The 55447-nt window shown below is 58.8% G+C and carries 58 protein-coding genes and 4 tRNA genes (2 of these 62 cut by a window edge); 23 read left to right on the top strand and 39 right to left on the bottom strand.

All coding sequences use genetic code 11. From position 1 onward, the window contains the following. From ACXAH8_RS05570 to ACXAH8_RS05495, 16 genes are all read right to left on the bottom strand, one after another. Positions 1 to 787, bottom strand: the start of a protein-coding gene (locus tag ACXAH8_RS05570; protein WP_475216711.1) for a chloride channel protein. It extends 899 nt beyond the left edge of the window; the window shows 787 of its 1686 coding nt (coding positions 1–787); the start codon lies at positions 785 to 787; its stop codon lies beyond the left edge, outside the window. A gap of 100 nt (positions 788 to 887) precedes the next feature. Further along, positions 888 to 2537, bottom strand: a complete 1650-nt coding sequence (gene recN / locus ACXAH8_RS05565) for a DNA repair protein RecN (RefSeq protein ID WP_475216710.1) — start codon at positions 2535 to 2537, stop codon at positions 888 to 890. Positions 2538 to 2573: 36 nt separating this feature from the next. Next, positions 2574 to 3437 (bottom strand): outer membrane protein assembly factor BamD, encoded by an 864-nt coding sequence (locus ACXAH8_RS05560; protein WP_170468611.1) that lies wholly within the window; start codon positions 3435 to 3437, stop codon positions 2574 to 2576. 126 nt (positions 3438 to 3563) lie between these two features. Then, positions 3564 to 4484, bottom strand: a complete 921-nt coding sequence (gene lpxC / locus ACXAH8_RS05555; RefSeq protein ID WP_475216708.1) for a UDP-3-O-acyl-N-acetylglucosamine deacetylase — start codon at positions 4482 to 4484, stop codon at positions 3564 to 3566. 213 nt (positions 4485 to 4697) lie between these two features. After that, entirely contained in the window at positions 4698 to 6299 is a 1602-nt protein-coding gene (gene ftsZ, locus ACXAH8_RS05550; RefSeq protein WP_475216707.1) for a cell division protein FtsZ, read from the bottom strand. 349 nt (positions 6300 to 6648) lie between these two features. After that, positions 6649 to 7065 (bottom strand): hypothetical protein, encoded by a 417-nt coding sequence (locus ACXAH8_RS05545; protein ID WP_475216705.1) that lies wholly within the window; start codon positions 7063 to 7065, stop codon positions 6649 to 6651. After that, entirely contained in the window at positions 7052 to 8386 is a 1335-nt protein-coding gene (ftsA, locus tag ACXAH8_RS05540) for a cell division protein FtsA (protein ID WP_170375007.1), read from the bottom strand. Before ftsA ends, ACXAH8_RS05545 begins: the two co-directional genes overlap by 14 nt. A gap of 8 nt (positions 8387 to 8394) precedes the next feature. Beyond that, the gene (locus ACXAH8_RS05535; protein ID WP_475216703.1) at positions 8395 to 9402 is read right to left on the bottom strand and encodes a cell division protein FtsQ/DivIB; all 1008 of its coding nucleotides are present in this window, start codon (positions 9400 to 9402) and stop codon (positions 8395 to 8397) included. Then, positions 9390 to 10307, bottom strand: coding sequence for a D-alanine--D-alanine ligase (locus ACXAH8_RS05530; RefSeq protein WP_170460942.1), 918 nt, complete (start codon positions 10305 to 10307; stop codon positions 9390 to 9392). Before ACXAH8_RS05530 ends, ACXAH8_RS05535 begins: the two co-directional genes overlap by 13 nt. A 108-nt stretch (positions 10308 to 10415) precedes the next feature. Then, complete coding sequence (murB, locus tag ACXAH8_RS05525) at positions 10416 to 11342, bottom strand: UDP-N-acetylmuramate dehydrogenase (protein WP_475216701.1); 927 nt, start codon at positions 11340 to 11342, stop codon at positions 10416 to 10418. A gap of 56 nt (positions 11343 to 11398) precedes the next feature. Continuing rightward, a complete protein-coding gene (locus tag ACXAH8_RS05520; protein WP_475216699.1) occupies positions 11399 to 11641 on the bottom strand; it encodes a DUF2484 family protein in 243 nt (80 codons plus the stop codon). Then, positions 11638 to 11886 (bottom strand): DUF2484 family protein, encoded by a 249-nt coding sequence (locus tag ACXAH8_RS05515; protein ID WP_475216698.1) that lies wholly within the window; start codon positions 11884 to 11886, stop codon positions 11638 to 11640. The genes ACXAH8_RS05520 and ACXAH8_RS05515 overlap by 4 nt, the downstream gene beginning before the upstream one ends. Before the next feature lie 72 nt (positions 11887 to 11958). After that, positions 11959 to 13368 (bottom strand): UDP-N-acetylmuramate--L-alanine ligase, encoded by a 1410-nt coding sequence (gene murC, locus ACXAH8_RS05510; protein WP_475216697.1) that lies wholly within the window; start codon positions 13366 to 13368, stop codon positions 11959 to 11961. Beyond that, on the bottom strand, positions 13365 to 14462 hold the full coding sequence (locus tag ACXAH8_RS05505; protein ID WP_475216696.1) for a UDP-N-acetylglucosamine--N-acetylmuramyl-(pentapeptide) pyrophosphoryl-undecaprenol N-acetylglucosamine transferase: 1098 nt from the start codon (positions 14460 to 14462) through the stop codon (positions 13365 to 13367). Before ACXAH8_RS05505 ends, murC begins: the two co-directional genes overlap by 4 nt. Beyond that, on the bottom strand, positions 14462 to 15625 hold the full coding sequence (gene ftsW / locus ACXAH8_RS05500; RefSeq protein WP_170702517.1) for a putative lipid II flippase FtsW: 1164 nt from the start codon (positions 15623 to 15625) through the stop codon (positions 14462 to 14464). The genes ACXAH8_RS05505 and ftsW overlap by 1 nt, the downstream gene beginning before the upstream one ends. A 127-nt stretch (positions 15626 to 15752) precedes the next feature. Further along, positions 15753 to 16826, bottom strand: a complete 1074-nt coding sequence (locus ACXAH8_RS05495; protein ID WP_475216694.1) for a Hint domain-containing protein — start codon at positions 16824 to 16826, stop codon at positions 15753 to 15755. Positions 16827 to 17077: 251 nt separating this feature from the next. On the opposite strand from ACXAH8_RS05495, the gene ACXAH8_RS05490 reads away from it, so the two are divergent. After that, on the top strand, positions 17078 to 18256 hold the full coding sequence (locus tag ACXAH8_RS05490; protein WP_475216693.1) for a BaiN/RdsA family NAD(P)/FAD-dependent oxidoreductase: 1179 nt from the start codon (positions 17078 to 17080) through the stop codon (positions 18254 to 18256). 23 nt (positions 18257 to 18279) lie between these two features. On the opposite strand, the gene ACXAH8_RS05485 is transcribed toward ACXAH8_RS05490, so the two are convergent. The 9 genes from ACXAH8_RS05485 to mraZ all read right to left on the bottom strand — a co-directional run bounded on the left by ACXAH8_RS05485 (position 18280) and on the right by mraZ (position 27934). After that, complete coding sequence (locus ACXAH8_RS05485) at positions 18280 to 18660, bottom strand: glycine zipper family protein (RefSeq protein WP_170374988.1); 381 nt, start codon at positions 18658 to 18660, stop codon at positions 18280 to 18282. A gap of 99 nt (positions 18661 to 18759) precedes the next feature. Beyond that, the gene (gene murD / locus ACXAH8_RS05480; RefSeq protein WP_475216691.1) at positions 18760 to 20160 is read right to left on the bottom strand and encodes a UDP-N-acetylmuramoyl-L-alanine--D-glutamate ligase; all 1401 of its coding nucleotides are present in this window, start codon (positions 20158 to 20160) and stop codon (positions 18760 to 18762) included. Between the two features lie 147 nt (positions 20161 to 20307). Then, positions 20308 to 21390, bottom strand: a complete 1083-nt coding sequence (gene mraY / locus ACXAH8_RS05475) for a phospho-N-acetylmuramoyl-pentapeptide-transferase (protein WP_170468019.1) — start codon at positions 21388 to 21390, stop codon at positions 20308 to 20310. 35 nt (positions 21391 to 21425) lie between these two features. Next, the gene (locus ACXAH8_RS05470) at positions 21426 to 22820 is read right to left on the bottom strand and encodes a UDP-N-acetylmuramoyl-tripeptide--D-alanyl-D-alanine ligase (RefSeq protein ID WP_475216689.1); all 1395 of its coding nucleotides are present in this window, start codon (positions 22818 to 22820) and stop codon (positions 21426 to 21428) included. After that, positions 22817 to 24298: a UDP-N-acetylmuramoyl-L-alanyl-D-glutamate--2,6-diaminopimelate ligase gene (locus tag ACXAH8_RS05465; RefSeq protein WP_475216687.1), complete on the bottom strand. Its 1482-nt coding sequence runs from the start codon at positions 24296 to 24298 to the stop codon at positions 22817 to 22819. The genes ACXAH8_RS05470 and ACXAH8_RS05465 overlap by 4 nt, the downstream gene beginning before the upstream one ends. Positions 24299 to 24320: 22 nt before the next feature. Further along, positions 24321 to 26108 (bottom strand): peptidoglycan D,D-transpeptidase FtsI family protein, encoded by a 1788-nt coding sequence (locus tag ACXAH8_RS05460; RefSeq protein ID WP_475216685.1) that lies wholly within the window; start codon positions 26106 to 26108, stop codon positions 24321 to 24323. Next, positions 26105 to 26473: a cell division protein FtsL gene (gene ftsL / locus ACXAH8_RS05455; protein WP_475216683.1), complete on the bottom strand. Its 369-nt coding sequence runs from the start codon at positions 26471 to 26473 to the stop codon at positions 26105 to 26107. Before ftsL ends, ACXAH8_RS05460 begins: the two co-directional genes overlap by 4 nt. Further along, entirely contained in the window at positions 26470 to 27462 is a 993-nt protein-coding gene (rsmH, locus tag ACXAH8_RS05450; protein WP_475217009.1) for a 16S rRNA (cytosine(1402)-N(4))-methyltransferase RsmH, read from the bottom strand. Before rsmH ends, ftsL begins: the two co-directional genes overlap by 4 nt. 4 nt (positions 27463 to 27466) lie before the next feature. Next, complete coding sequence (gene mraZ, locus ACXAH8_RS05445; RefSeq protein WP_475216681.1) at positions 27467 to 27934, bottom strand: division/cell wall cluster transcriptional repressor MraZ; 468 nt, start codon at positions 27932 to 27934, stop codon at positions 27467 to 27469. 938 nt (positions 27935 to 28872) lie between these two features. Here mraZ and ACXAH8_RS05440 point away from each other — a divergent pair. Together ACXAH8_RS05440 and ACXAH8_RS05435 are read left to right on the top strand one after the other, a co-directional pair. Continuing rightward, positions 28873 to 29097 carry a DUF1127 domain-containing protein gene (locus ACXAH8_RS05440; protein WP_170691847.1) on the top strand — a complete coding sequence of 75 codons (225 nt, stop codon included), beginning with the start codon at positions 28873 to 28875 and terminating at the stop codon, positions 29095 to 29097. A 374-nt stretch (positions 29098 to 29471) separates the two neighbouring features. Then, on the top strand, positions 29472 to 29762 hold the full coding sequence (locus ACXAH8_RS05435; RefSeq protein ID WP_475216678.1) for a DUF1330 domain-containing protein: 291 nt from the start codon (positions 29472 to 29474) through the stop codon (positions 29760 to 29762). A gap of 3 nt (positions 29763 to 29765) precedes the next feature. On the opposite strand, the gene ACXAH8_RS05430 is transcribed toward ACXAH8_RS05435, so the two are convergent. Then, positions 29766 to 32171, bottom strand: coding sequence for an ATP-dependent helicase (locus tag ACXAH8_RS05430; protein ID WP_475216676.1), 2406 nt, complete (start codon positions 32169 to 32171; stop codon positions 29766 to 29768). Positions 32172 to 32351: 180 nt separating this feature from the next. Between ACXAH8_RS05430 and ACXAH8_RS05425 the strand changes: the two genes are divergently transcribed. The 6 genes from ACXAH8_RS05425 (at position 32352) to ACXAH8_RS05400 (ending at position 40374) form a co-directional block, all read left to right on the top strand. Beyond that, entirely contained in the window at positions 32352 to 34130 is a 1779-nt protein-coding gene (locus ACXAH8_RS05425; RefSeq protein WP_475216674.1) for a sensor domain-containing diguanylate cyclase, read from the top strand. 39 nt (positions 34131 to 34169) lie between these two features. Next, positions 34170 to 35306 (top strand): alpha-hydroxy acid oxidase, encoded by a 1137-nt coding sequence (locus tag ACXAH8_RS05420; protein ID WP_475216672.1) that lies wholly within the window; start codon positions 34170 to 34172, stop codon positions 35304 to 35306. Between the two features lie 146 nt (positions 35307 to 35452). Beyond that, on the top strand, positions 35453 to 38890 hold the full coding sequence (locus ACXAH8_RS05415) for a pyruvate carboxylase (RefSeq protein ID WP_475216670.1): 3438 nt from the start codon (positions 35453 to 35455) through the stop codon (positions 38888 to 38890). 73 nt (positions 38891 to 38963) lie between these two features. Beyond that, entirely contained in the window at positions 38964 to 39347 is a 384-nt protein-coding gene (locus tag ACXAH8_RS05410; protein ID WP_475216668.1) for an MAPEG family protein, read from the top strand. A gap of 320 nt (positions 39348 to 39667) precedes the next feature. After that, a tRNA-Thr gene (locus ACXAH8_RS05405) sits at positions 39668 to 39743 on the top strand. A gap of 391 nt (positions 39744 to 40134) precedes the next feature. Then, positions 40135 to 40374: a hypothetical protein gene (locus ACXAH8_RS05400; protein WP_419739011.1), complete on the top strand. Its 240-nt coding sequence runs from the start codon at positions 40135 to 40137 to the stop codon at positions 40372 to 40374. A 31-nt stretch (positions 40375 to 40405) separates the two neighbouring features. On the opposite strand, the gene ACXAH8_RS05395 is transcribed toward ACXAH8_RS05400, so the two are convergent. Further along, positions 40406 to 40489 (bottom strand) — tRNA-Tyr (locus ACXAH8_RS05395). 116 nt (positions 40490 to 40605) lie between these two features. On the opposite strand from ACXAH8_RS05395, the gene rlmB reads away from it, so the two are divergent. From rlmB to ACXAH8_RS05375, 4 genes are all read left to right on the top strand, one after another. Next, positions 40606 to 41382, top strand: coding sequence for a 23S rRNA (guanosine(2251)-2'-O)-methyltransferase RlmB (gene rlmB, locus ACXAH8_RS05390; protein ID WP_475216665.1), 777 nt, complete (start codon positions 40606 to 40608; stop codon positions 41380 to 41382). Between the two features lie 9 nt (positions 41383 to 41391). After that, positions 41392 to 41673 (top strand): hypothetical protein, encoded by a 282-nt coding sequence (locus ACXAH8_RS05385; protein ID WP_475217007.1) that lies wholly within the window; start codon positions 41392 to 41394, stop codon positions 41671 to 41673. A 99-nt stretch (positions 41674 to 41772) separates the two neighbouring features. After that, positions 41773 to 42225: a YHS domain-containing (seleno)protein gene (locus ACXAH8_RS05380; protein ID WP_475216663.1), complete on the top strand. Its 453-nt coding sequence runs from the start codon at positions 41773 to 41775 to the stop codon at positions 42223 to 42225. A gap of 197 nt (positions 42226 to 42422) precedes the next feature. Then, positions 42423 to 42893 (top strand): CoA-binding protein, encoded by a 471-nt coding sequence (locus tag ACXAH8_RS05375; protein WP_475216661.1) that lies wholly within the window; start codon positions 42423 to 42425, stop codon positions 42891 to 42893. A 2-nt stretch (positions 42894 to 42895) separates the two neighbouring features. Here the strand turns inward: ACXAH8_RS05375 and ACXAH8_RS05370 are convergent, their stop codons facing one another. From ACXAH8_RS05370 to hisF, 3 genes are all read right to left on the bottom strand, one after another. Next, positions 42896 to 43462, bottom strand: a complete 567-nt coding sequence (locus ACXAH8_RS05370) for a hypothetical protein (RefSeq protein WP_170468060.1) — start codon at positions 43460 to 43462, stop codon at positions 42896 to 42898. Positions 43463 to 43534: 72 nt separating this feature from the next. Next, positions 43535 to 43852 (bottom strand): phosphoribosyl-ATP diphosphatase, encoded by a 318-nt coding sequence (locus tag ACXAH8_RS05365; protein ID WP_475216659.1) that lies wholly within the window; start codon positions 43850 to 43852, stop codon positions 43535 to 43537. Beyond that, positions 43849 to 44610, bottom strand: a complete 762-nt coding sequence (hisF, locus tag ACXAH8_RS05360) for an imidazole glycerol phosphate synthase subunit HisF (RefSeq protein WP_170460845.1) — start codon at positions 44608 to 44610, stop codon at positions 43849 to 43851. The genes ACXAH8_RS05365 and hisF overlap by 4 nt, the downstream gene beginning before the upstream one ends. Positions 44611 to 44728: 118 nt before the next feature. Here hisF and ACXAH8_RS05355 point away from each other — a divergent pair, with 118 nt between their 5' ends. Continuing rightward, positions 44729 to 45175, top strand: a complete 447-nt coding sequence (locus ACXAH8_RS05355) for a DUF302 domain-containing protein (protein ID WP_475216657.1) — start codon at positions 44729 to 44731, stop codon at positions 45173 to 45175. Positions 45176 to 45180: 5 nt separating this feature from the next. Here the strand turns inward: ACXAH8_RS05355 and hisA are convergent, their stop codons facing one another. After that, positions 45181 to 45900, bottom strand: coding sequence for a 1-(5-phosphoribosyl)-5-[(5-phosphoribosylamino)methylideneamino]imidazole-4-carboxamide isomerase (hisA, locus tag ACXAH8_RS05350; protein ID WP_475216655.1), 720 nt, complete (start codon positions 45898 to 45900; stop codon positions 45181 to 45183). A gap of 123 nt (positions 45901 to 46023) precedes the next feature. Between hisA and ACXAH8_RS05345 the strand changes: the two genes are divergently transcribed. Next, positions 46024 to 46425, top strand: a complete 402-nt coding sequence (locus ACXAH8_RS05345; RefSeq protein ID WP_170374923.1) for a DUF2147 domain-containing protein — start codon at positions 46024 to 46026, stop codon at positions 46423 to 46425. A 4-nt stretch (positions 46426 to 46429) separates the two neighbouring features. Here the strand turns inward: ACXAH8_RS05345 and hisH are convergent, their stop codons facing one another. Beyond that, positions 46430 to 47068: an imidazole glycerol phosphate synthase subunit HisH gene (hisH, locus tag ACXAH8_RS05340; RefSeq protein WP_475216654.1), complete on the bottom strand. Its 639-nt coding sequence runs from the start codon at positions 47066 to 47068 to the stop codon at positions 46430 to 46432. A 58-nt stretch (positions 47069 to 47126) separates the two neighbouring features. After that, the gene (gene hisB / locus ACXAH8_RS05335) at positions 47127 to 47714 is read right to left on the bottom strand and encodes an imidazoleglycerol-phosphate dehydratase HisB (protein WP_170460832.1); all 588 of its coding nucleotides are present in this window, start codon (positions 47712 to 47714) and stop codon (positions 47127 to 47129) included. A gap of 154 nt (positions 47715 to 47868) precedes the next feature. On the opposite strand from hisB, the gene ACXAH8_RS05330 reads away from it, so the two are divergent. Beyond that, a complete protein-coding gene (locus ACXAH8_RS05330) occupies positions 47869 to 48108 on the top strand; it encodes an Lrp/AsnC family transcriptional regulator (protein ID WP_050602861.1) in 240 nt (79 codons plus the stop codon). Positions 48109 to 48220: 112 nt separating this feature from the next. Here ACXAH8_RS05330 and ACXAH8_RS05325 read toward each other — a convergent pair. Both ACXAH8_RS05325 and ACXAH8_RS05320 read right to left on the bottom strand, forming a co-directional pair. Beyond that, positions 48221 to 48295: transfer RNA gene (locus tag ACXAH8_RS05325), tRNA-Gly, on the bottom strand. Positions 48296 to 48332: 37 nt separating this feature from the next. Beyond that, positions 48333 to 48407: transfer RNA gene (locus tag ACXAH8_RS05320), tRNA-Gly, on the bottom strand. 4 nt (positions 48408 to 48411) lie between these two features. Between ACXAH8_RS05320 and ACXAH8_RS05315 the strand changes: the two genes are divergently transcribed. Continuing rightward, positions 48412 to 48693, top strand: a complete 282-nt coding sequence (locus ACXAH8_RS05315; protein ID WP_475216651.1) for a hypothetical protein — start codon at positions 48412 to 48414, stop codon at positions 48691 to 48693. A gap of 184 nt (positions 48694 to 48877) precedes the next feature. After that, positions 48878 to 49753 (top strand): hypothetical protein, encoded by an 876-nt coding sequence (locus tag ACXAH8_RS05310; RefSeq protein WP_475216649.1) that lies wholly within the window; start codon positions 48878 to 48880, stop codon positions 49751 to 49753. 16 nt (positions 49754 to 49769) lie between these two features. On the opposite strand, the gene ACXAH8_RS05305 is transcribed toward ACXAH8_RS05310, so the two are convergent. Next, a complete protein-coding gene (locus ACXAH8_RS05305) occupies positions 49770 to 50036 on the bottom strand; it encodes a DUF2312 domain-containing protein (protein ID WP_170374913.1) in 267 nt (88 codons plus the stop codon). Positions 50037 to 50200: 164 nt separating this feature from the next. Between ACXAH8_RS05305 and ACXAH8_RS05300 the strand changes: the two genes are divergently transcribed. Further along, complete coding sequence (locus tag ACXAH8_RS05300) at positions 50201 to 50419, top strand: hypothetical protein (RefSeq protein ID WP_170374911.1); 219 nt, start codon at positions 50201 to 50203, stop codon at positions 50417 to 50419. 9 nt (positions 50420 to 50428) lie between these two features. Here ACXAH8_RS05300 and ACXAH8_RS05295 read toward each other — a convergent pair whose 3' ends face one another. Next, entirely contained in the window at positions 50429 to 50644 is a 216-nt protein-coding gene (locus tag ACXAH8_RS05295; protein ID WP_170374909.1) for a hypothetical protein, read from the bottom strand. Positions 50645 to 50879: 235 nt separating this feature from the next. Between ACXAH8_RS05295 and ACXAH8_RS05290 the strand changes: the two genes are divergently transcribed. From ACXAH8_RS05290 to ACXAH8_RS05275, 4 genes are read left to right on the top strand one after another with little or no spacing between them, the layout of a single operon-like run. After that, positions 50880 to 51743, top strand: a complete 864-nt coding sequence (locus ACXAH8_RS05290; RefSeq protein WP_170374907.1) for an MBL fold metallo-hydrolase — start codon at positions 50880 to 50882, stop codon at positions 51741 to 51743. A 30-nt stretch (positions 51744 to 51773) separates the two neighbouring features. Further along, complete coding sequence (locus tag ACXAH8_RS05285) at positions 51774 to 52193, top strand: YeeE/YedE family protein (RefSeq protein WP_170468083.1); 420 nt, start codon at positions 51774 to 51776, stop codon at positions 52191 to 52193. Continuing rightward, positions 52193 to 52624, top strand: a complete 432-nt coding sequence (locus tag ACXAH8_RS05280; protein WP_475216645.1) for a DUF6691 family protein — start codon at positions 52193 to 52195, stop codon at positions 52622 to 52624. The genes ACXAH8_RS05285 and ACXAH8_RS05280 overlap by 1 nt, the downstream gene beginning before the upstream one ends. Before the next feature lie 9 nt (positions 52625 to 52633). Next, positions 52634 to 53065 carry a TIGR01244 family sulfur transferase gene (locus ACXAH8_RS05275; protein WP_170374901.1) on the top strand — a complete coding sequence of 144 codons (432 nt, stop codon included), beginning with the start codon at positions 52634 to 52636 and terminating at the stop codon, positions 53063 to 53065. Position 53066: 1 nt separating this feature from the next. On the opposite strand, the gene ACXAH8_RS05270 is transcribed toward ACXAH8_RS05275, so the two are convergent. Beyond that, positions 53067 to 54161: a FliM/FliN family flagellar motor C-terminal domain-containing protein gene (locus ACXAH8_RS05270; protein ID WP_475216642.1), complete on the bottom strand. Its 1095-nt coding sequence runs from the start codon at positions 54159 to 54161 to the stop codon at positions 53067 to 53069. Between the two features lie 76 nt (positions 54162 to 54237). Continuing rightward, positions 54238 to 55447, bottom strand: the end of a protein-coding gene (locus ACXAH8_RS05265) for an ATP-binding protein (RefSeq protein ID WP_475216640.1). It continues 1469 nt past the right edge of the window; 1210 of the gene's 2679 nt are visible here — the last part of the coding sequence; its start codon lies beyond the right edge, outside the window; it ends in the stop codon at positions 54238 to 54240.

Below are 55447 nucleotides of genomic sequence, written 5' to 3'. Positions count from 1 at the left end.
GCCCAAGGATTAGGAAAGCGGGCAGTTCGACGTAGAATTGCAATGAACCGGGCGTATCCAGCGTGAACTCGGTGACGTCGCCATATTCCAGCCGGTTGATCACCGTCCCCGCGACCGAGGCAATGACGATGGGCGCAAAGGCGTGGACGGCGAAGTGGCGCAAAACGACCTCAAGCGCGAACAGCGCGCCTGCGATGGGCGCATTAAAGCTAGCTGAGACCGCAGCGGCCACAGCGCATCCAAGCAGGTCGCGCCCGGTGATTCCGTCCGCATGGATGCGGTCGCTGACCCAGGTTGAGATGACCCCGGCCATATGCACCACAGGCCCTTCCCGCCCCGTTGAGCCACCCGTGCTGAGCGTGATCAGCGACGCAAACAACGAAGCGACGCCAGCCTTGGTCTCGACCCGTCCATCGCTGACCGCCGCCCCTTCGATCACATCCGCGACCGAGCGTACCCGGCCATCATCAGTAAAGCGCGTGAGGATCAGCCCCACGATCACCCCGCCGATGATTGGAATGATCAGCACGATGAACCAAGGCAGCTTCTCAGCATGGCTGTGCAACAGCAGGATATCCTCGGTATCGTAGATATAGGCCTGCAAGCCGCGGATCGCCTTGCGGAACCCTAGCGCCATGAACCCCGCCGCAATCCCGATCGCCAGAGCGATAAACCAGAACTGGATTTGGCTTGGTCCTCGGCGACGCATCACCCGCAACGCATCCTTGATCGCGGCCAGAGCCTGATTGAGCTGGTTGCGCAGAACGGTGCGGGTTGATTGGGTCATTGGCTCTCGGGGATCATAACTTAACCCTTAGTAAGCCACGGCGAGGTCTGAGAAAAGTAAGATAGCGACGGTCAAGCCAGCAGATTGCGCCAAAGACGCATTAAGCCTCCAACAAAGCGCGCGCAGCCGCGCGCGCTTCATCTGTGATCGTATCGCCCGAGACCATGCGGGCAATTTCGTCCACGCGATCTATTTCGGCCAGCGGCACTACGGTCGAAAGCGTCTGGCCATCGGTAACCTGCTTCTGCACACGCCAGTGATGGGCTGCGCGCGCGGCGACCTGAGGGGAATGCGTGACGACCAGAACCTGCCCGCCTTGTGCCAGAGACGCCAGCCTGCGGCCCACCGCATCAGCAGTCGCACCGCCCACACCCCGGTCGATCTCGTCAAAGATCATGGTCCGGGCGCTGTCGTCGCCGGACAGGCAAACTTTCAACGCCAGCAGAAAGCGGCTGAGCTCCCCGCCCGAGGCGATCTTGTTCAGCGGTCCCGATGGTGCGCCTGGGTTGGTGGAAACCGTAAAGGCCACCGCGTCGGTGCCCTCAGGTCCGGGATCGGACGCGGTAAGTTCGGTCCGAAACACCGCGCGTTCCATTTTCAGCGGCGCAAGCTCGGCCATGACGGCCTGATCCAACTGTCCAGCCGCCGCTTGACGTGCAGCGCTAAGATCTGCCGCAGCCGCATCATAGGTCGCCTGGGCCGCCTCAACCGCAGCACGTTGGTTGGTCAGATCGGCGTCGCCCGCATCCAGCTTACCCAAGCGATCACGCAGAGTATCGGCAAAGGTGCCCAAATCATCCGGGGCCACATCATGTTTACGGGCCAGTGCTCGGATGGCGAACAAACGCTCCTCGGCGGCTTCTAGGTCGGCGGGGTTGAAGTCCAACGCCTGAAGGCAGGCGTTCACACCGTCCTGCGCCTCGCCCAATTCGATCATGGCCCGGCCAAGCGCTGCAATCGGCTCCTCCAACTGGCCACTTGCAGAGTCCGACACGCCTTCGAGCCAACGTGTCGCATCCGACATCGCGCCTTCGGCCCCGTCACCTCCCAGCAGGTCAAATGCGCGAGCAACGTCGTCGCGGATACGCTCTGCCCCTTGCATCATGCGGCGGCGGGCATCGAGATCAGCGTCTTCTCCGGGTTGCGGATCGAGCTTGTCCAACTCGGCCACGGAATGGCGCAGGAATTCCTCCTCGGCCCGCATAGCGGCCAAAGCGGCTTCTGTCTCGGCCAGCGCTTTGCGACTGCGCGACATCTCGGACCACGCCTGACGGGCCTTGGCCAACTGTTCCGAAACCTGAGCGTACTCATCCAGCAGCACACGGTGCCCACGAGGGTTCAGCAATCCCCGGTCATCATGCTGCCCATGCAATTCGATCAGTGTTTCCGACAAAGCGCGCAGAACTTCACCAGAACAGCGGCGATCGTTGACCCAAGCGGTTTTGCGGCCCTCTGCCGTGTTAACCCGGCGCAGGATCAGTTCTTCACCACCAGGCAGACCAGCTTCTGCCAGAACAGCATGGGCAGGGTGGCCCTCGGGTAGTTCGAACTCGGCTACGACCTCGCCCTGCGCGGCACCTTGGCGGACCAGCTCAGCCCGTCCGCGCCAACCAAGGACGAAGCCCAGCGAGTCCAGAAGGATCGACTTGCCCGCGCCGGTTTCACCGGTCAACGCGTTCAGGCCCGGCTGAAAACTCAGTTCCAGCCGGTCAATGATCAGCATGTCGCGAATATCGAGGGCGCGCAGCATCGGGTCTTTAACGTCCCAAGCCTGATGACATGGCGACTACAACCACTCACCTTTGATCGTCTGGCGATAGATCGTGCTGAGCCAGTTGTTACCACGGCTCTTCAGATCCAACCCACGCGAGGTCAGCAGCTTGTACCCGTCATCATACCATTCCGAGGACTGGTAGTTATACCCTAGGATCGCACCCGCTGTCTGAGCCTCATCAAACAGGCCGAGCGACAGGTACGCCTCGATCAGGCGATAAAGCGCTTCGGCGGTGTGAGAGGTGGTCTGGAAGTCCTCGACCACGACGCGGAATCGGTTGATGGCCGCGACGTAGTGATCCTGACGCAGGTAGTAGCGCCCGATCTCCATTTCCTTGCCGGCCAGATGGTCGAAGGCCAGATCGAATTTCAGCACGGCCGAGGTGGTGTATTCGCTGTCCGGATAAACCTCGATCACGGTGCGCAGCGCTTGCAGGGCCTGAAAGGTCAGCCCCTGATCGCGGCCGACTTCGTCGATCTGGTCGTAATAACTGAGCGCCAGAAGATACTGCGCGTAGGCCGCATCTTCGTCGGTTGGGTAAAAATCGATATAGCGCTGTGCCGCGGCACGGCTTTCCTCGTAATTCTTGTCAGCGTGGAACGAAAACGCCTGCATAATCAGCGCACGTTTGGCCCAATCAGAATAGGGATACAGACGCTCAACTTCCGAGAAATACCACGCCGCGTCGTCCGAGCGATTCTGCGACAGCTCATATTCACCGCGTGTATAGATTTGTTCCGGTGTGAACCCCTCAAGGTTCTGATCCCGATCCGCGCCTTTGCTACCGAACAGGCCTCCCCCGTTGCCGCAGGCGCTCAAAACTGCTGCCAGAAGAATCGCGCTTGCGAATCTGACTGCCGCTTTGTTGCCAACCATACCGCTCATCCTTAGTCGTCTTACTTACAGGATCCCAACCGGATCGAGCCTCGGTCTAGCACAGAAAATTCTGGTGCAAAACGCATTATCCACTTCCTGGCGGAAATGTCGTCAGAGTTGATCAGATCAGGCGACAGCAGGGATTTCGGCGGCAATAAGGCCCTGACCGGGCAGACGGGCGGCCTGCTCGGGGGTACAAAGGATTGGACGAACCGCGCCAGGTGTTTCGAACAATGTGCGCAGTAGCGTGTTGGTCATGGAATGGCCCGACTTGTCGCCGGTGAAGTGGCCCAGAATCGGACCGCCTGCCAGATACAAATCACCTAGCGCATCCAGCATCTTGTGGCGCACAGCTTCATCCGCGTGGCGGAAACCGCCCGGTGTCAGAATATCGGTGCCTTGAACGACCACAGCGTTTTCCAGCGTCCCGCCCAAAGCCAAGCCGTTCTCACGCATGGTTTCGACATCGATCCGACGGCAGAAGGTGCGGCTGTCGCTGAGCTCACGCACGAAGGACCCGTTGCGCATGTCCAGCGTTTTCGCTTGGCTTCCGATGGCCGCGTCTTCGAAATCAATATGGAAGTCGATGATCAGCCCGTCCGCAGGCTTGATCGAGGCGCTGGCCCCTTCACGAGACGCCGTAACGGGTTTCAGCACTTCATAGGCCAGAACCGGGCTGGCCTGACGGCGAACGCCCTTCCCCATAATGCCACGCACAAAGTCGATCGACGATCCGTCCATGATCGGAACTTCGGGACCATCAATTTCGATCAGGGCGTTGTGGACCCCACACCCGGCAAGCGCCGCCATGATATGTTCAATGGTCGAGACGGAAACACCGGCGTCATTCACCAGACGGGTGCAAAGCGGTGTACGCTCGACCATGTCATAAACTGCAGGGATCAACGCATTGCCCAGCTCAATATCCGTCCGTTTGAACCAGATCCCGTGACCGGCAGCTGCCGGTTTCAGAACCATGATTGCAGGCTGACCGCCATGCAGTCCAACGCCTTTAAACGTAACCGGAGATTTGAGCGTATGTTGCAAAATGGGCCTCAGAGCGTGGTGTCCAGCCTATGCGGGCTGTGTTGGACACTGAGTTAAGGAAGAGGTCCCTCAGGCTCAACTCACTCTTTGCAACTGAATGAAACATGAATGTGACAGATCGGCAAAACCCTGCTCAGGGCTATTTAAGATCCTGTAAATCATGAAGAAAGGGCCGCCTTTTGGCGACCCTTTACGATGATTTTGTTACCGCGATTAGTTCGCTTGACGGCGCAGGAAGGCCGGAATTTCGATACGATCCTGATCCGGATCAGCCTCTTCCTGCACAGGTGCCGTAGCGTCAGCCTGGCGCATTTGCGGCTGATGACGCGGCGGTTGCGTAGGTGTATCTGCCGCGTGGCCGGTCATCCGGTCGATCAGACGATTGAACCCGAAGCGAGGGCGCTCTTCGTGTTCTGCCTGCGGCTGAGGGGCTGGTTCCTGAGGCCGAGTAGCCGTCAGGCGTTGCGCCGCTGAGGGGACATTCTGAACGGCGGCCTGAAGGCGCTGCAGCGCCTCGGGCGAGGGGGTGCCGGCAGAATGCTGATGTGGCGCGGTATAGGTTTCGGGGGTCTCTTCAATGGGTTCCGGCTGCGGCTCGAATTCGGCCACGCGCGGTTGGTAGGCCGGGGGCGGAAGACCATCATCATTCTGCTCAACCTGCGGCTGGAACTGGCTTGGGGCCGGCTCTTCTGCCGCTTCGAACAGTGATGGTTCACGGTTTTCGGTCTGAACCGGCGTGGCCTCGGCTGCGACGGGTGCCTCTTCCTGCACCGGCTCTTCAGCAGAAACGGTGCGCGTCAAAGGCTCGGACATCGAACGGCGCGCGACCGGAACCTCAGAGGTTTTCTCGCTTGCGTCGATACCAGTTGCGACGACCGAAACGCGCATGCCACCTTCCATTGCGGTATCCAGCGTCGAGCCGACGATGATGTTTGCCTCGGGGTCCACTTCCTCACGGATGCGGTTGGCGGCTTCGTCCAGTTCGAACAGGGTCAAGTCGTGCGAACCGGTGATGTTGATCAACACACCCTTCGCGCCCTTGAGGCTGATTTCGTCCAGCAGCGGGTTGGCGATAGCTTTCTCAGCCGCCTGAATAGCGCGATCTTCGCCAGTGGCTTCGCCGGTACCCATCATCGCCTTGCCCATCTCGTCCATCACAGCGCGCACGTCCGCAAAGTCGAGGTTGATCAGACCCGGACGAACCATCAGATCGGTCACACCCTTAACACCCTGATACAGAACGTCGTCCGCCATCGAGAATGCCTCGGTGAAGGTGGTCTTTTCATTGGCCAGACGGAACAGGTTTTGGTTCGGGATGATGATCAGCGTGTCGACAACCTTTTGAAGCGACTCAACGCCGTCTTCGGCCTGACGCATGCGCTTGGCCCCTTCGAACTGGAAGGGTTTGGTAACGACGCCGACGGTCAGAACGCCCAGCTCACGCGCGGCCTGCGCGATGATCGGAGCCGCACCCGTACCGGTGCCACCGCCCATGCCAGCAGTGATGAAGCACATATGCGCGCCCGCGAGATGGTCGACAATCTGTTCAATGCTTTCTTCTGCGGCAGCTGCGCCAACGGTTGGACGGGCCCCTGCCCCCAGACCTTCGGTGACCTTCACACCCAGCTGCACTCGCGCCGAGGACTGGCTTTGCTGTAGCGCCTGCGCGTCGGTGTTTGCAACGACGAAATCCACGCCGTCCAGCTGCTTTTCAATCATGTTGTTGACTGCGTTACCGCCCGCGCCGCCAACGCCAAATACTGTAATCCGAGGCTTCAGTTCGTCGTGCCCGGGCATCGAAAGATTCAATGTCATGCTCTGTCCGCCTGTATTTTTGTTCCGCCAAAGCGGTGTTTTTCTTTACCTATCCATCTTCGATTCTAGCGATGTGATGCGTAAAGGTCACGTCAAAAATCACGCGATTCCACAAAATATGGACGAAATAAGGCAGCAACCGGCGGCATTTCGCAGGCTTTGCCAAATATAGCGGAAACAATGCGGATCACTACAAGACACAGAGCATCCGAGCAGTGAACGACCTATGCGTCACGCCCCGGATTCAAATCAAAACAAGTGCGGAAAACTGCTCAATGTCCTGCCGCAAGACCTCTGACGGGTCCTGTGGATATCTTGAGGGATAATTCAGGCCTCCGCAAGGTGTTTTTCAACTGATTGGGGCACTTGGACAATTCAGGCTGTGATTGGTCATGCTGCGCACCTCCTGGATTTCACCATTGCTGAGCTCTGCCAACCGAACCATCAAACGGCCCTGATATTCGAACGGCCACCAGCAAACAGGAATGCCGTCTGTATCATCATCATAGAGAAAGCAGACCTGCCCATTCGGTGTAGTGATCTGACCGTAGACGCATCCCCCACCTTCGACCCGCCAGACCGAGGTCTTGCGGTTCAGGAACTGCTCGGTTCCCACCAGATCACCGCTGCGGATTTCGTGAAACTGCACCGTTTTGCCAAGCACTGCGTCCAGAAACGTCTCAGGTGAGATGACGGACTGCGCCGAAGCGAAGCCGGGTGCAAGCGCCGCGCACAAGGCGCGGCGCAGGGCTCTACCAATTGTCACGGAACCACCGAACGGCGCGCTTGAACGGGCGCGCGGCATAGGTGTCGACGGGGATCTCGAAATCCCACCACTCATCCTGCGGATGCGCCGCAAACAGGCTGAGACCAACGGCCGAGGAAAAGCCCGGCCCCGTCGCGGATTGTGGCAGGCCGTGAACGCGCAGCGGGCGGCCTAGACGGACGCGCTGGCCAAGGATACGGGTCGCGAGGCCGTCCAGCCCCATGATCTGACTGCCCCCACCTGTCAACACGATCTGCTGGCTGGGCATATGTTCGAACCCGGCCGCATCGAGGCGGACGCGCACTTCCTCCAGAATCTCTTCGACCCGTGGCCGCATGATGCCAATCAGTTCGGCCCGGCTGACAGTACGGCGATCATGTTCCCAATCGCCCGTATCACCGCCGATATCGATCAGATCGCGATCGTCGGCTCCGGTCGCATGGACACCGCCATTGAATGTCTTGATCCGCTCGGCCACGGCGGTTGGCACGCCAAGACCCATCGAGATGTCCTGTGTGACGTGATCACCACCCATTCGCACGCAATCGGCGTAGATCATGTGTTTCTTCATGAAGATCGACACGCTGGTGGTCCCGCCACCCATGTCGATACAGGCCGCGCCCAGTTCCTGCTCATCCTCGACCAGCGCCGAGATACCCGAAACATAGGCCGAGTTTGCAATACCTGCGAGCTCCAGATCGCAACGCTTGATACAGCGGACGATGTTCTGGATCGCAATTGCGTCGACGGTTAGCATATGCATGTCGACAGCCAGAGATTGCCCCATCTGCCCACGCGGGTCGATCAGACCCGAGCGGTTGTCCAAGGCGAAATTCACCGGTTGGGCATGCAGAACCTCGCGCCCCGCCCCGTAATCCGGGACGTCGCAGGCGTTCAGAACACGGCCAACTTCGGCCTCGGTCACAAGTTGGCCTTCTAGATCGACCTGCGCATCCAAACCGTAGGAACGTGGGTTCGCACCCGAGAAACAGGCAATGACGTGGTCGACCCGGATATCGGCCATCTTCTGCGCGGCTTGCAGGGCGGTGCGAATGGCGCGCTCGGTTTCCTGCATGGCTGTGACTTCGCCAAACTGCACCCCGCGCGAACGGGTGGTCGCCGCGCCAATGACCCGGAACCCGGTCTGCCCGGCCATCGAACCGATGGTGTTATCCTCACTTAACCGCCCGGTGCCATCAAACCGCAGCACGAGGCACGATATTTTCGAGCTACCCACATCCAGAATGGCGATAACGCCCCGCTGCATCGCTTGTCTGCGCATTTGCCGCATGGCACGTTGGGACTGATAAAGATCGGTCATCATGGTCGTTACTGCCCGTTACCCACTGTCACTTTTGTATTCCACCAGTCTTCGCTGGCGGCTTTGGTCATTCTGATTGTTGGCCGCTGTCCGAGGCGCATATCCACCACGGCCACGTCACGCTCTAACAGGTCCTGCACTTCGTTTACGGCCAACACCCGTTCGAGCGCACGCACTGGGCGGTCCGTCGGCAGCATGATGCGCTGGCCGCGATCCAGCACCAGATCCCAGCGCCGTTCGCCAATACGCACAAGGCCCCGAACACGGTTGCCAAGGCTGCGCGAGGTGCGGAAAATCTCAAGCGCTTCGGCAACATGCCCATCTGCGCCCTTGCCCGCGATCAAAGGCAGATCGCTGTGATCCTTACGTGAGGCGATCAGGTCGACATGAACGCCGGTCTCATCCAAAAGCTCGATAGATTCTCGGGTGCGCCACACGATGACAGGCTGACGCTCGACAACGTCCACCTGCAGGATGCCACCGGGCCGAATGCGCACAGTGGCCGATTTCACCGGATCAAGCCCGGTGATCGTGTCGCGCATCTGTTCGACATCCAAATCCCAAGAGCTGATCGGGAAATCCAGAGGCACCACTTCGCGAATGTCATCCGACAGGCCTGGGCCTGCACCGTCAATGGCCATCAGATTGACCATGAACTCAGGACGCTCCTGAATCGAGGTCCGGATGTCTGCGATATAGGTATTGAGCGCCTCGCGCCGCTCCTCGGACGCAAAGTAAAGACCAACGGCAGCCGCAACAGCGCAGACAGGCAGCCCCAGCTTGACGCCCATGCGGATGCCCGGCGTCAACATCCAACGCTGGAACCGGTAGCTGAGGCGCGACGGTGCCGGATCAGACCGACGCGCGGTGCGGTTGAACAGCTTCACACCGCCCAAACGCAGAACAGGCTGCGTTTCATGGGATTCGGTATCAGCGGATTCGAAATCAGCATCCGGCCCGGCCAGAGGTTTGGCCCGATGGATCACTGGCGCGCGGGAGGCTCTTAGCGGTCGCATGAAGCGTCCTCCACCATCCAGGCGCAGAGCTGTCCGAAACTCATCCCGCAATGTTCCGCCTGTTCCGGCACCAGCGAGGTCGGCGTCATCCCGGGCTGGGTGTTGGTTTCCAGCAGGAACAACCCATCCGCACCCATAGTGTCGTCCCACCGGTAGTCGGTGCGGGTCACGCCGCGACAGCCCAAAGCGTTATGCGCTTTCAAAGCGTAGTCCATGCAGCGGTCAAAGATATCCTGCGGGATGTCAGCGGGCAGCACATGCCACGAGCCGCCGGGCTTGTATTTGGCATCGTAGTCGTACCAACCACCATCCGTCATGATCTCAGTCACGGTCAGGGCGCGATCACCCATAACGGTCACAGTCAGTTCTCGACCCGCGACGTATTTTTCGACCATGATGTGGTCGGGCATATCCTCCGACAATTGCGGAGGACCATTCGACCCTTCGTGCACGATGTAGATGCCGACGCTCGACCCTTCGTTGTTGGGCTTGGCGACGTAAGGCGGCTCCATCACGTGAACCTCGACCACCTCGACCTTGGGCACGATCACGCTGGGAACAATGGGCAGTCCTTCGGCCTGATAAACCTCTTTGCTACGCTGCTTATCCATCGCCAGCGCCGAGGCCAGCACGCCGGAATGGGTGTAGGGAATGCGCATCCACTCAAGCAGGCCCTGTACGCAGCCATCCTCGCCCCAGCGGCCATGCAGAGCGTTGAAAACCACGTCCGGCTTGATATCTAAAAGGCGCGCGTAGAGGTCGGGACCTGCGTCCAGCTCAACCACTTCAAAGCCTTCTCCCACAAGGGCGGCTGCGCATTCGCGCCCAGAGCTGAGAGACACCTCGCGTTCCGCCGAGGGGCCACCCATCAATACCGCCACTTTGGGGTTTGTCCTGCTCGACATACCCAACGTGCGCCTCAATGTCCCCGGACCTTATGTGGTGGTCCGTACTGCGTTTATGCCTTTGATCCGTCGCCGTTAATTGCCTGTTATGGTCTGACGGTTGGGGCTTTATTCTTTCAGCGGATCACCGACCCGCATGATTTCCCACTCTAGCGTGATGCCGCTTGTTTCGTAAACCTTTTTTCGCACCTCTTCACCCAGACCTTCGAGGTCCGCCGCGGTCGCCTCGCCCGTATTGATCAGGAAATTCGAGTGCTTGGGGCTCATCTGCGCGCCACCTTTCGTGGCCCCACGCATGCCCGCATCGTCGATGACCTTCCAAGCCTTGAGGTCATGCACATCATCCGCCTTCCCCGTCGAGGAGAACCCGGCCGGATTGCGGAAGGTCGAACCGGCGCTGCAGTCTTTGGTGGGCTGGGTCTCGTCGCGCTTTCGCAACTGCGCCGCCATTCGGGCATGAAGCGCTTCGGGGTCACCTTCAGGGCCTTCGAAGGTTGCCGAGATCAGCACCGCGCCATCAGGCAGATCGGACTGACGGTAGCGAAAGTTCAAGTCCTCGGGGCCAAGCTCAATCACTTCACCCCGCCTTGTGACGACAGTGGCCCTTTTCAGAACATCCGCCGTGTAGCTGCCATAACACCCTGCGTTCATGCGCACAGCACCACCGATAGAGCCCGGAATTGTGCGCAAGAAAGTCAAATCCACACTGGCATCAGCCGCTTTACGCGCCACATGCGCATCCAAAGCCGCCGCGCCAGCGGTGACCGTAGTGCCCTCGATCTCAATCCCATTGAAGCCCCGGCCCAGCCGGATCACCACTGCACGCAATCCGCCGTCGCGCACGATGAGGTTCGACCCGACCCCCATCGGGAACGTCACGACATCATCGGGAAGTTCGCGCAAAAAACCCTGCAGATCTTCAACATCCGCAGGTTGGAACAAATAGTCTGCCGGACCGCCGACACGCAGCCATGTCAGGTCGCTGAGGCTTCGGTTTTCGGACAGTTTGCCACGAGGCACAGGAAGAACAGTCATAGCTGCTAACTCGCGGATTCAGAGGGAGTTGGCAACCTGTATCCGCAGTGAAACGGTCAAATCCGCCGACGCAGCCACCGCCCCAGGTAGATCACCGGCCAGCGCAGGATCGACATACCCATCACGAGGACTATCAGCCCTATCCACGGGCCGTTCTCATAGGTGACATATCCAAGCAGAGGAATACCGACCGCGATCAGGATATAGGCGCGGGTCCAGTGGTTGTCCTTGCTGGGGATCATCGCCAGAAGGTTCGCAACAAGGCTCCACAGGGCCGCGAGGGCAAGAGAGAGGGTCATTCCATTACCTCTCCACGCACCCATTTGCGCCAGTAATAGCGGATCGGGTTGCGGAACATTGAGACGAAACCTCCGAAAGCGAGAGCCGACCAGACCCATCCATGGTCATAACCCAGCCAGATGATCATTACCGGCGCGCAGATCAACAGCACAATCCCCGGAGGGAATTGTAGGCGCATCGGCAGCAAGGCCACGATGGTGGCGCTGATCACCCAAAGGGCGGCAATGATGGTCGAATAGTCCATTGTCCCCTCCTGGGACGCGGTCTCGGCGCTAGGTCGCACACCTTCAGGTTGTGCAGCAAATAAGATCCGCCGTCAAACAGCCTGTTTTCGTTGCAACCGTTGCGGCAAGCCGTTCGCCCATGCGCTGATTGTTCCTGCCCCAAGGCATACGACCATGTCGCCCGGGCGAGCTTGTTCGCGGACCAGACGCTCCAGATCGTTTTCGTCCAGCAAGGCGCGTGCGTGACGGTGGCCGTGACGGATGAGGCCCTGCACCAGATCATCGCGCGAAGCACCTTCGATCGGGTCTTCTCCGGCAGCGAAGATGTCGGCGATTGCAACCACGTCAGCGTCGTTGAAGCAGGTGCAGAAATCGTCGAACAGGTTGGACAGACGCGAATAGCGGTGCGGTTGGTGCACGGCGATAACGCGGCCCTCGGTCGCTTGGCGAGCGGCTTTCAGGACAGCAGCGATTTCGACCGGGTGGTGGCCGTAATCGTCGATGATGGTGACGCCGTCGACCTCTCCGACCTTGGTGAAACGGCGGTTGACGCCACCGAAATTGGCCAGCGCCTCGCGGATTTCAGTGGCTTTCATGCCCAGATGGCGGGCCACGGCAACAGCAGACAGAGCGTTCGAGACATTGTGGTCACCCGGCATCGGCAGGGTGCAGCCCTCGATCACCTTGTCTTCGTATTGCAGAAGGATATCGAAATGCGCGACGCCGCCCTTGTAGGTCAGGTTCTCAGCCCGCACATCGGCCTGCGCGTTGAAGCCATAAGTGCGCACGCGGCGGTCGGTGATGCGCCCGACCAGCGCCTGAACCTCGGCATGATCCGTGCAGCACACCGCCAGACCGTAGAAGGGCAGGTTCGACACGAACTCATGGAATCCATCGCGCAGCTTATCGAAATCGCCCCAGTGTTCCATATGTTCGGGGTCGATATTGGTGACGATGGCGATGGTTGCGGGCAGACGGTTGAACGAGCCGTCGGATTCGTCGGCCTCGACCACCATCCATTCGCCCTGCCCCATGCGCGCGTTCGAGCCATAGGCGTGGATGATGCCGCCATTGATGACGGTTGGGTCGAAATCTCCGGCCACCATCAGCTCGGCCATCATCGTGGTCGTGGTGGTTTTGCCATGCGTCCCGGCAATCGCGATGTTCGAGCGCAGGCGCATCAGTTCCGCCAGCATGTCAGCGCGGCGAACAACCGGCAGGCCCTGCGCGCGCGCCTCATCCAGTTCCGGGTTGCCCGGCTTGATCGCGGTCGAGGTGACGACCACGGCGGCGTTCTGCAGGTTTTCGGCCTTCTGCCCCACAAAAATCTCGGCCCCTAAAGACGCCAACCGATCCGTGATTTTTGAAGCCTTCAGGTCCGACCCCTGCACCTGGTAGCCCAAGTTCAGCAACACCTCGGCGATGCCCGACATCCCGATCCCTCCGATCCCAACGAAATGGATCGGTCCTACGTCCTGCGGCAGTTTGGTTGCGGGGGTCATGTGGTCTCCTTCTGCGCCAGTTGCTCGACAAGGGCTGTCAGACGCTGGGTGGCGTCGGGGGCACCTGTCGAGAGGGCGGCATGGGCCATTTTCTGTGCGGCTTCGGGGTTGGTCAAAACCGTGGTCATTTGCTCGGTCAGTGAGGGAACGTCAAGCGCCTTTTCGGGGATCATGATTGCCCCGCCCGCCTGCACCAGCCCTCGGGCATTGGCGGTTTGGTGATCTCCTGCGGCCGCGGCAAAGGGGATCAGGATCGACGGGCGACCGATGACCGAGATGTCGGCAACGCTCGACGCACCCGAACGGCTAATGACAAGCTGCGCATCCGACATGCGGCGCGGAACGTCGTCAAAAAACGGTTGCACATCGGCGCGAATGCCGTGATCGGCGTAGAAGGCCGTAACCCTCTCACCATCATCGTCGCGGGCCTGATGCGAGACGCGGATAAAACCGCGCAGGAATTCCGGCAAAGCCGCGATCGCTTCGGGCACCACATCGCTGAGGATACGCGCGCCCTGACTGCCTCCCATCACCAGCACCGACATCGGATACTCGCCGGGCGGAATGTAGGGCGCACCCGCCCGCTCCAGCACCGAAGCCCGGACAGGGTTGCCGGTGTGAATGCCGCTGGACCCTTCGGGCAGATCGGTCGGCCAAACACCACAGGCCACTTGGGCCACGCGTGTGGCGAAAAGCTGGTTCACACGCCCCAAGACGCCGTTCTGTTCATGGATCATACGCGGCAGTTTCAGCAGCGTTGCCGCGCCCAGCGCCGGGATCGACGGATAGCCGCCAAAGCCTACAACCACGTCAGGGCGGTCGCGCAACATCTGCAGCGCCATGCTGGTTACGCCGCCTACAATCTTCGGCCCCACCAGCGCTTTTGCGGCCAGACCACCGCGTGCGAATGTGGCCGAGGACGCCTCGACAATCTCGGTCGTGTGCGGGAATCCCCCGGTATAGCGAGCGCCCCGCGGATCGGTCGACAGGCGCACGCGCCAGCCTTTTTGCAACATCGCCTCAGCCAAGGCCTGCGCCGGGAACATGTGGCCCCCGGTGCCGCCAGCCGCAATCAACAGGTAAGGTTTGCCCATCAGCCTCGTCCGCGCAAGATATCACCTAGCTCACCCTGGGGACGCGAGCGTGTGAAGGCCAGCAACATGCCGACCGCAATACCACCCGCGATCAGGGATGAGCCGCCATAGCTGACAAAGGGCAGCGTCATGCCCTTTGCGGGCAATAGGCGCACGGCCACACCCATATTGATCATCGCCTGAACGCCAAACATACATGCCAAGCCCGTCCCAGCCAGACGTATGAACATATCCCGCTCACGCATCAGGCGCATCAGCGAGCGCACAACGATGATCGAGTAAAGCGCGATGATGATCAGCACCAGGATCAGCCCGTACTCCTCGGCCGCCACGGCGATAATGAAATCCGTATGCGCATCAGGCAGAGACCATTTGACCTGCCCCTCCCCCACGCCGACACCAAACAAACCACCCTCGCGGATGGCATTGGTGGCATAGCCAAGCTGAGTGGTCGGATCGACCTCCTGGTTCAGAAAGCCATCAATGCGGCGGGCAAAGTGGTCCGAGTTGGAATAGGCGAACATCCCGCCCAGAACGACCACCCCGGCCATGCCAACCAGCAAAAGCATCGGCGCTCCGGCCACGAAATACATGACGCCCCAGCCGAACAGGATCAGGCAGGCTTGCCCAAAATCAGGCTGCATCACCAGCATGCCAACGATCGCCATACACAGCGCAAAGGACCACAAGCGCCCGGGAGGGCCGTTAATCTCTTGCGAGGCCGCCAGCAGCCACGCCGCAATGACCACAAATCCGGGCTTTAGAAACTCGGACGGTTGCAATGAGGCGAACCCCAGCGAGTACCAGCGTACAGCACCTTTTCCGAAATCCGTCCCGAAGACCGGCAGGAATGCCAGCGCTACGAAGGCCCCCAAAAAGCCCAACACCGCCAGACGGCGCACCAATGTCGGAGACATCATCGAGGTCAGCAACATTGCGATCAGCGCCAATCCGCCGAAGAGCGCCTGTCGTTCGACATAGTGGAACGGATCAAACCCGTTTCGCCCGGCCAGAGGCGGCGATGAAGCCAGCCCCAGCAACAATCCGATGACAAACAGAATCAGAACGCAGGACATCGTCCAGCGATCAATCGTCCGCCACCACTTCGGTAGAATCGGTTCCCCGCGCTGGTCCTGGACCGCGCCATACACCATCTCAGTCATGAGATACCGCCACTTACTGCCTCACTCGCGTCCCGTTTTCGGGATCTGTTCGAGAGTCTACAGTGAAATTGGCGTTTGGGCTAGGGAAATGAGCCGCGCAAACGAAAAACGGCGCCTCAAAGAGATGTCATCCGCCCCTGTTGGCCTGAGCCTTTCTTTGAACCACTGGCTTGCCGTTTTTCACGTGACGCTGAACGAGATTGCGGATTTGCCTCCCCCTCCTCGGGACCAGTCGCGCGTGTTCAGGCTCGTGGGTGTCTAAAAACAATTGCGGGAAAATTTGCCGCAATTCTTCGACCCCATCCTTCCCGATCGCCCTAAGCGCTTCGGGACCCGTGAACAAGCTTTCCGTCGGCGCGCCCTCGGCAAAGATGACCTCGTGGCGGTCAAGGAGAAGGTGGATATACGTAACCGTCGCGCCTCCCGTCTGCACTGAAACGCCAGGCAGATCGAGCAGTTTGCAGGCCGGGACAAAGACCTCATCTTTGGCGAACATGCGCTCAGCAATGGCTGACTTGACCAGCATGCGGTGTTGTGGCGAGACACATAGATCACGCGCAGGAACGCCTTGTCCCAAAGCACCCTGCGCGATATGGATTGGCCTTAGCTTGGGTTTCAGCGTCAGATCTATTTTGTCGAGGTCCTGCGTGCCGATCCAACGGATCGGTTGAGCACCGTTATCCTGAGTGAGAACCAAATCACCTAGGTTCAGATCGTCAATCAATCGCGGGCCGTCAGGTGTTTCGATCAAAGTGCCCGAAACGAAACACGGCACAACCGTATCAACATCAATATCGGGGCCGTTGTCGACAACCCCGTTGACGGTCAGAGGTGTGTTCAGCGGTGGAACAGAGCCATCAAGAAACCCAATGAAGAACCCGGATTCCGCGTTGATGACGTTCGAGTTTCCATTGCCGTCGATGTCGTAGTCGAAGATACCGATCTGGTATGTATTGGTGCCGTCAGTGACTTCGATAGTGAAGTCCCAGAAAATCACATTGCCATCGAAGGTCTGCGTCGGATCGTTCGGAAATTCGTTGTTCTGGTCATCCCCATCGATAATTGTGGCGTCGGCCCCATCCTCGATAGTGATCTGACTATAGGCTGAAATCTCGAAGACAACGCCTGTTGGATCGAAGGTAACGTCATTCGCAGACAGATCAGTATCGGTTCGGAACGCGCCGAAAACATTGGTCGGCATGGTTTAGTTACACTCCGTAATACGGGAAACAACACGGAACTTGGCACTTTTCTACTGTCACTCAGGCCAAAGTAATAGGTGATGGGCCTCAAAATGACTTAAAATACACTAATCTGTTGCTGTTCGGGCGCTCACGGTACTGCACTGTCCTTGTCGCTTGAAAGATTCACACCCTTTGAATCGTTTCTGTCCATTGAACGGATGTCTCACTGGCCCTTGCCATCCTGACCAATCCGCGCCATGCGCAGCGCATGACCTATGACACGATCATCCTTGGTGCCGGGGCAGCTGGCATGATGTGCGCAGCGCATTGCGGCCGGCTGGTTCTGGTGATCGACCATGCCAAAGCGCCGGGCGAGAAGATCCGTATCTCGGGCGGCGGGCGCTGCAACTTTACCAACATGTATGCGGGGCCTGCCAATTTCCTGTCGCAGAACCCGCATTTCTGCAAATCCGCCTTGGCGCGGTATACGCAATGGGATTTCATCGATCTGGTCGGGCGTCACGGCATCGCATGGCATGAGAAAACGCTGGGGCAGTTGTTTTGTGACGACACCTCGAAGCAAATCGTTCAGATGCTGCTGGATGAGATGGCCCGCGCAGGGGCTGACTTATGGCTACGGACCGAGGTCAAAGCGCTGCGCAAGACCGAAGCCGGGTTCGCGCTGGAGGTCGATCGCGAAGGTGCCCGGCACAGCCTGACCTGCCGCAATCTTGTGCTGGCAACAGGCGGCAAGTCGATCCCCAAAATGGGTGCGACAGGTCTCGCCTATGACATCGCGCAGCAATTCAATCTGCGCGTCACCGATACCCGCGCTGCGCTGGTTCCATTCACCTTCTCGGACGGGAAGTTTAAGGAACTGTCTGGCGTCTCTCTACCCGCGCGGCTGTCCAACGACCGCACCAGTTTTGACGAAGCACTTCTGTTCACCCATCGTGGCCTCAGCGGACCATCGGTGCTGCAAATGTCCTCATATTGGCATGAGGGAGAAGCGATCCGCGTCAATCTGATCCCGGACCTGCCCTTGTTCGATCTTCTGCGTGATCAGCGACAAGCCGGAGGGCGCAAGGCCCTGACCACCGAACTCGCCCGGCACTTACCATCGCGGTTGGTAGATCACCTCTCCCAGCATATCCCGATGAAGGGTAATCTGGCCGATCAGTCGGACGCGGCGCTGAACGATCTGATCTCGGCATTGTCAGAATGGCAGCTGACCCCCTCAGGGACCGAAGGCTACCGCACCGCTGAGGTCACTCTGGGTGGGATCGACACAGATGACCTGTCGTCAAAAACGATGGAGGCCAGGGATGTCCCCGGCCTCTATGCGATTGGTGAAGCGGTGGATGTCACCGGATGGCTTGGCGGCTACAACTTCCAGTGGGCGTGGTCCTCGGGCCACGCCGCTGGACAGGCCATTTCCGCGCGTTAGCCGACACGACTAACTGCGCTGCCTTAGCCGACGACGTTATAGCCTCGTCCGCGCATGCAGTTGCGCACGATGACTTCCTTATTCTGGTTCTTCGCGATCACGTCAGCTCCGGCCCCGATCAGAGCACCTGCCGCAGCAGCGCGACCCAGGTTGTCGCTGCTGTCTTGAATGATGGCAGTAGTCGCCGCAGCACCCGCCGCACCAATCGCCGCGTTACCCGCGGTCGATCCATCGACCGCTGCCTGAGACGCCGCCAGTTGCTGACATTGCAGCAGGTCAGACTGGTAGTTGGGGCCAACCGGGCCATCAATAACGGGCACGTAGTTTGCGCCTGTATTCGTGCAAGCCCCAGCCAGCAGCAGAGCCGGGACGATCAGAAGGGATTTCGGGTTAGGCATATTCATGACCTCTTTTTGAATTTCCGAGCAGAAAAGCAAATTCTTAAACGGCTTCAAGCCGATACCCGCAAACTGTCGCCCAATCGGCAAGGAATTGCAAACGGGCTAGGCGTTTAGGCACTTTTGAACCTGCGCTGCGAAGTCATCCCCGCGCTGCTCGAAATTATCATATTGGTCAAAACTGGCGGCCGCAGGGGCCAGCAAGACGGTCTCCCCTGCCTCACTGTCGGCTATGGCCTGCTCAACGGCAGCGGCCATTGTGGTGCAGACCTGCGCCTCGACCTTTAGCTGCATGGCGAAACCCGCCGCCTCGCGACCAATCACATAGGCCTTGATCACCTGATCCGACGCACCGTTCAGGGCGTCGATACCGCCTTCTTTCTCCAACCCACCGCAAATCCAACGGATTTTCTTGAACGCGCTCAGAGCTTTCTCGGCACTGTCCACATTCGTCGCCTTGGAGTCGTTCACGAAAGTCACCCCACCCGCTTCGGCGATGATCTGACTGCGATGCGGCAGGCCCGGATAGCTGTGCAAGGCATCCTCGATCACGCGCGGAGCCAAACCCAGAGACCGGCAAGCGGCATAGGCAGCACAGGCGTTCTGATGATTATGCGCACCCGGCAGCCCCTTTATGCCGCGCAAATCAATCGAGCCGGTCTGCCGCCCTTTGCGATATTCCGAAAGAAAGCCTTTGCGGGCAAAGACCTGCCATCCCGGACCGGTCAGCTTGCGCTCAACCGAGATCCGGATCACCCGATCATCCGCCGGGCCTTCGGCCAATTGCCCTGCCAGAAATGCACCTTCGGCTTCATCAATGCCAATCACGGCACGGTCTGGCCCGCCCTCGGCAAAGAGGCGTCTTTTGGCTGCGAAATAGCCACCCATTCCGCCGTGTCGATCCAGATGATCCGGCGACAGGTTGGTGAAGACGGCTACATCAGGCGTCAATGCGCGTGCCAGCTCGGTCTGATAGCTCGACAGCTCCAGCACAACGACCGATCCATCGCCGCCGGGGTCTATATCTAATACACCACGCCCGATATTGCCCGCCAATTGCGCCTCACGGCCAGTTTCTGTCAGGATGTGATGGATCAGGGCCGCCGTGGTCGATTTACCGTTTGATCCGGTCACTGCGATCACGCGTGGAGGCGTGTCGTAGTTGTTCCACTCCTGCCCCGCAAAGGATCGAAAGAACAAGCCGATATCGTTGTCCACGGGCACGCCGGTCTCCAACGCGGCAGCGACAACCGGGTTCGGTTGGGGATAAAGATGCGGAATACCGGGAGAGACGATCAGCGTGGCGATCTCATCAAACGCCCCGTGGCGACGTAGATCGAGGCACTGGAACCCCTCCCCTTCAGCCGTCTCGCGCGCAGCCGGATTATCGTCCCAACAGATCGCCTCCGCCCCACCGGCACGCAACGCGCGCCCCGTCGCCAAACCCGACCGACCAAGGCCCAAAACGGCGACCTTCTGCCCTGAGAAACCTTTGACCGGGATCATGCCGCCCCCTTCTTTCAACTTGAATGCGCGCCACACTGCACCGAAGAAAAACCCGATGGCAAGGGCGCTTTCAGGCTCGCGCGTCAGTGCGAGCCGGGCCCAACAGGTGGCAAGAGGGCCGCAGGCCCTCTGAACCTGGCGGGAGGGCTATCGGACTTTCAGTGTCGCCAAACCGATCATCGCGAGGATCAGCGAAATGATCCAGAACCGGATCACGATGGTAGGTTCCGCCCAGCCTTTCTTCTCATAGTGATGATGGATCGGGGCCATCAGGAACACGCGCTTACCGGTGCGTTTGAAATAGAGAACCTGAATGATCACACTCAGCGCCTCGACCACAAACAGGCCGCCAACCACCGCCAGCACCAACTCGTGCTTGGTCGCCACGGCAATCGCGCCTAGTGCACCGCCCAAGGCCAGTGACCCGGTATCGCCCATGAACACAGCCGCAGGCGGTGCGTTATACCACAGGAACCCAAGGCCGCCGCCAAACAGGGCCGAGGTAAAGATCAGAATCTCGCCCGTTCCGGGTACGTAGTGCACATCCAGATATTCGGTAAAGTCGACGCGGCCGACCGCATAAGCGATGATTCCCAGAGTCGTAGCGGCAATCATCGCGGGCATGATAGCCAAACCGTCAAGGCCATCGGTCAGGTTCACGGCATTGGCAGAACCCACAATCACGATAACGGCAAACGGAATATAGAGGATCCCTAGATTAACCAGAGTATCCTTGAAGATCGGCACCGCCAGCTGGTTCTGCAAAGCCTCCGGATGATGCAAAGACGCCCAGAAGGCCGCCAACACTGCAATGATGATCCCCAGTGCCAGGCGCATTTTGCCAGACACACCCTTGGTATTCTGCTTGGACACCTTGGCATAGTCATCGGCGAACCCGATCGCCGCGTAAGCCAGAGTCACGAACAGCACCATCCAGACGTAAGGGTTATCCCAGCGCGCCCAAAGCAGCGTCGACGTCACCAGCGCGCCTACGATCAGCAAGCCACCCATGGTGGGCGTTCCGGCTTTGGAGAAATGCCCCTCGGGCCCGTCATCACGGATCGGTTGGCCTTTACCCTGCCTGCGGCGCAGTACGTTTATCAAAGGTTTGCCAAACAAAAACCCAAAGATCAGCGCCGTCAAAAAGGCCCCACCCGCGCGGAACGTGATATAGCGGAAGAGGTTCCAGAAATCCCCTCCGTCCGACAGGGCGGTCAACCAATACAGCATTACAGTACCTTTCTCACACGAGGCGCACGGGCGCGTTACCCGTCAAGCGCGCCCCCTTGCCCCATTTTCCGTAGACCGTCAACAATCCGGGCTAACGCCATGCTGAGCGAGCCTTTCGCCAGCACGGTATCGCCACTTTCAATCAATTCCGGCAGGTGTCCCGCCATCTCGGCGCTAGTTTCAAACCACAGGCCCCTCTTTGTATCCGGCAAAGCCTCGTGCAGCGCTTTCATCAACGGACCAATGCAGTGAACCTGATCTACCTGCGTCATCGCGCTGACCTCGGCCATGCCTGCATGCATCGCGTCCTCTTGCGCGCCCAGTTCCTTCATGTCGCCCAAAAAGGCAATACGGCGCGTTCCGTTCGAGGCGGCCAAGACGTCCAGCGCAGCCTCCATCGAGGTCGGGTTGGCATTGTAACTGTCGTCCAATAATTCGATCTGACCGCCAATCGCCAGCGGCAGAGTCTCCCGAACCCCGCGCCCCTTGACTGGCGACCATTGACGCAGGCCGTCTATTGCCTGATCCAAGCCGACACCCATCTCAACACAAGCGGCCAACGCGCCCAGCGCATTCAGCGCAAAATGAGTGCCTGCCGATTGGACGTCGAAGTTAAACAGGGTGTCACCAACCTCAGCCCGTGCGTGAACGGAGTCTGGTCCAGCCGTCACGTTGGTCAGCTTGTAATTTGCAGCCTGCCGACCGAACTCAACGATTCCAGCGCCAAGGCCATGTGCTTTCTGGCGCAATATACCCGCATGTTCGATATCAGCGTTCACGATGGCTGCGCCACCGGGCTCCAGCCCTTCAAAGATCGCCGCTTTCTCGTGGGCGATTCCGGCAACGGACTCGAACGCTTCGAGGTGAACTGCCGCCACCGTCGTCACCAATCCCACTTGCGGGCGCGCCTGACGGGCCAGCGGGGCAATCTCGCCCGGATGGTTCATCCCGATCTCAATCACCGCGAATTCAGTGTCTTGCGGCATCCGCGCGAGCGTCAGTGGAACACCCCAGTGATTGTTATAGCTGGCGACACTGGCATGGGTTTTGCCCTGCGTTTGCAGAATGGCGGCCAGCATTTCCTTGGTTGAGGTCTTGCCAACACTCCCTGTCACGCCCACCACACGCGCCTCGGTCCGGGCACGAGCGGCCTGTCCGAGTGCTTCCAGTCCGGATTGCACATCGTCGACAATCAGCAAAGGCGCATCTTCGGACAACCCCTCAGGGACGCAAGACACCAAAGCTGCTCCAGCGCCCTTCTCCAGCGCCTGAGCTACAAAATCATGGCCGTCGCGCGCGGCCTTCAGCGCAACAAACAGGTCGCCCGGCTGCAATGTCCGCGTATCAATCGACACGCCATCCACAGTCCAATCACTGGTGGCGCGCCCGCCGGTTGCAGAGGCGGCCTCTGCCGCAGTCCATAGTGTCATGCGACCCTCCCGTCTAAAGCAGCCACGGAAATGCTCGCCTGCTCTACATCATCAAAGGGTAGCACCTGATCACCTACGATCTGGCCGGTTTCATGGCCTTTGCCTGCAATCAGCAGCGCATCGCCGGGTTGCAAAGCGTCAATACCCCGCAGAATAGCCTCGGCGCGGTCACCTACTTCGGTCGCCTCTGGCGCACCATCCATCACGGCGGCGCGGATAGAGGCCGGGTCTTCGCTGCGCGGGTTGTCGTCAGTGACAAAGACGATATCCGCGTGATTGGCGGCGGCCCTTCCCATCAGCAGGCGCTTGGTTGCGTCGCGATCTCCGCCCGCACCAACGATCGCAATCAGACGTCCCATCACATGCGGGCGCAGCGCTTTCAAAGCCGTTGCGACTGCATCCGGCGTGTGGGCATAGTCCACAAAAACTGCCGCGCCATTGTCGCGGGTTGCGGCCAGTTGCATGCGGCCCCGGACCGTTGTCAGATGCGGCAGGGTCTCGAACACCCGTTCAGGGTCGTCACCTGCAGCGATAACCAGCCCACAGGCCAGCAGGATGTTTTCGGCCTGGAACCCTCCGATCAAGTTCAGGCGCGTCTGGAGGGTCTTGCCCTGCCACGAGAAACGCAAATCCTGCCCGGTCGAGTCAAACCGTTGGTTAATCAGACACAGATCAGCCTCACCCAGCCCAACGGTCAGCACAGACTGCCCCCGCGCCTCAGTGATCTTGCGCACCCGCGCACCCTTCGGGTCGCTCAGGTTGATGACTGCGGTGCCGTCCTGCGGCAGAACCCGGTCGAACAAGCCCATTTTGGCCGCGAAATAGGCCTCAAACGTCTCGTGATAGTCTAGGTGATCCTGCGTGAAGTTCGAGAACCCAGCAGCGGCCAGATGCACTCCGTCCAGACGGCGCTGTTCCAGCCCATGTGAGGAGGCCTCCATCGCCGCGTGCGTCACGCCATTCTCGGCGGCCTCGGACAGGCAGCGATGCAGAGTGATCGGTTCGGGCGTGGTGTGAGCCAGCGGCGCGGTCCATGCGCCTTCGACCCCCGTGGTGCCAAGGTTGACGGCGGCGTGGCCAAGTTCGGACCAAATCTGACGGACGAATGTGGCGACCGAGGTTTTGCCATTGGTTCCGGTGACCGCCACAATCGTCTGAGGTTGCGCACCGAACCAAAGCGCAGCTGAGCCGGCCAACGCTTGGCGCGGGTCTTCAACCACAACCAAGGCAGCATCGGATGCGGCCAGTTCGGCCTCGGCGATCTGCGCGCCTTCAGCGTCGGTCAGAATAGCAGCAGCGCCCATGCGCAGAGCGAATTGGATAAACTCACCCCCGTGGACACGCGTACCGGGAAGCGCTGCAAACAGGAAACCGTCTTTGACCTCGCGGCTATCGACGGCCAATCCGGTGATGTCGGGATTCGCGCCTCCGCGTGCTGTCAGGGCCAGTTGGCTGAGTTTCTTTGTTCTTGCGCCCATGACCCACCTGTTCTCTGGCACCCTAATTCGAGGTCAGGGTTATAGCAGCGCTCGCCTCAGGCTCAAGCCGGGGACGCAGTCCCAGCAGCGGCGCGACACGGCCGATCAACTCAGCCGCCACAGGCACTGCCGTCCAGCCCGCCGTGCGGCGCTTTTCACCATAGGCCAGGATAGAGGGTTCATCCAAAGTGACGATCAGCACATATTTCGGATCGTAAGCCGGGAAGATGGTGGCAAAAGTGGCGATCACCTTGTCATCATAATACCCACCACGCGGTTTGGGCTTGTCGGCCGTACCGGTCTTGCCCGCCACATCATAGCCTTTGACCTCAGCAAAACTGGCCGTGCCGTCGGTCACCACTTTGCGCAGCATCTTCTGTGCCTGACGCGCGGTATTTTCCGACATCACCCGTGGGCCATATTGAGGGCCATTGCGGCGCAGGATCGTGGGGCTGACATAGTGCCCGCCATTGGCAATCGCGGCATACCCCGCCGCCAGATGCATCGGGCTGGTCGATAGACCGTGGCCGTAAGAAATGGTGACCGTGCTCAACTCACCCCACTTTTTGGGCTTTAGCGGGGCACCGCCTGCGGCTTCGACAATCTCAAACGGGGTGGGTTCGAACATGCCTAACGTTTCCAGAAAGCTCTGCTGGCGTCTTGAACCGATCTGCAAAGCCAGCCGTCCAGTTCCGCGGTTCGAACTGTGGACGATCACATCCGCCACGCTGATCTTGCCATAGTTCTTGCCGTTGAACTCACCAATTGGGAAACGGCCGATCTTCATCGGACCGGAGGTGTCGATGACGGTCTCGGAGTTCACCAAGCCAAGCTGGACCGCCTGCGCGGCGGTAAAGATTTTGAAAACCGACCCCAGCTCATAGACACCCTGTACATATCGATTGAACAGAGGGCTATCTGACGGATCAAAGCCCGAGGTCGGTGGGCGCGGACGGTCATTGGGGTCGAAGGACGGCAGCGACGCGGCCGAGATCACCTCGCCCGTATGCGCGTTCATCAGAACCGCGGAGGCCCCCTTGGCGTTCATGATATTCATGCCGCCGTACAACACCTGCTCGACCGCTGCCTGAATGGTCAGGTCGAGCGACAGTTGCAACGGCTTATTGCCGTTGGCCGGGTCTCGCAGATAGTCGTCGAACTTCTTCTCGACCCCCGCAACGCCGATCACCTCGGCAGCACTCACGCCTTCGCGGCCAAAGCCTGAACCGCCAAGAATATGCGCCGCCAGCTTGCCATTCGGATAGAGGCGCATTTCGCGCGGGCCGAACAGGATGCCCGGATCGCCTATGTCATGCACCGCCTGTTTCTGCTCGGGCGAGATGCGTTTCTTGATCCAAAGGAACTTGCGTTTACCGGTGAAGTCCTTGACCAGACGCTCTTTGTCGAGATCCGGGAAGATCGCGACCAGCTGATCAGCTGCCGCAATCGGATCAATCATCAACGGCGGCTGCGCGTAGACCGAGTAGGTATCCAGATTGGTCGCCAGAATGCGGCCTTCGCGATCAACGATATTGGCGCGCTGCATTGCAATCGAAGCACCGGGCGCGCTGGCCAGCGGCTCTTGCGCCTCGGACGTCGCCAGCATTCCCATACGCACACCCACAACCGAGAAGGCGCAAAAGAAGAACAGGCCCAAAACCAAAAGACGCCCCTCGGCGCGGGCGCGGGCGCGATCTTTCATCTTTTCATGACGTTGGCGGATATTCTCGCGCTCGATGACCTTTGGGTTTTCGCCTTTCGCGCGGGCATCCAGAACGCGGGCCAGAGGGCGGAGGGGGGTGCGGGTCATGGAATCTGCACCTCACCCAGGGCCTGAATATCCGTGATCGCCTGCAACTCGATCGGGTCAACAACCGGCAGGTCGGGGTCCTCGGCATAGGCGATCTGATCCGCGCGCCCGAATTGCTCGGCCCGCAAGGGCAGCAGGCCCATGCGTTCGAAGTTCAAATCGGCCAACTCACGCAGACGATCAGGGCGGTTCAGATAGGCCCATTCGGCATTGAGAACCGCCAGCTTAACCTGAGCCAAGCCGATCTCACCCTGCAGCGCCTGCATTTCCTTCACAACTTGCTGGGTCCGGTAATTCTCTTGATAGGCCCACAGAGCCAATCCGAACACGGACAGAGCGGTCAACACATACAGAACACTCTTCATTTTGCCCTTCCCCCAAGTTGTGGCATCCCAATGGCGCGGGCCTCAATTTCCCCCGCCGGAGCCTCGGTACGGATCGCAACACGCAGCTTGGCCGAGCGCGCACGCGGGTTTTCCTGCAATTCCTGCTCGTCCGGCCCGACGGCCTTGCGTGTTTTGAGCGTGAATTGTGGCAGTTCCTGTTCCATCTCGGGCGCATAGCGGTTGGCACGACCCGACTTACCGGCCCGAGATTGGAAAAACCGTTTAACCATGCGGTCTTCGATGGAATGAAAGGTCACAACGGCCAGTTGCCCGCCGGGCTTCAAAGCCCGCTCGGCAGCCATAAGACCCTGAAACAGCTCGTCATATTCCGCGTTCACCGCAATCCGCAAGCCCTGAAAACTGCGCGTCGCCGGGTGCGATTGCCCCGGCTTGGGACGCGGCAGGCAGGATTCGATGATCTCGGCCAAACGCAAGGTCGTGGTGATTGGTTCCTCGGCGCGGGCTTTAACAATAGCCTTGGCGATACGCCGACTCGCACGCTCCTCACCGTAGTGGAACAGGATGTCGGCCAATTGCGCCTCGGTCGCGTTGTTGACCAGATCGGCGGCGCTTTCACCTTTCTGGCTCATGCGCATGTCGAGCGGGCCGTCTTTCATGAAAGAAAAGCCGCGCTCGGCCAGATCCAGCTGCATGGACGAAACCCCGAGGTCCAGTACAACCCCATCAAGATCCTGCGCATATTCATCCATGCGAGAGAATACACCGGGCTGCATCACAAGGCGGTCGCCATAGTCGCCTGCCCAGTCTGCGGCCATTTCAAATGCCAGCGGATCGCGATCCACGCCGATCACCTTCTCGGCCCCAGCCTCAAGCAGACTTCTCGTATACCCACCTGCACCGAACGTGCCGTCTAGCCAAGTGCCCGCCACCGGAGATACCGCCGCCAGTAAAGGGCGCAGCAAGACAGGAATATGTGGGTTCGAAGATGAAGAGACCGCGCCGGACATGCCGTTACGCGTCCCCAACGCCATCGAGATAGACCATCGGGTCGAAATCATCCGGCAGATCGTCCATCCATTCCTCGGCTTTGGCTAGCTCCTCGACCTCATAGGTCTCGGGCTTCCAGATCTGGAAGGTGTCACCGGCTGCTATGAAGAACGCCTCATTCTCTAGGTCGATCTTGTTGCGCAGCTTGGCCGGCAAAACCAGACGCCCTGTTTCATCCACATTTGTGGGAAAGGACTGACCATGGAACATGCGTTGGAGCATCTTACGCTCCATCGAGCCACGCGGCAGAGCGTCGATCTTGTCGTCGACGTCATCAATCGCCTGCATGGTATAGCATTCCAGATATTTGCGGCGGTGGTCGCCATAGACAATCACAAGCTCAGGATTGTCACCGGGCTGCCAATTGGGGTCAGACGATTCAAGCACACGGCGAAACGAGGCCGGGATCGAGACCCTGCCCTTCGTGTCCACCTTATGGTGGCTTTCACCTCTAAACCTGCGCGCCAAGACGACTGTCCCTTTCGCTTGCGCCCCACTTGAATTTCACGTTCCCCCCGGATGAAAAACGGCGGGTTGATCTGCTGCCACTGATCAACCCGCCGCATTGGCCCGCTTTGCGGGATGTCCAGCTGCACGCGCCACCTGGGGGGATGTCTGCTCGCCCGCGCGCCGGATCTCTTGAGTGATGAAAGCGAGTTGCCTGTATGAAACCTGATTATTTTTGGTTGGGGTCGTTTGCTGCCCCTGCTGCCTCGTCCTCATCGGATGCATTAGGGATGACATGGGAATTCATGGAAATCAATAGGAAATTTTGGACACCGTCTAATGCAAACCATGAAAACAAGGTAAGTTTTAAGCCAATTTCGGAACTTACACACCTCATATCGACACCAAAGATTATTCGATAGCTATATATGGTGACCTCAAGAAACCCCCACGATCGCCCATGATTTCCCAAAAAATTTCGAATTCTCGTAAATATTGCCGACTGAAACCCATCAGCAACGCAAAAATCAAAGAATCACACAGAAGGAAACCGCGTGGAATGTGGCCGCTTTGATCTACTCCCACGAATTCCCAAGCCAAGATCCAAGATCGCTTTCTCGTGATCGAGTTGAAACAAAGCGTCCATCAAACGCACAAACTTTCGCAGCTGCGCTCAAACTCCGGGCAAGTCGAATGGTGAGAAGGACTCTTTGCTCAACCAAGACTTAGCGCCCAAGGTCCCGCAAACCCCAAAAAATCATGGGTGATTTCAAACCGCGACTGACAAGGCTCTGATATCCATGCATTTGCTGCATAGCAGCATTGACGTTGCGGGCTATTGTGCAATCGCAGCATTCACTTATTTTCATCCTCAAGCAAACGCTGGCACCGGTCAGCAAGACAAGAATGAACGGAATAACAAGATGGCAATGGCAACAAACACACCGGCACTTAAAGGCACTCACTTTGGCGGTATCACCACCTTGGTCGAGGCCGCAAAGACACGTTTTGCCCGCTACCGCCTGTACCGCCAGACGGTAAGTGAGCTGTCCGCGCTGTCGAACCGCGAACTGGCCGATCTCGGCCTAAGCCGCGCAATGATCCGCGGCCTGGCCCGTCAGGCGGCTGACGACTTCACAGCGCGTTAAGCGCACAGGAATACACGAGATCAGACCCTTCCTCCTCCCTTTAGGGTCTGTAATCAGCGGCGGCGTCTCTCTTCCTCCCTGACGTCGCCGCACCAAATACCGGCCTCGCAACGCCGGACCAAGACACACCGGGCTCTCCTCCTCCCTGCCCGGTGTTGAAAGCGCGCGGTGACGTCTTCCTCCTCCCTGACGTCACCGCGTCTTCCTCATACCGGGCTCAAACCCGGGTTCGGATACATCGGGGCTCTCCTCCTCCCTGCCCTGATGTAGAAAAGAACGGCGGTTTCCCTTCCTCCTCCCTGGGAAACCGCCGTTTTTGCTTTTTGGGCAAACGGAATAAGATCGGCGCAGTTACGATTATTCAGGAGTGCGTCATGGCCGCCTATTTCATCGCCCAGATTTCCATTCATGACCCGGACGGGTATCAGAAGTATCTTGAAGGTTTCATGCCAATCTTTGACCGGCACGGCGGGCGCCTGCTGACCATTTCTTCAAAACCCGTCGAGCTCGTCGAAGGCAATTGGGCCGAAGAAGGTATCGTGCTGATGGAATTCCCTGAAATGGCCGCAGCCCGGGCGTGGAAAGACGACCCTGACTATGTTGAACTGGCCAAGATCAGGCGCCAGACCGCAACGGCTAATCTGGTGCTGGTCGAAGGCCTCTAGCGGTCAGAACGGAACGTCGTCTTTGGCGGTCAGGAAACGGGAAACAACTTTTTTCACGCCTGCTTTGTCGAAATCGACCTCGACCTTATCGCCTTCGATGCCGGTAACCGCGCCGTAGCCGAATTTCTGGTGAAACACCCGCTCACCCAAGGTGAAGCTGGCAATGGCCGTGGCATCAACCACTGTATTCCGGCTTTCTTTGGGCTGGGACATTCCATACTGGCCCTGCCGCGCCTGCATCCGCTTCCAGCCCGGAGAGTTGTATACATTCGCCTCAGCCGCGCGGGTTTCGATCGTCGCGGCCGGTTGCCCGCCGCCATACAGCCCCGGAGGCGTCAGAACCTCCACATGGTCCTCAGGCAATTCGTCGATGAACCGCGATGGCATTGCGTTCTGCCATTGCCCGAACACCCGCCGATTGGCCGCGAAAGAAATCGTGCAGACCTCCTCAGCGCGGGTAATGCCCACATATGCCAGACGCCGTTCTTCCTCGAGGCCCTTGAGGCCCGATTCATCCATGGAGCGTTGCGAGGGGAACAAACCGTCCTCCCACCCCGGCAGGAACACGGCGGGAAACTCCAACCCCTTTGCCGCGTGCAAGGTCATGATCGAAACCTTCGCCCCGTCGCCCTCTTGTTCATTGTCCATCACCAGGCTGACATGCTCCAAAAACCCTTGCAGGTTCTCGAAATTGTCTAGCTGATTCACCAGTTCCTTGAGGTTCTCCAACCGGCCCGGCGCTTCGGGCGTCTTGTCGTTTTGCCAATGCCCGGTATAGCCAGATTCGTCCAAGATGATCTGCGCCAGCTCGATATGCGTGTGCTCCGGCGCACCATAGCGAATGGGCGACACCCCGTCGTCAATAACCGAGTCGTCATCGACTTCGATCCGAGGCCCTCGCGTCAGTCCATTCCACCGCGCCAATCCGTCGATCAACTCGCGCAGAGCCTTACCGCCCTTGCCCTTGATCAACTGGTTCTCAACCGCAATCCGCGCCCCTTCGACCAGAGATACCCCGTTTTGGCGAGCAACAACCTGAATCGTCTGCTGCGCTTTGTCACCAAGACCGCGTTTGGGTGTGTTCACGATCCGCTCGAACGCCAGATCGTCCTCGGGGCTGACCACTAACCGGAAATAGGCCATGGCATCGCGAATCTCCATCCGCTCATAGAACCGAGGGCCGCCGATCACCTTGTAGGGCAGACCAATCGTCAGAAACCGATCCTCAAACGCGCGCATTTGATGCGACGCGCGGACCAGAATAGCGATTTGGTCGAGGTTCATCGGGCGCACACCACGCGTGCCGCCCTGCATCGCGTCGATCTCTTCCCCGATCCAGCGCGCCTCTTCCTCGCCATCCCAATGGCCGATCAGACGGACCTTCTCACCATCCTCGGCGTCGGTCCAAAGCTCTTTGCCCAAGCGGCCTTCATTTCCACGGATCACATTCGACGCAGCCGCCAGAATATGGGGGGTCGAGCGGTAGTTCTGTTCCAACCGCACTACGAAGGCGCCGGGAAAGTCCTTTTCGAACCGCAGGATATTACCCACCTCGGCGCCGCGCCAGCCATAGATCGACTGGTCGTCATCGCCCACGCAACAGATATTCTTGTGCCCTGCGGCCAGCAGACGAAGCCAGAGGTACTGAGCGACGTTGGCATCCTGATACTCATCCACGAGGATGTAACGGAACCGGTTTTGATAAACTTCCAGTACATCAGGTCGTGTTTGAAAAATCGTGACCATATGCAGCAGCAGGTCGCCAAAATCCACCGCATTCAGATCACGTAAGCGGCCTTGGTACTGGGTGTACAGTTCGATGCCCTTGTGGTTGAATGCCTCAGCGTCAGTTGCGGGCACCTTGCCTGGCGTCAGTGCGCGGTTTTTCCAATCGTCGATGATTCCGGCCAGCATCCGTGCAGGCCAGCGTTTGTCGTCAATATTGTTGACCTTAAGCAACTGTTTGAGCAACCTCAGTTGATCATCGGTATCCAGAATTGTGAAGTTCGACTTTAGGTCAACCAATTCGGCGTGACGACGCAGCAATTTTGCACTAAGGGAATGAAACGTGCCCATCCACCTGATTGGGTGATCCAATTCAAACGGGGTCTTCGCCAACCGGTCTGCCATCTCACGCGCAGCTTTATTGGTGAAAGTCACCGCCAATATCTGGTGCGGAGATGCGTGACCAAATTTAACGAGTTGCGCAAGTCGCGCCATCAGAGTTTTTGTTTTCCCTGTCCCGGCACCAGCGAGAATCAAAACCGGCCCAAAAACCTGTTTGGCGGCTTCCTCTTGGGCCTGATTCAAGCCTTTCAAGTGACGGTCGTCCGGTGGAGACCTGCGAGCCATCGCCCGCGCTGATAGCGATGCGCCCTCAAAGGCGTCCGTTTCGTCAAAACTGCTCATATCGGCAAACTACGCTGGATGGGCCAAAAGGAAAAGGGTTTGTTCACGCCTTGTTCGCGCGAATTTTCCTTCGGGGTCATACAAATCTTAATCATTTTCACGCGCCCGCATGCAAGGAAGTTAACACTCTGTCAAAACCTGTTGCCGATGCTGCTCTGCACTTTGTGGGAGAACGCGGGTATGGAACAGACAGCAAAAGCACGCCTTATCGGCAAGCTGAAGGTCTTTGTCAGCACGGCAGTGCTGATCGCTCTGACGGCTTTGGCCGGTTGGGGGATTTATACGCTGCCTGCCCCGCTTGTGGATCGCATGCTGGAATCGGATCTGCGCCATCACGCCGTACGCCTTGAAAGGAAAGTGGAAAGCCAGCTTTTTGACGTCAAGACCAGTTTCGAACGACACATCCTCAGCCAACATGATGAGGCTTTTCTAAGCTTGCTGCCTGAAACCTCTGATATCTATCGTTTCAAACTGTTTGATTCCTCGGGTGAGGTTTTCTGGTCGACCCGCGATGGCGATGTCGGCTCGGTGAGTACCAAACCTTATTTCACGGACGTAGTTGCCATGGGCAACCTGTTCTACAAGCATGAGGAAAAGCCCATCGCCGAGGTAGACTCGCTGAACGCCGACCAGTTGGAGAATCTGGACAGCAACACCCGCCATGTGGCCGAAATCTATACGCCTGTAATTCAGAGCGGAAAATTCCTCGGCGCGATTGAGTTCTATACCGACATCACTGATTTAAGAAACCTGTTCATTGGCCGGGTTCGAATGTCGCTGGTCGCGATTAGTGCGGTGGTCCTACTGGCTTTGTCCGCCGTAATTCTGATCGTGCATCGCAACAATCGCAGGCAGTTGGGCGTGCTTCGCGTGCGTGCGCAGAAAGAACGAGAGTTGATGGATGACCAACTGCGCCTCGCGCGCGAGGTCCGACTGCTGGGCGAGTTGAATGAATGGCTGCAATCCAGCCGCTCGCTGGATGAGCTGTTCGACATGGTCTCACGATTCATGACGCATATCCTGCCCGAGGCTGAGGGCAGCGTTTACGTCTATTCCAACTCGCGCGATGTTCTGGACGGATGCGCCAGTTGGAACGGTGGCACCCACAAGGCGCATATCCACCCCGAGGGCTGCTGGGGCTTACGCCGTGGACGGACCTATGAATTCGGTGCCTCCGAAATTGATTTTGTCTGCGAGCATGCGGAACCCCATGACGGGCGGGCCTATTTCTGTTTTCCAATTCTCGCTCATGGCGAAACGATCGGCCTGTTGCACCTGCGCGCGAACGAGGGGAAGTGTGAGGTCTTTCACGCCAGCAAGAAACTGGCGCAGCTCTGCGCGGAACAGATCAGCATGGCGATTGCCAATGTGCGGATGCGTGATCAATTGCATGACCAATCCGTGCGCGATCCTCTGACGGGGTTGTTCAACCGACGCCACATGACCGACAGCCTCCGCCGGGGAATCAGCCGCAGCCAGCAGACCGGAGCACCGCTCAGCCTGATTGCAGTGGATGTCGACCATTTCAAGAAATTCAACGACACACATGGGCATGACGCGGGTGATATGGTTCTACGCGCCGTGGGCGCCGCCTTGGAACAGGGGTGCGACCGCGATGAGATCGCCTGCCGCATCGGTGGCGAAGAATTCATGCTGATTCTCCCCGACAACACGCCTGATGATGCGGTGACACGGGCTGAAACCCTGCGCCAAGCGGTCGAGGCCGTCTCGGTCAGATATGGCGACAAATCCCTGCCGCGGATCACGATCTCGGTCGGGGTAGCGCATTACCCTGCACATGGGACGATGCCGCAAGACTTGATGCGAGCGGCCGATGATGCCCTCTATTCAGCCAAGGACAACGGTCGAAATCAGGTGGGCGTTGCAAATGGTCATACCGACTCGGCGGCTGAACGTCCGGGGCCGAAATCGCTCAAACATAGGCCTGACGCGGCGTGATCCCCTTGCCGAATCGCAGTGTAGGTCGGATCAAACGCCATGGACCTGCACAGCACCTATCCCGGCATCGCCGACCTGAAACGCCGCGCCCGACGACGGCTTCCGCATTTTGTCTGGGAGTATACCGAAAGCGGAACAGGGACCGAAACGGCCATGCTCCGAAACCGAACAGCGCTGGATTCAGTGCGACTACTCCCCTCGATTCTAAAGGGTGAACTGGAATACGACACTAGCACGCGCTTCTTGGGGCGGGACTGCCCACTTCCTTTCGGAATCGCGCCGATCGGCATGTCGGGCCTGATCTGGCCGGACGCAGAAGGCATTTTGGCGCGTGCGGCTGCGCAGGCCTCTCTGCCCTACACACTGTCAACGGTGGCCAGCCAATCCCCGGAGGATCTGGCCCCTCATCTGGGTGAAAACGCCTGGTTCCAGCTTTACCCGCCTAGGGACCCAGAGATTCGAGCAGATTTTCTAGCCCGCGCCCGACAGGTAGGATTTAAAACGTTAGTCCTGACGGCAGATGTTCCTGTCGCGTCCCGAAGAGAGCGTCAGACACGCTCAGGGCTGACCCATCCGCCAAGGCTGACGCCGAGATTGCTGGCCCAAGTCGCGCGGCGCCCGGCTTGGGCGTTTGGGATGCTGCGACAGGGCATGCCCAAAATGCGCACGTTGGACAAATATATCGACAACACAAAATCGATGCCGCTCACGGCCCATGTCGGGTACTTGCTGCGGACGTCACCGGACATGGAATACGTCAAACGATTGCGCGATCAGTGGGATGGGCCCTTCGTGATAAAGGGAATCATGCGCCCCGACGATGCCGAAATGCTTGAACAAGCCGGGGTGGATGCGCTTTGGGTCTCTAACCACGGAGGGCGTCAATTTGACGGTGTCCCCGCCAGCATCGAAGTTCTGCCCGAGATTCGCAGTGCCACCAGCCTGCCTCTGATCTTCGACAGCGGCATCGAAGGCGGGTTGGACATCCTACGCGCTTTGTCCAAAGGGGCCGATTTCGTCATGCTTGGACGGGCCTTTTTGTATGGGCTGGCGGCGCTTGGCCCCAAAGGACCAGCTCATGTGATTGATCTGTTACGCCAGGATATGCTCGCAAATATGGGGCAGATGGGCCTTGCCGACCTGACCCAAATCAAGACGATTTATCACGAAGATTGATGCTGCGGCGCAGCAACGCTACAAGAAACGCGCGAACAATGGCCGTTTGCGAGCGTTAACATGCCGGTTATACCCAGAACCACTGATACACCTGCGCGTATTCTCCGCCTATGAACACGGCCGAAACACCAAGACCGGGACCCAAAATGACCGATTTCAAGAAGATCCTGATCGCCAATCGCGGCGAGATTGCCATTCGCGTGATGCGCGCAGCCAACGAGATGGGTAAACGCACCGTTGCGGTCTTTGCCGAAGAAGACAAGTTAGGCCTGCACCGTTTCAAGGCGGACGAAGCCTACCGAATTGGCGAAGGTCTTGGCCCCGTCGCGGCATATCTGTCGATTGACGAAATCATCCGCGTTGCCAAAGAGTCGGGTGCGGACGCGATCCACCCCGGCTACGGCCTGCTGTCCGAGAATCCGGACTTCGTGGATGCCTGTGTTCAGAACGGCATCACCTTCATCGGACCCAAGGCCGAAACCATGCGCGCCCTGGGCGACAAGGCCAGCGCCCGCAAGGTTGCCATCGCCGCCGACGTGCCGGTTATCCCCGCTACCGAAGTTCTGGGCGATGACATGGCCACGATCAAGAAAGAGGCGGCCGAGATTGGCTACCCTTTGATGCTGAAGGCCAGCTGGGGCGGCGGTGGACGCGGCATGCGCCCGATCCTGTCCGAGGATGAGCTGGAAGAGAAGGTTCTGGAAGGCCGCCGCGAGGCCGAGGCCGCATTTGGCAACGGTGAAGGCTATCTGGAAAAGATGATCACCCGCGCCCGTCACGTCGAGGTTCAGATCCTAGGCGATAAGCACGGTGAGATCTATCATCTCTATGAGCGTGACTGCTCGGTCCAACGCCGGAACCAGAAGGTGGTTGAACGCGCTCCTGCCCCCTATCTGACCGAAGAACAACGCGCCGAGATTTGTGAGCTGGGGCGCCGCATCTGCGCTCATGTGAACTATGAATGCGCGGGCACCGTCGAATTCTTGATGGATATGAACACCGGCAAGTTCTACTTCATCGAAGTGAACCCGCGCGTTCAGGTGGAGCATACCGTCACCGAAGAGGTCACCGGCATCGACATCGTGCAGGCTCAAATCCTGATCGCCGAGGGCAAGACGCTGGCCGAGGCCACTGGCAAAGCCAATCAGGATGAGATCCGCCTGAACGGCCACGCATTGCAGACCCGTGTGACCACCGAAGACCCGCTGAACAACTTCATCCCGGACTATGGCCGCATCACCGCCTATCGCTCGGCCACAGGTATGGGCATCCGTCTGGACGGCGGCACCGCCTATGCGGGCGGCGTAATCACGCGCTACTACGACTCGCTGCTGACCAAGGTCACTGCTTGGGCGCCGACACCGGAAAAGGCAATTGCCCGGATGGATCGCGCCCTGCGTGAATTCCGCGTGCGCGGCGTCTCTACCAACATCGCTTTCGTGGAAAACCTACTAAAGCACCCGACCTTCCTGTCGAATGAATACACCACCAAGTTCATCGACGAGACCCCCGACCTGTTCGCCTTCAAAAAGCGTCGTGACCGGGGCACCAAAGTTTTGACCTATATCGCGGACATCACAGTCAACGGCCATCCAGAGACCAAGGATCGCCCGGAGCCGCGCGCTGATCTGAAAGAGGCGAAAGCCCCCGCTCAGAAAGCCGAACCCCAGATGGGGACCCGCAACCTGCTGGAGCAAAAGGGCCCGCAGGCCGTGGCCGATTGGATGAAAGCCCAGCGTCAGCTGCTGATCACCGACACCACCATGCGGGATGGTCATCAGTCGTTGCTGGCGACACGGATGCGCTCGATCGACATGATCAAGGTCGCGCCCAGCTATGCCGCAAACCTGCCGCAGCTGTTCTCGGTGGAATGCTGGGGCGGCGCGACGTTCGACGTGGCCTATCGCTTCCTGCAGGAATGCCCGTGGCAGCGCCTGCGTGACCTGCGCGACGGGATGCCGAACCTGATGACGCAGATGCTGCTGCGCGGCGCAAACGGTGTTGGCTATACCAACTACCCCGACAATGTGGTGCAGGAGTTCGTGCGCCAGGCTTCGCAAGGGATTGATGTGTTCCGCGTGTTCGACTCGCTCAACTGGGTTGAAAACATGCGCGTGGCGATGGATGCGGTCGTTGAAAGCGGCAAGATCTGCGAAGGCACCGTTTGCTATACTGGCGATATTCTGGACCCGGACCGCTCGAAATACGATCTGAAATACTATGTCGGCATGGCGAAGGAGCTGCGCGATGCAGGGGCGCATATTCTTGGCCTGAAAGACATGGCAGGTCTGTTGAAACCGGCCTCGGCCAAGATTCTGATCCGCGCGCTGAAGGAAGAGGTCGGCCTGCCGATCCACTTCCACACGCATGACACCGCAGGCATCGCCAGCGCCACCATTCTGGCGGCGTCTGAGGCCGGCGTCGACGCGGTAGATTGCGCAATGGACAGTTTCTCGGGCAACACGTCTCAAGCGACGCTAGGCACTGTGGTCGAAGCGCTGCGCCATACCGAGCGGGATACCGGCCTGGACATTAAGTCGATCCGTGAGATCAGCGACTACTTTGAGGCTGTGCGTGGCCAGTACGCGGCCTTTGAATCCAGCCTGCAGGCTCCGGCCTCTGAGGTGTATCTGCACGAGATGCCCGGCGGCCAGTTCACCAACCTCAAGGCGCAAGCGCGCTCTCTGGGGCTGGAAGAGCGCTGGCACGAGGTCGCCCAGACTTATGCTGACGTGAACCAGATGTTCGGTGACATTGTGAAGGTGACGCCTTCGTCCAAAGTTGTTGGTGACATGGCGCTTATGATGGTCAGCCAGGGCCTGACGCGAGAGGAAGTGGAAAGCCCAACAACCGATGTGGCCTTCCCCGACTCGGTCGTGGATATGATGCGCGGCAACCTGGGCCAGCCTCCCGGTGGTTTCCCGCCTGCAATCCTTCAGAAAGTCCTCAAGGATGAGGCCCCCAATACCGAGCGTCCGGGCAAGAACGTACCTGCCGTTGATCTCGAGGCCACCCGCGCCGACCTGTCCAAGCAACTGGACGGCAAAGAGGTCGATGACGAGGATCTGAACGGCTACCTGATGTATCCAAAGGTGTTCCTCGACTATATGGGCCGTCACCGCTCCTATGGTCCGGTGCGCACCTTGCCGACCCGCACCTTTTTCTACGGAATGGAGCCGGGCGAAGAGATCACGGCCGAGATTGACCCAGGCAAGACGCTGGAAATCCGTTGTCAGGCCATTGGTGAGACCGACGAAAAAGGCGAGGTCAAAGTGTTCTTCGAACTCAACGGCCAGCCCCGCGTCATTCGAGTACCAAACCGTCTTGTGACAGCCACCACACAGGCCCGCCCGAAGGCCGAAGTCGGAAATACCAACCACATCGGCGCACCGATGCCGGGTGTTGTGGCTACTGTTGCGGTCACCGCAGGCCAAGAAGTCAAGGAAGGCGATCTCCTGCTGACCATCGAGGCGATGAAGATGGAAACTGGCATCCACGCCGAACGCGAAGCGGTGGTCGCTACCGTCCATGTACAGCCCGGCGGCCAAATTGACGCAAAGGACCTGCTGGTCGAACTGGAATAACCAGTTTAGTTTTCGAAAGCACAAGGGCCGCTCGGGGAACCGGGCGGCCTTTTTCATACTCAGGAGGAACACGATGCTGACCATCACCCCAGTCTACGCCTCGTTGCTGGCGATCCTTTACATTGTTCTGAGCTTCCTGGTCATCAGCCAACGCCGCAGTGACAAGGTCTCCTATGGCGATGGTGGCAAGCCGGACATGCTCAAGGTGATCCGGACGCACTCCAACTTCATCGAATACACGCCCCTTGCACTGCTATTGATCACCATGATCGAGCTTCAGGGCGCCGGAGCGCTGATGCTGAACCTGTTGGGCCTCTGCCTGCTGGGCGGTCGCTTGTCGCACGCCTACGGCTTTGGCCGCAGCCCGCAGATCGTGATTCTGCGCCAGATCGGGATGGTCCTGACCTTCACGGCGATCCTCATTGCGGCAATTGCGAACCTCGTTTTGGCGCTTTGATCCAAGCATCCGTTTTTTGGCGAACGCCTGTATTTTTCGGCCCGGTGCGATCAAGTTACGAAGGAGGGATACCAACGGTTCCATTGGCTGCCTCCAGTTAAAATCGTAGCGTTTGAACAACGTTGCAAACTGAGCAAATTAGCGGGTTGCGGGCCAAAAAATTTTGCCATATACGCCTGCTCATCCAGTTGGCCGTTGCCCAGCGAGCATAGACCAAAATGTTCAAGGTGACGCTCTAACTTTTAAAACTTAGCCTTTCGTGGCTTGATCTGAATGAGAAAAAGATCTGCCTCTGCACCGAAGGACCAAGTTGAAAAAGTGCCCCTATAGCTCAGCTGGTAGAGCAACTGATTTGTAATCAGTAGGTCCGCGGTTCGAGTCCGTGTGGGGGCACCACTTTCAAGCAAAACAATATGCTGACCTACGCACATGGTCGATTTCGACCTATCTTGCGGAGCAAAGGTCAAGCGCGCTTGGTGACAACAAAGCTTGGCGCGTTCGAAAAAACTGAAAACTCTGTGCGCTGTGTGAACAACATTACTGAACACAAAACCGAACACCGCCATAGATAACACTGTAACGAGTTAGCGTTCATGGTGTGTTTCGAACGCGAGATCGGTTTCTCCTCCCTGTGATAGGGGCGCGCTTTGTTTCCGGCGCGCCCCGTCTTGTTTTGGGCTCTGTGTCACGCTCACCGATCTAAAACGGACTTCAATAGAAGTCGCGAGGCACACCTTTGTCAAACGCTCTCACCGCCCTACGATTTGGGTGTGAACAAACGAAGCGAATGGCCATGCTGGAAGACAAGCGCAAAGATCTTGACTCGGAAAAGCAGAAACAACTCCTCCGGAAGTTGGTTGAAGATCTGAGTAAACAGCAGATCGACCTCTACTATCAGCCCACAAGCGAAATCGCTGCGTTTCTTGAGAAACAGATCGAAAGCGGTGAGTCTCTGCTGGCAGAAGACAGGGCGCTTCTTCGTCGGTTGAGCCGCCGCGATATCGAAGTGCTTCTCAGCCTACACTGATAGATTTGCCAAAATTTTCTGCTAGAGAAAGTGGTGGGCGACCCTGGAATCGAACCAGGCGTGCGTCTCCGCGAGGGAGTTACAGTCCCCTGCCACACCTTGCGGCCTGTCGCCCACTGTCAGGCGTTGCACCTGACGTGGAGGCGTGATTACTAGCGCACCAAAGGAGCGTCAACAGGAAAATACCGCTTTGACGCAGGAAATCGAACGCCCGGCCCGGAGGCCAATAAAATGAAGAAACCCAAGTGGGTCGTGGAAAAGGAACAGGCGCGCAAAGCAGCCGCTTCGGAAACGGTTTGGCTGTTTGGTCTGCACGCCGTGCGCGATGCGTTGATGAACCCGAAACGGCAGAAATTGCGCCTGATTGTGACCCGAAACGCCCGTGACAAACTGGCAGAAGCCATTGATTTTGCGGGCACCGAGGCCGAGATGGTCGATCCAAGAAAGTTCAACGCTCCGATTGATCAGGGATCAGTCCATCAGGGTGCCGCCCTTGAGGTCAAGCCGCTGGAATGGGGCGGGTTGACCGAAAACTGTATCGGGCGCGAACACCCTCGCGTGATTTTGCTGGATCGGGTGACAGACCCGCACAATGTCGGGGCGATTCTGCGCTCGGCCGAGGTGCTGGGCGCCAGTGCTGTGATCGGGACTCGGCACCATTCCGCGCCTGAGACTGGGGCGCTGGCCAAAACCGCGAGCGGCGCTTTGGAGCGTCAGCCCTATTTGCGGGTCCGCAATCTGGCCGACGCGATTGTCGAGTTGCAGGGCATGGGCTTTCTGGTGCTGGGTCTCGATGGTGAGGCCGAAGATACGATCGAGGCCGCCATAGGGGATCAACGTGATAGTCCAGTGGCGCTGGTGCTGGGTGCAGAAGGCCCTGGATTGCGGCAAAAGACCAAGGAAACCGTGGACAAACTGGTGAAAATTGACGCAGCCGGTGGTTTTGGATCTTTGAACGTCTCAAATGCGGCGGCGATCGCCCTATATGCCTCACGGTATACAGGATAGGAGCGCGTCATTTCTGGCCCATCGAAAATCGCCACCTGCTGCTATTGCGGGACCCGAGCGGCGCTTGTCCTGAAGGGAAAGCAGCGGCATGAGCTGAGCTGCTCCAGCTGCGGCGCGCCGTTGCATGACCTCAAGATGTTGCCCAAGCGCAAGGTGACCGAAAGCGTGCCTAGGAAACATGCGGTAACTCATGCCGCGCCGCCGAAATCCAAGCGTAAGAAAAAGAAGAAAACCTTGTTTTCGCGCGTGATGGATGAGGCCTGGGATGTGATCGAGGATATCTTCGACTGATCCTCACGCCTTGGAATGATCACAACCGCGTCATCTGGGGTGTCTCGCCGCGCAAAACGTTGCAGATTGAGATGCTGGGTCCATGATTCCGTTGTAACTATGCCAATCCGCCACGCTCTCATTGGCGCGCTGAGCGCCACTCTTCTCGCTTCTGCCGCTATTGCGCAGACCATGCCCGTGTATTTCGCGCCCGAGGGGGCTGCGATGGCGGGATACGATCCAGTGTCCTATTTTCAGGGTGACATACCCGTGCAGGGCCGCCCCGAGATTTCAGTGACGTGGAAGGGAGCCGAATGGCATTTCGCCTCTCTCGAAAACCGCGCGCTGTTTGAGTCGAATCCGCGCGCCTTTGCCCCTCAATTCGGGGGCTATTGTTCCTACGCGATGGCACAGGGCATCCTCAAGGGAACCGATCCGGGGGCCTGGCAGGTGGTAGATGGGCGCCTATACTTGACGTTTTCGCCTGAAATTGAGCGGAAATGGCGTGAGGATCAGTTGGAATACATCCATCAGGCCGAAGGGAACTGGCCTGAGATTCTGTATCGGGAATAGGCAACCTTCCGCCGTTTGTGAAAAGTCATCACAAAAATGCGCGTGCCCTCTTTTTTTTATCCAAAACATGCCTAAATGTCACAGTGACCGCGGAACGGAACTGCCGCGGGTCATTTCACTGTCCCTCGTTCCAACAACTGGCGCCCAAGGTTTCTTGGGCGCTTTTTTCTTTTTCAGCCGTCGCATAGGGTAGCGGTATGGCTGACTATTCTGATGAGTTCCTGAGATCCCTTCTGAAGCGCACCAAGACCGTTGCCGTGGTCGGAGTGTCCATGAACGAGGTGCGGCCGAGTTTCTACGTAGCCCGCTATCTGTCGCTGAAAGGCTTTACCGTAATCCCGGTTAATCCCGGCCATGCGGGAAAGCAACTTTTCGGTCAAACCGTGCATGCCACCCTGTCAGATATCACGGAAGACGTTGATATGGTGGATATCTTCCGCCGCTCTGAGGCTGTGCCTCCGATCGTGGATGAGGCGCTGGAGGTATTCCCATCCTTGCGCACCATCTGGATGCAAATCGGTGTTGAACACGCAGAGGCCGCCGCCAAAGCTGAGGCGCGCGGCGTGGATGTGGTGATGAATCGATGCCCCAAGATCGAATATCAGCGCCTGTTCGGAGAACTGCGCATGGGCGGCTTCAGCACCGGCATCATTTCTTCCAAGCTATAGCGTCACTGCGCCGGGTAGGGTTTGAGGCGGGCCACCTGTTCTTGCCTGCGCTTTTCCAGAACAACCTCACGCGGGACCCAGTCATATCTTGTGTCTTCCTGCAGCGGAGACCAGAAAAGAACCCCGCCATAGCGCCACGGGTCCAACACAACGCCGTCATAGAGCGACTCGCCCCGCGCGCTGATGATCGCTGTGCTGTGGTCGATTCGCAGTGGATTGTCGGCATTGGCGATGGCGCGATGCATGTCCAGCGTTTGGAAGTTCTCTTGCTTCAACCGCCGCTCGATATCTTCGGCCCAGTGCCAGCATAACCCACGCGGGCGCAGGCCCTTGTTGACCTTGGCATTGTGGATCAACGGAGGGTCGGTGATCTCATATTCCTGCACCAGCTGCGCGGTGTAGGAATACGCAATGCGGGCGGCCCGGTTGGCCTCAGCCGGGTCGATATCGGGACCAAGGCTTTGGATTTCCGAGGCAAGACGCTGAACTTCATCACCGGTGGACGGTGGCGGGGCCGCACAGGCGCCCAAAGTCACGAGGGCCAGAACGCAGGCCAAAGCTCTGATCATTGTGATGTCCCTCGACCGATAGACCGTGAAACATGATCATAGAACCGCTTCGGCGCGGACGGAAGACTGAGCTTAACTTTTTGGGCGTGCGGCCTTTTCGGCGATACCGCTAAGGCCCTGACGCCGCGCCAACTCCGACAGCACATCGTCCAGCGCAACGTCGCGCGCGGCCAGCATGACCAGAAGGTGATACAGCACGTCGGCGGCCTCGGCCGTTAGCCCGTCCTTGTCGTTCTTGACGGCTTCGATGATGGCCTCAACAGCCTCCTCGCCGAATTTCTCTGCGCATTTCTCTGGGCCCTTGGCCAGCAGCTTTGCTGTCCAGCTGTTCTCCGGGTCCGCCCCTTTGCGCGCCTCGATTGTGGCGGCCAGATCGTGCAGAATGCTCATGTCAGCCTCATCGGGATACCGGCGGCGGCCATGTGTTCCTTGGCCTCGCGGATGGTGTATTCACCAAAATGGAAGATCGAGGCCGCAAGTACGGCGCTCGCCCCGCCCTCGGTGACGCCTTCGACCAGATGGTCCAGATTGCCAACCCCACCCGATGCGATCACAGGCACATCCACCGCGTCGCTGATTGCGCGGGTTAGCGGCAGGTTGAACCCTGACTTGGTTCCGTCCCGATCCATCGAGGTCAGCAGGATTTCTCCAGCACCTTTGGCAACCACGGTTTTCGCGAACTCGACCGCGTCGATGCCGGTGGGTTTGCGGCCGCCATGGGTGAAGATCTCCCATTTTCCGGGGCTGACGGTTTTGGCGTCGATGGCGCAGACGATGCATTGGCTGCCGAACTGGTCTGCCGCCTCGGCAATGACATCCGGGTTGGCGACAGCGGCCGAATTGAAGCTGACCTTGTCCGCTCCCGCCAGCAGCAAGGCGCGCACGTCATCCTTGGTACGCACGCCACCACCTACTGTCAGAGGAACAAAGCACTGCTCGGCCGTGCGCTGAACCACGTCGAACATGGTGCCGCGGTTTTCATGCGTGGCGTGGATATCGAGAAAACAGATCTCGTCCGCGCCGGCGGCGTCATAAGCCTTGGCCGATTCCACCGGATCGCCCGCGTCGCGCAGACCCACGAAATTGACGCCCTTGACCACGCGGCCATCGGCGACATCCAGACAAGGAATGATACGGGTTTTCAGCATTCGCTTTCCTTTGTTGCCCGCACCCTTACCGGCAAAGCCCCGCCGATGCCAGACTTGTGATTGTCACCCCTCTCAAACCTGTGAAAACTGTTCCCAAATTCATCAGGAGATCAATAAGATGCGAAACCTTATTCTGACCACCACTTTCCTTTTTGCAGGAGCAGTTGCCGCAATGGCTGACGATATCATTAAAGTAGAAACCACAAAATCTGTTCCCGAGGCGCTGGACGCCCTCGAAGCCGCTGTGGGCAACGCGGGAGCGACCGTATTTGCACGCATTGACCACGCAGCGGGGGCCGAAAAGGTCGGCACGCCGATTCCGCCCAATCAGGTGCTTATCTTCGGCAACCCCGCGCTGGGGACACCTGCTATGCAGATCGACCCGCGTGCGGGCCTGTTCCTGCCGTTGAAAGTGCAGGCCTATGAGGATGCGAACGGGCAGGTCTGGCTGGCCTATGAAGACCCGAAAGAGACGATGGATGAACTTGACGAGGTCGAAAACTCGCCCGTGATCGAGAAAATGCGCGGTGCGTTGAAGAAACTGACCTCGGCTGCCGCGCAGTAGGACATTTAGTTCAAGGCGCGAATGGCCTCGGCCAGGTCAATCGCGCCATCATACAGCGCCCTTCCCGAGATCGCGCCGTTCAGCTCAACTCCGCAATCGCGCAGGGCGATGAGATCGTTCAATGAGCTGACGCCACCCGAGGCAATGACCGGAATGGAGACGGCTTGGGCCAGTGCGGCTGTGGCTTCGATATTCGGGCCCTGCATTGCGCCGTCGCGGTTGATGTCGGTATAGATGATCGCCGCAACGCCAGCATCTTCGAAACTGCGGGCCAGATCGGTGACCTGCACGTCAGTTTCCTCGGCCCAGCCTTTGGTGGCAACCATGCCGTTTCGGGCGTCGATACCCACTGCGACCTTACCGGGGAAGGCTTTTGCGGCCTCACGCACCAGATTGGGGTTTTCGACAGCAACGGTGCCAAGAATGACCCGCGCCAAACCCTTTTCGATCCAAGTCTCGATGGTGGCCATGTCCCGGATACCGCCGCCCAACTGGGCGGGCACGTCGCAGGCCTTCAGGATCGCCTCGACCGGAGCGGCGTTGACCGGCTCGCCCGCGAAGGCACCGTTCAAGTCGACAAGGTGCAGCCACTCACATCCTGCATCAACAAAGGCACGGGCCTGCGCGGCCGGGTCTTCATTGAAAACGGTGGCTTTGTCCATTTCACCGCGCAGCAGGCGAACAGCGTTGCCGTCTTTCAGGTCGATGGCGGGATACAGGATCATGTCGGGCGGCCTTATCTGAATGTTACACGGGCGGCGTATCGCACAAGCGGGTTAGCGACGCAAAGTCAATCTTGCCCGAAGCCCGACACCGGGCCAGAGTGAACCCAAATCAGGGAGGTTATCATGAAGAAACTTGCACTTTCGATTGCTTTTGCATCGCTGGCCACAGGCGCGATGGCGGCAGATCCGGCGGATGGGCTGTGGAAAACACAACCCGGCGACACAGGTGGGTACCTGCACGTGTCGATCAGCGAATGCGGCAGCGCAATTTGCGGCACTATCGACAGCGCATTTGACGGCAATGGCGACCAGATACTGGACTATGAAAACCTGGGCAAACAGATCATCTGGGACATGGTTGCAGAAGGCAGTGGCAGCTATGACAACGGCAAGATCTGGGCCCCCGATCGCGACAAGACCTACAACTCCAAAATGACACTGGACAGCCAGAACCAGCTCACGGTCAAAGGCTGTGTCGCAGGCGGATTGGTCTGCCGGGGGCAGACCTGGACTCGCATTCAGTAACGCCCTACGGCGCCCAAGTCAGGAAGTTGCCGATCATACGCAGGCCAACATCCTGGCTTTTCTCGGGGTGAAATTGCATCCCAAGCATCGTGTCGCGGCCAATCACGGCCGTGACATCCTGCCCATAGTCCACATAAGCCAACCGCTGCGCCGGATCCGCGACGCGAAAATGGTAGGAATGGACGAAATAGACGTGATCGCCTGATTTCACACCGTTAAACACCGGGTGATCGCTATCCAGAACCAGATCGTTCCAGCCCATATGCGGCACCTTGAGCGAAGCGTCAGAAGGCTCGATCCGCAGCACGTCCCCAGCCACCCAATCCAGACCATCGGTTTCGGTATATTCATGGCCTTTTGAGGCCATCAACTGCATCCCAACGCAGATTCCAAGGAAGGGGCGACCTTTCTGTTCAACCGCCTCAACCATCGCATCATAGATGCCCTTGTGTCCACGCAGCTCGGCGGCGCAGGCTGGGAAGGCTCCGTCCCCGGGTAGCACCAGCCGGTCCGCGCGCGCGACGACATCCGCGTCCGAGGTCACAACGACCTCCCCCGCGTCCAGCTCTTTCGCCATACGCTGAAAGGCTTTTTCGGCCGAGTGCAGGTTGCCGCTCTCGTAGTCGATGATCGCGGTGAGCATTTGAGTCCTTTCTGTGCGCAACTTGTCCGAAAACCGGTGCCCACTTTTCGGGTTACGCTTACAACGCGCCCTTCGTTGACGGAATCGCATCCGCCTTGCGCGGGTCGGTTTCAACCGCATCCCGCAGGGCGCGGGCAACGGCCTTAAAGGCAGCCTCAGCAATGTGGTGGCTGTTGAAACCGTGCAGCTGATCAATGTGCAGCGTGATGCCGCCATGGGTGCTGAGCGCCTGAAAGAACTCGCGCACCAGCTCGGTGTCGAAGGTGCCGATCTTCTGGGTCGGCAGGTCCACGTTCCAGATCAGGAACGGGCGCGCAGACAGATCCAGCGCACAACGCACCTGAGCGTCGTCCATAGGCAAGTGACACTCGCCATAGCGGCGGATGCCCTTCTTGTCGCCCAATGCCTGCGTCAGAGCCTGGCCCAGCGCGATGCCGGTGTCTTCGACCGTGTGGTGGTCGTCGATGTGATAGTCGCCCTTGGCGCTGATCGTCATGTCGATCAGCGAATGACGCGCCAACTGATCCAGCATGTGGTCAAAGAAGCCGACGCCGGTCTGGTTGTCATACTGGCCGGTGCCGTCCAGATTGACCTCGACCGAGATCTCGGTCTCGGCGGTCTGACGGCTGATCTTTGCGCTGCGCATGGGCGAATTCCTTTTGCTTCGAGGGAGCTTATAGACGGGGTTGGGCGGGTTGATCCAGTGCCCGCAGCGCAATCGCTTCAAACTGTTGCAGGGGATTGCACACAGGTCCGGGCCGTGCCAGCCTGCCGGAAACTCAAGTCAGAAGGCCCGGCACATGTCCACCTGCGTTTTCATCCAGATCCGCTGCAAACCCGGTACCACCTACAAGGTCGCCGAAGAGATCGCCCTGCGCGAGATTCACTCGGAGCTTTATTCCACAAGCGGCGAATACGACCTGCTGTTGAAGCTCTATATCCCAGAGACTGAGGATGTGGGCCATTTCATCAACGAACACCTGCTGGTGATTCCAAACATCGAACGATCCTTGACCACGATGACGTTCAAGGCGTTCTAACATGAACCTAGATGCTGCAGAATCGGCCCGGTCGCGAAAGACATCCGGGCCAACGCAAAACGCTGATGCACCGCGTTCACGTCGAGATCGACCATTTGGGAAGGTTTGTATCTGGAGCGGGCGAGGCGATTCGAACGCCCGACCCTAACCTTGGCAAGGTTATGCTCTACCCCTGAGCTACGCCCGCATCAGATACATATGTTGGTCCGAAGACCTTAACTCAATGGAGCGGGCGAGGCGATTCGAACGCCCGACCCTAACCTTGGCAAGGTTATGCTCTACCCCTGAGCTACGCCCGCGCCGTTGAGTGAGGAGGGATGTATAAATTCCCGCGCGAGCCTGCAAGCGGAAAAAGACAAAAACCTGCAAAAATCTTTCGACGGAATTTCGGGGCTAAAGCGTTCAAGGGGTAATGAGGCTTACACGGCGAAGGGACGCGTGATGAAATCAAGGGCTTTGGCAGAAATAAAGACGGCACTGTTGGCGGCGCTGATTGTTTTCGCGGTATTGCTCTGCCCGCTCGAGGACGATCCGTTGGCCGAGGCCCCCTCCCCTATGTATGAGCAGCAGGTTTTGACTGGTTAGGCCATGTCGGGTTTTACAAACGGATACCGCATTCGGCTTAGTTGGCCTCTGCGGACAGGTGGGAAGTCTCGATTTCTTTGCGAAGACTTCACCAGCCGCCCAACGGCTTGCCAGTTACGGCATTTACCGATGAAGGCGCAGGATGTAACACCAGAGGAAGGAGCCCGGCAAAAACAGGACGAAGATGCAGGTTGTTATCCACGCAGGCGTGGCCTTTTCCGACAATGACCGGTTGATCGAAACCCTTATCGCGAACGCGTCGGTTCTGAACCAGCAGCGGGTCATCCCTCTGGACCTCGCGCAGGGGCGGCATTTTGTGAAAGTCGCCTCGGATTCCATGACAACCGGAGTACCTCTGCCAGATGTCTTGATGGGCTTGAACGAGGTTCTTCCCGACCGCACCACCTGTGATCGCGCCGTCCTATCCAGCGACAAGGTTTTTGGCCCAAGACGAGCCGCGATTCTGCACGGGCAGTTTTATCCAAATGCAGCCGAGCGGATTGCGTTCCTGGACCGTGTTCTAGAGGCGGATCAGATCGAGCTGTGTTTCGCTCTGGTGAACCCGGCCAGCTTCATCTCGAAACTGCTTATGTCACTGCCCGAAGAGCGGCGGCAAGCCGTTCTGGGGAACACCGACCTGAGCAGCCTGAACTGGCTGACCATGATCAACGACATGCGGGAAACGGCTCCGAACGTTCAGATCACGCTTTGGGCCAACGAGGACACTCCGCTTATCTGGGGCGATATCCTCAGAACGCTTGCGGGACTACCGGACAAGGCGGCCCTGCAACATGAATACGCGTTCCTTGCTTCGGTGCTAACAGACGCGGGCCGTGCAGAGCTGACGCAACTGCTGGAACAAATTGCCTGGCAGGATCGCGATATGCTGCGGGAAAGTCTGACCCATCTGTTTGATGAACATGCCGATCCCGCGCAGATCGAGGAAGAGCTTGAGATTCCGGGCTGGACTTCAGACGTTGTCAGCGCGTTTTCCGAGATCTACGAACAGGATCTCGCGGCACTACGCGCCATGCCGGGCGTGAGGGTGCTGCAGCCCTGACACGGGCTGCATCGCATTACATACCCAGCGCTTCCTTGTACATTTCAAGAACCGCCTCTTCTTCGGCGATATCATCTTTGTCGCGCTTGCGCAGAGCGACCAGTTTGCGCATGACCTTGGTGTCGTAACCGCGTGCTTTCGCTTCGGCCATGACCTCTTTCTGCTGCTCGGCCAGATCTTTCTTTTCGGCATCCAGACGCTCGATCCGTTCGATGAACTGGCGCAGCTCGCCTGCTGTCACGCGGTAGTTGGCGGCGGCCTGATCTTCGGTCATGTCTTCCATGTAGGTCTCTCCCAGAGGCTGAATTGCGATGCTGAGACATCGGGCATGGTGCCGGATACATCGCCGGTGCCCGGGTCGCAAGCACCCAATCCCATGGGCGGGCTTGTCGGCAGGCCCCTGATCCGCTAAGCGCAAAAACACGGCACCAGAAAAGGCAGGCAACCATGTTCGAAATCATTACCTGGGGCGGCGCCGCCCTGTCAGTGGCCGGTCTTGTCGGTCTGGTCTGGTGTATTCTGCGCGTTATGAAGGCCCGCAAGGCAGGCCTTTCAGATGACGAACTGCGCGCTGTTGTTCAGGGTGTTCTGCCCTGGAACCTGGGAGCATTGTTTCTGTCGGTCATGGGACTGATGCTGGTCATCCTGGGCATATCGCTGGGATAACCCGACCGATCAGATCGGCAAATTGTCAAACCGCGCTTCCATCGCGTCCTCGCACAGGGCCGCATCCAGATGGCGCATGCGCGACGGAACATGCATCCCTTGCTGACGCATGCGATCTACGATCTTGCTGAAACTGGGCTGCAGCGCCAATCGGGTATCCAGACACGCGTTCTGAAGTTTTTGCTCTAGCTCTTGCGCTTCGAAATAGAGGTTATCTGTCGTCATTGTGATCCTCCCAATTGTCAGTATCCCCGATATAGGTAACGCGGATACGACACGAAGATGCTACCGGAAACGATGGCGATTTATTGCCCGCTAAAATAGCCTGTTCGGCAAATCTGCGCGTCTGGGTTAAAGTTTAGGCAAATTTCATATGTCGTGCCTTGACGGACATCAAAAACCGAACTGACTCTTGTAACACATTCTGCTTTTCTTATATGTCGTCTTAGTGGAGGAAACCATGAAGCCAAAAGTGAAAGCGTTCTTCGACGACCAGACCTTTACGGTCTCGTACGTCGTCCACGAAGACAGCAGCCGCGCTTGTGCGATTATCGATAGCGTTCTGGATTTCGATCATGCCTCGGGCCGGACGGGGACAAGCTCTGCCGACCAGATCATCGCTTATGTACACGCCAAAGACCTCAAGACCGAGTGGATTTTGGAAAGCCATGTGCATGCAGACCACCTCTCGGCTGCGCCATATCTGCAGCAGGAACTGGGCGGCAAAATCGGGATCGGACATCACATCGTCGAGGTGCAGGAAACCTTTGGCAAAATCTTCAACGAAGGGACCGAGTTCCAGCGCGATGGCAGCCAGTTTGATGCCCTCTTCCGCGAGGGCGACAGTTTCCACATCGGACAGATGCGAGGCGATGTGCTGCACACACCAGGTCATACGCCGGCCTGCTTGACCTATGTGATCGGCGATGCCGCTTTTGTCGGCGACACCTTGTTCATGCCCGACTTCGGCACCGCACGATGCGATTTCCCGGGCGGCTCGTCCGAGACCCTTTTTGCTTCAATCCAGAAAATCCTGTCTCTGCCCGATGAGACCCGCATTTTTGTAGGGCACGACTACAAAGCTCCGGGCCGGGATGAGTATGCGTGGGAGACGACGGTGGGCGAGCAAAAAGCGCTGAACATCCATATCGGGCAAGGTCGCAGCATCGAAGAGTTTGTGGAAATGCGGGATGCGCGCGACGCGACACTCTCCAAACCCCGGCTGATTCTGCCGTCGCTTCAGGTCAATATGCGCGCGGGCCAGATGCCTCCGGCCGACGAACAGGGCGATGTTTTCCTGAAGTTGCCGATCAACAAGCTGTGACCCGCGCCAACAGTATAGGATGGACATAGAATGAACCCGGACTGGATATGGGGCCTTTGTGGCGGCATCCTGATTGGCTGCGGCGCTGCGCTTTACCTGCTTGGCAATGGCCGGATCATGGGGGCCAGTGGCATTCTGGGAGGTTTAATCGACGGCCCGGCGAGGCGCGAGAAACTGGTATTTGTCTTGGGGCTGATCGGTATGCCGCTGATCATGAGCCGTCTGATGAGCGAACAGCCTCAAACTCACCTGACAGAAAATCTGGGCCTTCTGGTCGTCGCCGGGTTGCTCGTTGGCATTGGCACGCGGCTGGCCAACGGTTGCACATCGGGTCATGGGGTCTGCGGCATCTCTCGGTTTTCTCTACGCGGGATTGTTGCGACTCTAATCTATATCGCTGCCGGAGCGGTGGTTTTGGCCCTGTTCCGCCACGGTTTGGGGGTGATCTGATGCGGCTGTTGATCGCTTTGGTATCAGGCGCGTTGTTTGGCGCGGGGCTGTTGCTGTCGGGGATGACGGACACCCAAAAGGTTCAGGGCTGGCTGGATATCTTCGGCGCATGGGACCCGACGCTGGCCTTCGTTATGGGAGGCGCGATTCTGCCCATGTTGGTCGCGTGGCGCATGACCAAGACCCGCCAACCTTTGACTGGCGGCACATTTCCCACCCCTGCCCGGCCCGAACTTGACCGAGGGTTGATCCTCGGCTCGGTCCTGTTTGGCGCAGGCTGGGGATTGGTCGGCCTATGCCCCGGCCCAGCCATGGCGGCACTGTCCTATGGCGGGACCAGCAGCGCCGTCTTTCTGGTTGCGATGGCGGCGGGGATGCGGTTGGCGCCGGGGCTGCGCGCGCAACTGGACAGGGCGGCCAACGCGGCCTAATCAATTGGCATGGAGATTCGACCAATAACCCCCCGCTACGCCGTGTCCCCGCAGATCACTGTCGAGGACGTGCCCGCCATTGCCGAGGCCGGCTTCGTCAAGGTTATCTGCAACCGACCCAATGCCGAAGTTCCCGAGATCATGCAATCGGATGCCATCGGAGACGCGGTCCGCGCAGCCGGGCTGGAATACGAGGTGCTGGAATTGACCCACCAGACCATGACACCCGAGAATGTCGCCCGGCAACGCAATATGGCCGAAAATAGCTCTGGCCCGGTTCTGGCATATTGCGCGTCCGGCACGCGTTGTTCGGTTGTTTGGGCTCTGGGTCAATGCGACCAGATGAGTACGGATGAGATTCTGACTGCCACCACCAATGCCGGGTATCAGTTGGAGCAGCTGCGCCCTACTCTGGATCAACTGCGCAACACGTCAGACTAGATCAGACTTCCCCATACTTCGGGCCATCGAGGCCCGCCAGTTGCGAGATTTCTGCAGCCATTCGATCGGGTTCAACAAGGCTCAGGTCGTCGTCGACCGGATCGGCAACCGAGGGGCTCGCGACCAGATCGAGAGGGTCGGACAGGATATCTACGCCTGTGTCAGCCATTTCGCCCCGGACATTGGCGAGGCGGCTTTCTATGAATTCGGCGGACTCCAAAGCATCCAGCGCGGGCAGCGGTACGTTTTCGTTCAGCCGAACGGCGCGCATCCCGCCCGACTGCCCCAGACGCCCGACCGAGGCGCGGGTGCGTTCGATCGTCAGAACCTCAGTCCGGTCCAATCGCGCGCCGGTCAGCGGCAACAGGCTGCCCACCTCAAGCGCGGATAGATGCGCCAAAGGCAACCTCATCCGGCACACCACGGCGTTCAGCTCGGCCCGGACAACGCCTGATGACTGCTCCAGCCGAGGGCCTGTGTCGACATCCAGCTCAACCTCAGCTTCGTCGGGCGCGGGCGGATCGGGCAGCACGATCGTGATCTGGCCCTGACGCAACCCACCTCCAAGTTCCACAGTCAGGTCAAAAACGCGGTAGCTATCTGCCACCAGCGACAAGTTCAGACCGCGCAAGTCCACCGCCCTTGAGGCATACTCATACCCAGTCAAACCCTGCTGATTTGCAGCATCGACCAGACCGACGGCACGGCGCAACGCATCCTCGACCAGTGGTGCGGCCATGGCGGCGTCCGTATCCGTAAAGCCCCGCTCGGCGGGCGCGTCCGGTGTAACCTCACCAATGGTTTGGGTCTGAACGATGGCCGAGACGCAGTTCAAATCCAGACAGGCCGCCGCCACCCCGTCGGGTCCCGAAAATTTCAACAACAACCAATCCTCGGCCAATGTGGCCGCAAGCCCGGCCTGCGCCCGATCTGCCTGTTTTGCCCCGATAACAGCCAACGGAAGGTTCAAACGCTCACCCGCGGCCCGCGCAAAGCCCAGACGCAACGCCCGCAGGATCGAGCGGGGTCGATCCCCCAGATCCCCCTGCCCCAATGACAATTTGCGCGCCAGAGCGGCGCCGGCCGTGTGTGCCATGGCTTCGGTACCATCCGATTTCTTGTCGTGAGTCTTGGTGTAACCCGGTAGAGGTTACAAACTTCTTTAAACCGAACTATTGCGCCGCTTGCCGGTAAGCCAAAGGCAGGCTGACGCGGAACGCCGCACCGCCCTGCCCCGGCAGATATGTGATATCGCCGCCCAAACGGTGCATGATCTCGCGGCAGATCGCCAAACCCAGCCCGGCGCCGCCGGCCTTGTCCCCTCCGACCCGGGCGAATTTCTCAAAGATCATCGACCGCGCCTCAGGCGGCACCCCGCTGCCATTGTCGATGAAGTCCACAACCAGCTGCCCGCCCACATCATGCGCCGAGATCGTCAGAACGGGCTCATCGGCATCACAGTATTTCCGCGCATTGGAGATGAGGTTGATAAACACCTGCCCCAAGCGGTCGAGATCAGTTTGCAAGGGGATACGCTCGGATGCCTTGCTGCGCCGCACAACCAGCCGCTGATCCGTGCCCGCCAGCGCGCTGGAGATCGACCGATCCAGAACCGAACGCAACGTATCATCGCCAAGGTTCAGCCTGACCTGTCCGTTCTCAAGAACGCTGAGGTCGAGCAGATCGTCCAGCAGACGTGTCAGGCGAAGCGCCTCGTCGTGAATGATTGCGGCATAGCGGGTCTGTTCTTCGTCGCTCAGCCCCTGGGTGTCGCGCATGATCTCGGAAAATGCCCGGATCGAGGTCATGGGCGTGCGCAATTCATGACTGACTTGGCTGAGGAAACTGTCTTTCTGCTCGGATATTTGGGTTAGCTTGGCGTTGGCATCGCGCAACTGGCGTGCCGTGCGACTAAGTTCGGCAGATTTCTCTTCCAACTGGCTGGAATACTCCAGCAATTGCGCAGATTCGTCGGCAACGGCCAGAAGGTCCTCAACCGAAACCGAGGCACCCCCCACGATCTGCCCGATCATCGCATGTGCCGTCGCCGCCCCTACTGAGCCGCTGAGCTCCCTCTCAAGCCGGGCCAGAAACCCGGGTGTCGGCTCGGGCAATGGTGAGCGCCCGCCCTGAAGCTCGGCCTCGCGCTGGAATAGTTCTTGGGCGGGCAATGTGCCCAGAATGCGCTGGGTCATGATCATCAGGTCTTCGCTTTGCGCAACCGACCCGGTCCAACCGCGCGGCGCGACCGAGTGGTCAAAGACATTGACGAATTGCGCGCCCTGAAGCCGCTCCAACGGGCTGGGAAAGCTCAGCAGGGACGCGACACAGAACACAACCGCATTCAGGGAAATTGACCACATCACGGAATGCACCATTGGG

This window comes from Ruegeria sp. ABV3_008, from assembly GCF_056161185.1.
This window is presented reverse-complemented; position numbering and strand designations above follow the sequence as displayed.

Excerpts from the sequence above, each read along its gene's own strand:
- recN (WP_475216710.1), bottom strand. The coding sequence starts at position 2,537 with ATGCTGCGCGCCCTCGATATTCGCGACATGCTGATCATTGACCGGCTG.
- ACXAH8_RS05560 (WP_170468611.1), bottom strand. The coding sequence starts at position 3,437 with ATGGTTGGCAACAAAGCGGCAGTCAGATTCGCAAGCGCGATTCTTCTG.
- ftsZ (WP_475216707.1), bottom strand. The coding sequence starts at position 6,299 with ATGACATTGAATCTTTCGATGCCCGGGCACGACGAACTGAAGCCTCGG.
- ftsA (WP_170375007.1), bottom strand. The coding sequence starts at position 8,386 with ATGACCGATCTTTATCAGTCCCAACGTGCCATGCGGCAAATGCGCAGA.
- ACXAH8_RS05535 (WP_475216703.1), bottom strand. The coding sequence starts at position 9,402 with ATGCGACCGCTAAGAGCCTCCCGCGCGCCAGTGATCCATCGGGCCAAA.
- ACXAH8_RS05530 (WP_170460942.1), bottom strand. The coding sequence starts at position 10,307 with ATGTCGAGCAGGACAAACCCCAAAGTGGCGGTATTGATGGGTGGCCCC.
- murB (WP_475216701.1), bottom strand. The coding sequence starts at position 11,342 with ATGACTGTTCTTCCTGTGCCTCGTGGCAAACTGTCCGAAAACCGAAGC.
- ACXAH8_RS05520 (WP_475216699.1), bottom strand. The coding sequence starts at position 11,641 with ATGACCCTCTCTCTTGCCCTCGCGGCCCTGTGGAGCCTTGTTGCGAAC.
- ACXAH8_RS05515 (WP_475216698.1), bottom strand. The coding sequence starts at position 11,886 with ATGGACTATTCGACCATCATTGCCGCCCTTTGGGTGATCAGCGCCACC.
- murC (WP_475216697.1), bottom strand. The coding sequence starts at position 13,368 with ATGACCCCCGCAACCAAACTGCCGCAGGACGTAGGACCGATCCATTTC.
- ACXAH8_RS05505 (WP_475216696.1), bottom strand. The coding sequence starts at position 14,462 with ATGGGCAAACCTTACCTGTTGATTGCGGCTGGCGGCACCGGGGGCCAC.
- ftsW (WP_170702517.1), bottom strand. The coding sequence starts at position 15,625 with ATGACTGAGATGGTGTATGGCGCGGTCCAGGACCAGCGCGGGGAACCG.
- ACXAH8_RS05495 (WP_475216694.1), bottom strand. The coding sequence starts at position 16,826 with ATGCCGACCAATGTTTTCGGCGCGTTCCGAACCGATACTGATCTGTCT.
- ACXAH8_RS05490 (WP_475216693.1), top strand. The coding sequence starts at position 17,078 with ATGACCTATGACACGATCATCCTTGGTGCCGGGGCAGCTGGCATGATG.
- ACXAH8_RS05485 (WP_170374988.1), bottom strand. The coding sequence starts at position 18,660 with ATGAATATGCCTAACCCGAAATCCCTTCTGATCGTCCCGGCTCTGCTG.
- murD (WP_475216691.1), bottom strand. The coding sequence starts at position 20,160 with ATGATCCCGGTCAAAGGTTTCTCAGGGCAGAAGGTCGCCGTTTTGGGC.
- mraY (WP_170468019.1), bottom strand. The coding sequence starts at position 21,390 with ATGCTGTATTGGTTGACCGCCCTGTCGGACGGAGGGGATTTCTGGAAC.
- ACXAH8_RS05470 (WP_475216689.1), bottom strand. The coding sequence starts at position 22,820 with ATGACACTATGGACTGCGGCAGAGGCCGCCTCTGCAACCGGCGGGCGC.
- ACXAH8_RS05465 (WP_475216687.1), bottom strand. The coding sequence starts at position 24,298 with ATGGGCGCAAGAACAAAGAAACTCAGCCAACTGGCCCTGACAGCACGC.
- ACXAH8_RS05460 (WP_475216685.1), bottom strand. The coding sequence starts at position 26,108 with ATGACCCGCACCCCCCTCCGCCCTCTGGCCCGCGTTCTGGATGCCCGC.
- ftsL (WP_475216683.1), bottom strand. The coding sequence starts at position 26,473 with ATGAAGAGTGTTCTGTATGTGTTGACCGCTCTGTCCGTGTTCGGATTG.
- rsmH (WP_475217009.1), bottom strand. The coding sequence starts at position 27,462 with ATGTCCGGCGCGGTCTCTTCATCTTCGAACCCACATATTCCTGTCTTG.
- ACXAH8_RS05440 (WP_170691847.1), top strand. The coding sequence starts at position 28,873 with ATGGCAATGGCAACAAACACACCGGCACTTAAAGGCACTCACTTTGGC.
- ACXAH8_RS05435 (WP_475216678.1), top strand. The coding sequence starts at position 29,472 with ATGGCCGCCTATTTCATCGCCCAGATTTCCATTCATGACCCGGACGGG.
- ACXAH8_RS05430 (WP_475216676.1), bottom strand. The coding sequence starts at position 32,171 with ATGAGCAGTTTTGACGAAACGGACGCCTTTGAGGGCGCATCGCTATCA.
- ACXAH8_RS05425 (WP_475216674.1), top strand. The coding sequence starts at position 32,352 with ATGGAACAGACAGCAAAAGCACGCCTTATCGGCAAGCTGAAGGTCTTT.
- ACXAH8_RS05420 (WP_475216672.1), top strand. The coding sequence starts at position 34,170 with ATGGACCTGCACAGCACCTATCCCGGCATCGCCGACCTGAAACGCCGC.
- ACXAH8_RS05415 (WP_475216670.1), top strand. The coding sequence starts at position 35,453 with ATGACCGATTTCAAGAAGATCCTGATCGCCAATCGCGGCGAGATTGCC.
- ACXAH8_RS05410 (WP_475216668.1), top strand. The coding sequence starts at position 38,964 with ATGCTGACCATCACCCCAGTCTACGCCTCGTTGCTGGCGATCCTTTAC.
- ACXAH8_RS05400 (WP_419739011.1), top strand. The coding sequence starts at position 40,135 with ATGGCCATGCTGGAAGACAAGCGCAAAGATCTTGACTCGGAAAAGCAG.
- rlmB (WP_475216665.1), top strand. The coding sequence starts at position 40,606 with ATGAAGAAACCCAAGTGGGTCGTGGAAAAGGAACAGGCGCGCAAAGCA.
- ACXAH8_RS05380 (WP_475216663.1), top strand. The coding sequence starts at position 41,773 with ATGCCAATCCGCCACGCTCTCATTGGCGCGCTGAGCGCCACTCTTCTC.
- ACXAH8_RS05375 (WP_475216661.1), top strand. The coding sequence starts at position 42,423 with ATGGCTGACTATTCTGATGAGTTCCTGAGATCCCTTCTGAAGCGCACC.
- ACXAH8_RS05370 (WP_170468060.1), bottom strand. The coding sequence starts at position 43,462 with ATGATCAGAGCTTTGGCCTGCGTTCTGGCCCTCGTGACTTTGGGCGCC.
- ACXAH8_RS05365 (WP_475216659.1), bottom strand. The coding sequence starts at position 43,852 with ATGAGCATTCTGCACGATCTGGCCGCCACAATCGAGGCGCGCAAAGGG.
- hisF (WP_170460845.1), bottom strand. The coding sequence starts at position 44,610 with ATGCTGAAAACCCGTATCATTCCTTGTCTGGATGTCGCCGATGGCCGC.
- ACXAH8_RS05355 (WP_475216657.1), top strand. The coding sequence starts at position 44,729 with ATGCGAAACCTTATTCTGACCACCACTTTCCTTTTTGCAGGAGCAGTT.
- hisA (WP_475216655.1), bottom strand. The coding sequence starts at position 45,900 with ATGATCCTGTATCCCGCCATCGACCTGAAAGACGGCAACGCTGTTCGC.
- ACXAH8_RS05345 (WP_170374923.1), top strand. The coding sequence starts at position 46,024 with ATGAAGAAACTTGCACTTTCGATTGCTTTTGCATCGCTGGCCACAGGC.
- hisH (WP_475216654.1), bottom strand. The coding sequence starts at position 47,068 with ATGCTCACCGCGATCATCGACTACGAGAGCGGCAACCTGCACTCGGCC.
- hisB (WP_170460832.1), bottom strand. The coding sequence starts at position 47,714 with ATGCGCAGCGCAAAGATCAGCCGTCAGACCGCCGAGACCGAGATCTCG.
- ACXAH8_RS05330 (WP_050602861.1), top strand. The coding sequence starts at position 47,869 with ATGTCCACCTGCGTTTTCATCCAGATCCGCTGCAAACCCGGTACCACC.
- ACXAH8_RS05310 (WP_475216649.1), top strand. The coding sequence starts at position 48,878 with ATGCAGGTTGTTATCCACGCAGGCGTGGCCTTTTCCGACAATGACCGG.
- ACXAH8_RS05305 (WP_170374913.1), bottom strand. The coding sequence starts at position 50,036 with ATGGAAGACATGACCGAAGATCAGGCCGCCGCCAACTACCGCGTGACA.
- ACXAH8_RS05300 (WP_170374911.1), top strand. The coding sequence starts at position 50,201 with ATGTTCGAAATCATTACCTGGGGCGGCGCCGCCCTGTCAGTGGCCGGT.
- ACXAH8_RS05295 (WP_170374909.1), bottom strand. The coding sequence starts at position 50,644 with ATGACGACAGATAACCTCTATTTCGAAGCGCAAGAGCTAGAGCAAAAA.
- ACXAH8_RS05290 (WP_170374907.1), top strand. The coding sequence starts at position 50,880 with ATGAAGCCAAAAGTGAAAGCGTTCTTCGACGACCAGACCTTTACGGTC.
- ACXAH8_RS05285 (WP_170468083.1), top strand. The coding sequence starts at position 51,774 with ATGAACCCGGACTGGATATGGGGCCTTTGTGGCGGCATCCTGATTGGC.
- ACXAH8_RS05280 (WP_475216645.1), top strand. The coding sequence starts at position 52,193 with ATGCGGCTGTTGATCGCTTTGGTATCAGGCGCGTTGTTTGGCGCGGGG.
- ACXAH8_RS05275 (WP_170374901.1), top strand. The coding sequence starts at position 52,634 with ATGGAGATTCGACCAATAACCCCCCGCTACGCCGTGTCCCCGCAGATC.
- ACXAH8_RS05270 (WP_475216642.1), bottom strand. The coding sequence starts at position 54,161 with ATGGCACACACGGCCGGCGCCGCTCTGGCGCGCAAATTGTCATTGGGG.